Origin of the sequence: Rhodococcus sp. As11, from assembly GCF_048957735.1 — a bacterium.
GTDB classification, from domain to species: Bacteria; Actinomycetota; Actinomycetes; order Mycobacteriales; family Mycobacteriaceae; genus Rhodococcus; species Rhodococcus gordoniae.
This window is the reverse complement of the sequence record NZ_JARDJE010000018.1, coordinates 57,672-104,531: the sequence shown is the minus strand read 5'-3', so window position 1 is coordinate 104,531 and position 46,860 is coordinate 57,672. Positions and strand designations below refer to the sequence as shown.

The following is a 46,860-nucleotide window of genomic DNA, read 5'->3' as shown; positions in this document are numbered from 1 at the left end:
GGGGGGGCGGGGGCGGGGGGGGGGGGGGGGGGGGGGGCCCGCCCCCCCCCCCCCCCCCCCCCCCCCACCCCGATTCGTCGTATCTGTACCATCCGCTCACGAATCGACCATCTGCAACGGCAATGTGCTGCAGCGAATGGCGAAGAATGAGCAGATCGCCCTAGCGGCCGGCGGTACCGGCGATGTTCTCGAGCATGCCCCGGAAGATGATGCCGTGGAACGGAACCAGCGCGTACCAGTAGAGCCGTCCTGCGAGTCCGCGCGGGAAGAAGATCGCGCGCTGGTGCACTCGCGAGCGACCCGACTCCAGGGGTTCGACCCGCCACTCGAGCCAGGCCCCGCCGGGTGCCCGCATCTCCGCGCGCAGGCGCAGCAGCGTCGGGCGCTCGATGCGTTCGACGCGCCAGAAGTCCAGGGCGTCACCGGTATGCAACGTCTTCGGGTGCCGGCGTCCCCGGTCGGGTCCGACGCCACCGACGAACCGGTCGAGCCAGCCGCGGATCGTCCATGCCAACGGGAAGGAGTACCAACCGTTCTCGCCTCCGATGCTCTCCACGACGGCGAACACCTTCTCCGGCGGGGAATCGGACTCGAGCGAACGTTCGTCGGTGAAGACGACCTCTCCGGCCCAGTCGGGGTCGGAGGGCAGCGGGTCGGCGGGTGCACCGACCGGGGACGCGTTCGTCCACGTCGTCTCCACCTCGCCCCGTTCGAGGCGGCCGAGAGCGAGACGGACGGCGTCGCGGTAACCGGTCGGGCCGGACTCCGGTGGGGGGATGATCGTATCGATGTCGTGGTTGCGCATCACCGCGTCGGTGGACAGCGATTCGAGCAGTGCGCGCCCGAGCGCGGGAGGGATGGGCGTGACCAGGCCGATCCACAGCCCGGCGAGTTTCGGTGTGAGAACCGGAAGGACGAGGATCCGTCGCTTCGTCAGCCCGGCGACCTCCGCGTACTGCTGCATCATCTCGCCGTACCGCAGGACGTCGGGCCCACCGATGTCGTAGGCGCCGCTGCGGGGAAGAGGAGCCTCGGCGGCGGCGACCAGATAGTGCAGGACGTCGCGTACCGCGATGGGCTGGATCCGGTTGTTCACCCACCGCGGGGTCGTCATCACCGGCAGTCGATTGCTCAGGTGCCGGACCATCTCGAACGACGCAGAACCCGAACCGATCACGACACCGGCCTGCAGCACGAGTGTGGGCACTCCGGACTCCGTCAGGATCCGTCCGACCTGAGCCCGTGAGTACAGGTGTGGCGAGAGTTCGGTCGCATCGGGGTGCAAACCGCCGAGGTACACGATGCGGGACACACCGCAATCGCGTGCGGCATCGGCGACGTTCTGCGCGGCCCGTTTCTCCGCATCGACGAACTCGTCGCGGCCGCCCATCGAATGCACCAGGTAGTACACGACGTCGATATCGCGGCAGGCCTCACGCAGGGATTCGGGATCGTCGAGGTCGCCGCGGGTGATCTCGACGTCGCTCGCCCACGGTACGTCGCGCAACTTGTCGGGGCTGCGGACGAAGACCCGTACGCGGTAACCCGCCTCGAGCAGTCGCGGAACGAGCCTGCCACCGATGTAACCGGTCGCCCCGGTGACGAGGATGCGGGTTGGGATCACGTCTCCTCCAGGATGTGGCCGAGTTGATGGCGCAGCGATGCTTCGAGATCGGGACGCCGGAATCGATACCCGATGTCGAGCAAGGCCTTCGGGACGACGAACTGGTCGGCCCGGGCGACCTCCCGCGCGCCCTCCTCGCCGAGCAGCAATCGGGGTCCGAAACCGGGGACGGGCAGCAGCGCCGGACGGTGCAGCACCGATGCCAGCACCCGCGTGTACTCCTCGTTGCGCACCGGTTGCGGCGCAACGGCGTTCACCGGTCCGGCCAGGGCGGGATCGGTGAGCGCGCGGTGGTAGACGTCGACGAGGTCGTCGATGTCGATCCAGGAGAACCATTGCCGGCCGTCGCCGAGCCGGCCTCCGAGACCGCTCGCGAACAGTGGCCGCATCAATTGCAGTGTGCCGCCGCGGGGTGTCTGGACGATGCCCGTGCGTACGTGCACGACCCGCAGGCCCTTCTTCTCCGCGGGACGCGTGGCGGCCTCCCAGTCGGCGACGACGTCGGCGAGGAAACCGGTTCCGCGGGAGGCGTGCTCGTCGAGCGGGGTGTCGCCGCGATCGTAGCCGTAGAGGCCGATCGCGGACGCGGAGACGAAGGTCGCGGGGCCGTTGGGTGTTCTCGCGGCGAGTTCGGCGAGCCGTCGTGTCGGCTCGATCCGGCTGTCGCGGACTGCGGCCTTGTGCGAGTCGGTGAACCGGCCGGCGATCGAGGCACCCGCCAGATGGACGACGGCGTCGACACCTTCGAGCAGGTCGGGCGCCGGATCGTGGGGATCCCAGTGTCGATCGTCCGGTCGCCGCGACGGTCGGCGGACGAGCCGGATCACGTGATATCCGCCCGTGGACAGGAAGGCCGTCAGGGCGGTGCCCACGAGGCCGCTCGACCCGGTCACCGCGACGGTCGCCGGCCGGATGCCCTGCGCGTGCGACCAGCGGTGGCTCGCAAGGTCATCGGCGAGCTGGCGGTGGCGGTAACGGAAGGTCTGAGTGAGGAAGCGACCCGGCACCGGTGTGACGACGCGATCGGTGACGCGGGTACGGAACTCGCCGACGGCGTCGAAAAGGTGTTCGTGCCGCCACGAACCGATCGCGGTGGCGGGACGCGACAGCAGACCGTCGTGCGAGAGTTCGTCGACGAAACGTGCGGGCGGATCGTAATCCTCGGGATCGTGCCGGGAGATCCACTGCAGTCCACCGGGGAGACCGAGGACGGCCGTGCCGGATTCGAGGGAATCGGCCTCGGCGACGACGTTCATGGGTTGCCAGGGTGGGATCAGGCGGAGTATGGCGCCGGGACGGGAGTGCCAGTCGAACACGTCGTCGCGCGGTGCGTCGACGACACTCGAGAACTCGATCCCCATACTGTGCCTCCCGTTGCCGATGCCGTCCCTGTGGTCACGGCGCCGGAGCGGGCTCCGGCGCCGTATCCACTCAAGCAGGAAGGACGCTGATCAGGAAGGTGTATGCCTCGACGAGCGGGGTGTGGATGGCCATGAAAGCGGTTTCGACGAGTGCGCGCACTGCGGTGTCCTTTCGTTGGTTCTACGGCGAACACGGTGTCCGTCCAGAAGGTGTTCGGAGCACCGATACGATCGGATGGGTCGCTTCGCCGTCTTTCTCATCGGGGTGAGCGAATTCGCTCGTATCTGTCCAGAGCGACCCGACGTTCGTGTGCGTGATCGACGACCGGTTCGGGATATCCGTCCGGAGGGCCGTCGGGCAGACTGTGCACACGAGCGCCGTCGACGCTCCGCAGTTCGGGTACCCATCTGCGCACGTATTCACCCGTCGGATCGAACTTCTCGCCCTGCCGCGTCGGGTTGAACACCCGGAAGTACGGGGCGGCGTCGGTGCCGCTGCCCGCGGTCCACTGCCAGTTGTGTTGATTGGATGCCAGATCGCCGTCCACCAGATGCTCCATGAAATGTCGTGCCCCGCGCCACCACGGAAGGTGAAGGTCCTTCGTGAGGAACGACGCGACGATCATCCGTACCCGGTTGTGCATGACTCCCTCGGCGAGGAGCTGCCGCATCCCGGCATCCACGATCGGGAATCCCGTGCGGCCCTCGCACCACGCGGTGAACAGGGCGTCGGCGTCGGGCCCGGAATCGTAGGTGATGGCGTCGAAGTCGCCGTTGTAGTTGGTGCGCGCGGTCTCGGGGCGGTGGAACAGGACGTCGGCGTAGAAGTCGCGCCACGCCAGTTCGCTGCGGAAGGTGGCGGCACCCTCGTCCGAGCGGTTCCGCAGGTCGTGCAACAGGGTCCGCGGATGGATGCAGCCGAACTTCAGATAGGGGGAGAGTCCGCTGGTGCCGTCGAAGGCCGGCCGGTCGCGGTCGGTGGCATACCGCTCGAGACCGTCGTCGAGGAATTCCTGCCACCGCTCCACCGCAGCTGCTTCACCGGCGGGCGGCGTGGGCTCGTCACCCTCGTCCGGAATCGGGACACGTGCGGAGCAGCCGGTCGGGTCCACCCAGTCGGCGGTGTCCGGGCCGGTCGCTGCGGGCGTGTGCCGGCCGTGGTCGTTCCAGGCGCGCCGGAAGGCCGAGAACACCTTGTAGGCAGTGCCGTCGGGTTTCTTCACGCGGCCCGGGGTGACGGCGTAGGGGGAGCCGGTGGCCACCAACGGAACGTCGCCGAGAGCATCGGCCACCGCGCGGTCGCGTCGCGTGCCGTACGGGCCGTGGTCGGAACTGATGTGGACTGCGGTCGCGTCGAACTCGGCGGCCACCGACGGCACGACCGTCGCGGGGTCCCCCCGGACGACGAGCAGGCGCCCGCCGAGATCCCGGTCGAGTGCTCGCAGGCAACCCGTGAGGAAGTCGCGACGACGCGCCCCGGAGGGCCGGAGCAGTGCGTCGTCGAGGACGAACAGGGCGAGCACCTCGTCGGCGGCCTCGGTGGCGGTGAGCAGAGTGGGCAGATCGTTCAGCCGGAGATCACGACGGAACCAGATGATGCTGGGGCGGGCCATGGATCCAGTGTCGGGGACAATGGGTGCCATGTCCGACGCATTCGATGTACCGATCCGTGACGAGTCGATCCGGCTCGGTCAGTTCCTCAAGCTCGCGAGCCTCATCGATTCGGGTGCAGAAGCCAAGGAAGTGATCGCCGACGGCCTCGTGTCGGTCAACGGTGAGGTGGAGGAGCGTCGCGGCCGTCAGCTGAAGGTGGGCGACGTGGTGGAGATCGCCGGTGCGAGCGCGCGGGTCGCGCACGAATGATGCGGTGACCCGCGCGCCCGGTGATCAGTTCTCGGCGCGGACGACGACGCCGTCGGAGTCGCTGTAGACGATCTCGCCGGGGTTGAACGTCACGCCGCCGATCTCGACGGGCACGTTCTTCTCGCCCGAACCGGTCTGGGTGCTCTTGCGCGGGTTGGTGCCGAGGGCCTTGATGCCGATGTCGAGCGTGCGCAGGATCGCGGAGTCGCGGACCGCGCCGTTGACGATGACTCCGGCCCAGCCGTTGTCGACACCGCGACCGGCGATGATGTCGCCGACGAGCGCGGTGTGGATGCTGCCGCCGCCGTCGACGACGAGCACGCCGCCGTTGCCCGGCTCGGAGAGGGTCTGCTTGACGAGCAGGTTGTCCTGGAAGCAGCGGATGGTGGTGATGGGGCCGACGAACTCGGTGCGGCCGCCGAACTGGATGAACTGCGTGTCGCAGCTGCGGATGTCCGGGCCGATCTCGTCGGCGAGGTCGGCGGTGGCTGTGAAGGCAGTGGCGTCGCTCATGGTGTGAGGATAGGCGGACGCGGTGCCCCGTACGGTGGGAGGCCCGGTCAGGACGCGCGACCGAAACGGCGCTCGTAGTCCTCTCGTTCGCGGTCGGCGCGTGCGCGTGCCTTCGCGCTGAGCAGCTCCGGGTCGAGGCCGTGCTGCTGGAGCCGGTGCCGTTGCCAGATGGGCATCAACGCCACCGAGAAGTACGTCCACGGCAGCAGCAGCAACAGCATCATCGAGATCGGGATCCACACCGGTCCCGGGATCAGCAGGAACAGCAGGAGCAAGGGGATCGCCGGAAGATTCCATCGCAGCAGGTACCGGCGTGATCCGCCGGGGCCCAGGATGTCGTCGCGTACCCACTCCCGCATCTCGGGCGGTAGCGTGCGACCGAACATGTAGCCGATCCGCCGCGGGAAATTCGGTCGTGCACTACTCATCATGAGATCCAGGATAGGCCGTCACCTCTCGTACAGGCCGGTCAGCCTGTCCGCGAAGTTGTCGACGACGACCTTCCGGCGCAGCTTCATACTCGGCGTCAGATCGCCCGACTCGACCGACAGTTCGCGTTCGATGATCGTGAACTTCTTGATCTGCTCCCACCGGTTGAGCTGCAGGTTCAGCTCGTCGATGTACCCGGAGATCAGCCCGTGGGTCTTCTCGTGCCGCGCGATCTCCTCGAACGAACCACCCGCACCGTTCCTGTTCGCCCACTCACCGACGGACTCCGGATCCAGGGCCACGAGCGCCACGCAGTAGGGCTTGCCCTCGCCGTAGACGACGATCTCCGAGGCGTAGGGGCACATGCCCTTGAACGTCGCTGCCAGCGACGACGGCGCGACGTACTTGCCCTGCGACGTCTTGAACATGTCCTTCTTGCGGTCGGTGATGCGCAGGTAGCCCTCGTCGTCGAGGCTGCCGATGTCGCCGGTGCGGAACCACCCGTCGTCGGAGAGCGACTCCGCGGTCGCGTCGGGCCGGTTGTGGTAGCCGGTCATCACGCCGGGCCCGCGAACGAGCACCTCACCGTCCTCCGCGATGCGGACCTCGGTGCCCGGGACGGGCCAGCCCACCGTGCCGATCCGGTTGGCGTAGGGACGGTTGACGAACGTCGCCGCCGAGGTCTCGGTGAGACCGTAACCTTCGAGGACGGGGATGCCGACGGCGTCGAACCATTCGCCGACGTCCGGGTTGAGTGCCGCCGAACCGGAGATGAAGAACCGCAGCCTGCCGCCGAAACGTTCGCGAACGGTGGAAAAGACCAGCTTGTCGGCGAGACCGTGCTGCAGATTGTCGAGCAGGCCGGGCGACCTGCCGGCCTGTCGTGCCTTCGACATCTTCCGGCCCACACCCACGGCCCAGTCGAAGATCTTCTTCTTGGCGCCGCCTTCCTCCTCCATCATCCCCTCGACGCGTGCGTGCGCCTTCTCGAAGATGCGTGGGGCCGCGCCCATGAAGGTCGGGCGAACGACCGCAAGATTCTCGACGATCTTGTCGACACGGCCGTCCACCGCGGTGGGGAAGCCGATCTGCAGGGGGAGGGTGAGCAGCACCTTTCCGAAGACGTGCGACAACGGCAGCCACAGATACTGCAGGTCGTCGGAGGTGAGCATGTGCAGCGCGTCGATGGCGGCGGCCTCGTAGGTCCACGCCGAGTGCGGCAGGCGCACGCCCTTGGGTTTGCCGGTGGTGCCCGAGGTGTAGATGAGGGTGGCCAGGTGCTCGGCCCGGATGCTGTGGATCCGGTCGAGCACGGTTCCGGCGTCCTCGGCGAGCAGGCCGCGGCCCAGCTCGGCGAGTTCGTCGAAGCCGATCACCCAGTCGCCGTCGCCGGGACCGTCGAGAACGACGACCTTCATGACCTCGGTGAGATCCCCACGGTGACCGACGAGTTTCTCCACCTGCGCTGCGTCCTCGGCGATGACGATTCGGCTGCCGGAATCGGCGACGATGAACGCGACATCCGCGGCGTGGGTGGTGGGGTAGACGGTGGTCGTCGCCGCGCCCGCGCACATGACGGCGAGATCGGAGAGCACCCATTCGTACCGGGTGGACGAGGCGAGGGCCACGCGGTCCTCGGATTCGATGCCCAGGGAGATCAGGCCGGCCGCGAGCAGCCGCACCCGGTCTCCGGTCTGTTCCCAGGTGACCGACGTCCATCCGTCGGCCCCGTCGGGGAAGCGGAAGGCCTCCTCGTCGGGGGTGGCGGACACTCGGTCGAGCAGCAGACGGGCGACCGAGGGAGCGCGGTTGTCGATGACCGCTCGGTCGACCTTTTCCTCGGAGACGCGCGTCGTTGTCGGCATGCCTCGAAGTTTAGGGAGCAAAACCGTGCTTCTGGTCAATATAAGTAGAAACTTATATAGTGGGGTTCGTGCACGGGTTCGAGGTTCTCGCAGATCCGGTCCGGCGCCGCATTCTCGAACTGCTCGCGGGCGGTGCGCAGACGGCGGGTGAGATCGTCGCGGTGATCGGCCGGGAATTCTCGATCTCCCAGCCTGCAGTCTCGCAACATCTCAAGATCCTGCGCGACCAGCGGTTCGCGGTCGTCCACAAGGACGGCACCCGGCGCTACTACGAACTCGATCCCGCGGTCCTCGTGGAACTCGAGGACTGGCTCGCGGGCCTGCATCCGCCGGTCCTCGCGGCGCTCGATGCCCTGGAGACCGAGATCGCGCGCGGCAAGCGCGAGCGGCGGAGCCGGGATGTGGTCCCGCCCACGATCCGCCGACCCGACGAGAGAAGGAGATCCTCATGAAGAACGTGATCACGAGCAACGAGACGAATCGCCGCACGGTCGGGCGCCGCACCGTCGAGGGGCGCGAGGCCGAGGTCGTCACGGTCTCGCGCAGCTACCGCACGAGCGCCGAGGACCTGTGGGAGGCGTGCACCGATCCGCAGCGCATCCCCCGCTGGTTCCTGCCCGTCGAGGGCGACCTCCAGGTCGGTGGCCGGTACCGGCTCGAAGGCAACGCCGCCGGCGAGATCCTCACCTGCGATCCGCCGCGGATGTTCACGGCCACCTGGGAATTCGCGGAACAGGTCAGCTGGATCGAGGTGTCGATCCTCCCCGAACCGGGAGAGCGTGCGCGCCTGGAACTCTCACACATCGCCCGCCCCGACGAGCATTGGGAGCAGTATGGTCCGGGTGCGGTCGGTATCGGCTGGGATCTGGCACTTCTCGGACTCGGTCTGCACCTCGAATCGGGAGAATCGGTGAATCCGAAGGAGTTCGAAGCCTGGTCGATGTCGGAGGAGGGACTGCAGTTCGTCCGAGACAGCAGCGCGGCCTGGTGCGAGGCCGATATCGCCGCCGGCGAGGACCCCGAACAGGCACGCGCTGCCGCCGGCCGGACGAGCGCGTTCTACACCGGCGGCTGACGAGCCGGCCGGCCCTTCAGTTCTCCTCCGAGCGACGTCGCTGCCGGGCGTTGGCAAGCGCGGCAGCGGAACGCAACACCTGCGGGGTGCGTCGCGCCGCCCGCAGGACGGCACGGTCGAAGGGGTTGAGCGAGACGCGTCTGCGGGGCGCCTGCAGGGTCGGCTGCCCGCCGACGAGGGCGAAGAGACGGACCTTGCCCGGCACGCCGGCGAGCCGATGCGACCCCCGGTCGGCGAACCACAGGCCCGATCCGCCGGCCAGCTCGCGCGCGTGGCGCGAGACGAGCACTTCCCCCGGGCGGGCGGCGGCGCCGATCCGCGCGCCCACGTGCACGGTCATGCCTGTGACGTCCGTGCCGGTCGGCTCGACGATGCCGGCGTGTACCCCGGCACGGACCTCGAATCCGAGACGGTGCGCCTCCTCGACGATCCGTGCCGCGCACTGCACGGCGGCCACGGGCCCGTCGAACAGGCTGAAGGTGCCGTCCCCGACGGTGCTCACCAGCCGCCCGCCCGCTTCGGTCACCGCGAACCGGACGTCGCGTTCGTGACGTGCGAGCAGGGCCCGGTAGGAGGTGTCGCCGATGCGTGCGAGGAGCTTGGTCGACCCGACGATGTCGGTGAACAGGGTTGCCGCGAAACGCCGGCCGGCGTCGACGGGTGGGACGGACCCGCGGACGAGTTCCTCGACCATGGTCTGGACCTGTGACCATGCTTCGCCGAGCGCGGCGCCGCGCGGGGACGGCCGGGTGATCACCAGCTCTCCGTGCGGCACCAGACCGGCCAGATATCTCGCCGGGGCCACCGGGATCGAACCCCCGGACACCAGCACCACCTTCGTGGGGCACTGCACCGACCCGAGGGCGTGCGAATAGTCGATCCGCAGACTCGCCTCGAGGTGCGCGCTCATCGTGCTCGGCGACGCCGAGCACCGCTCGAGCATGGCCATCAACCGGCGGTTGTAGGGACTGTCGACGTGCGCGTCGGTCAACGGCACCGTGAGTCCCTCACCCCAATGCCGGACGGCGTCGCGCCACGACTCGACGAAATCGGTGATCTCGGGCTCCGTCCACCCGTGCGGCGGCCGGTCGTAGTCGAGGAGTGGTTCGCAGTACGGCGCGACGAGCATCAACGCGTGGACACGGTCGGGAGCGGTCGCCGCGACGAGTACCTGCGGTCCGCACGTGCTGTGGATCCCGACAAGTGTGGCGTGCCGGATCTGCTCGGCGTCCATGACGGCGAGGACGTCCTCCGCCTGCTGTTCGATCGTGGGCACGTGATCGACGGGATCGGAGAGCCCGAAACCGCGGCGCTGGAAGTAGACGGCGCGCGAGTAGGTCGCGAGGCGTTCGAAGAGCGAGTGCATGTACGGATCGGTCCACAGCAGATCCAGGTGCATCTGGACCTCGAAGAACCACACGACGTCGGCGGGACCGGCGCCGACCACCCCGTAGGCCAGGTTGTGACCGTCGCGGGGCAGGTACCGGGTGACCGGTGGATCCACTCGTACAGCCTAACGGGGTGAAACGGAAGAGGTCGTGTTCCGAAGGTGGGGCGGCCGTGCAAGACTCGCGGAACCGGGTGATCCGGTCGTCGGATCCGTCGGGTGACGGATTCCGCGGGAGGGAGGATGTTCCTATGACACGTTCACCGGAAGCGAGCGATATCGGACGCCGTATGGCGCAGCTCGCGCGCGGTTTCTACCGCCCGTCCGATCTCGACGAAACCCTGCGCGGTGTGACCTCGGCCGCAGTCGAACTGGTGGAGGGGACCGATTGTGCCGACATCCTCATCGTGACCGGAAGGAAGCATTTCCGCTCCCTCGCCGCGACGTCGGAACTCGCCGAGCACCTCGACGACGTCCAGGAGCAGTTCGGGGAGGGTCCGTGCCTCGATGCGAGCTTCAAGTACCTCGTGGTGCGCTCCGAAGACCTGCGGACGGATACCCGGTGGCCGCGTTTCGCGAAGGCTGCGGTGGACGCGGGTGTACTCAGTGCCTTGTCTTTCCAGCTGTATCTCGATCAGGAGAGCATGGGAGCGCTGAACATGTTCTCTGCGAGAGCCGAGGCGTTCGGTCCTCCGTCGGAGGCGACTGCCGAGGTCCTCGCCGCTCACGCGGCGATGGCAATGAGTGCGGCACGCAGTCAGGGGCAGTTCGCGTCCGCCTTGGCGACCCGCGACATCATCGGGCAGGCCAAGGGCATGATCATGGAGCGTTTCGGTGTCGATGCCGTCGCGGCCTTCGAACTGTTGCGCCGGCTCTCGCAGGACAGCAACGTCCCCCTCGCCGAGGTCGCCCAGGGAATCGTCGAAGCAGGTCCCGAGCGACGCGACGATCGGGAGACGGGCATCGACGTCACGCCTGTGTGACAGCGCACACCCACCCGGGTAGGTTTGGTGAAACTGCAAGTACTACTCACCGGTAGGGGTGCATCATGCCAGCTCCGAGCGCTGCGACCTTCCAGCGTCTTGCCGACCTCATCGCGATCCCCGACGCCGCCGAGCGGACCACCCGCCCCGTCGTCGAGGCCTTCACCGGCCGGGAACTGGCCACCGTCCCGGTCGGCACGGCCGAGGACGCGAAGGCCGCGATCGACCGGGCCCGCACCGCGCAGGTCGCCTGGGCGAAGCTGCCCGTGGACGAGCGCGCCGCGATCATGCACCGGTACCGCGAGCTCGTGCTCTCCCGGCGCGAGCAGCTCATGGACATGGCGCAGGCCGAGACCGGCAAGTCCCGTGTCTCCGCGCAGGAAGAGGTGCTCGACATCTCGATGACCGCGCGGTTCTACGCGCGCGTCGCGCCGAAGCTGCTGCGTCCCCGCAAGGCGACGGGCATGCTGCCGATCCTGACGAAGACCACCGTCCTGCACCATCCCAAGGGCGTCGTCGGCGTGATCGCGCCCTGGAACTACCCGATGACGCTGGCGGTGTCGGACGCGATCCCCGCCCTGCTCGCCGGCAACAGCGTGGTGCTCAAGCCCGACAGCCAGACCCCGTACTGTGCGCTCGCCGTCGTCGAACTCCTCTACGAGGCCGGCGTTCCCCGCGACGTCTTCGCCGTGGTCACCGGTCCCGGAACCGTGGTGGGCACCGCGATCGTCGAGAACGCCGACTACCTGATGTTCACAGGTTCGTCGGAGACGGGACGTCTGCTCGCCGAGCAGGCCGGCCGGCGCCTGATCGGGTTCTCCGCCGAACTCGGTGGCAAGAACCCCATGATCGTCACGGCCGGGGCGAACCTGCGCGAGGTCACGAACGCCGCGGTGCGGGCGTGCTTCTCCAATTCCGGCCAGCTGTGCATCTCGATCGAGCGGATCTACGTCGAGAAGTCCATCGCGCCGGAGTTCGTCCGGATGTTCGGCGCCCGGGTGCGCGAGATGGCGCTCGGTGCCGACTACGACTTCGGCACCGAGATGGGATGCCTCATCAGCGAGAGCCAGGTCGAGACCGTGACCCGGCACGTCGAGGACGCCGTCGCCAAGGGCGCGACCGTCGTCGCGGGCGGAAAGGCACGGCCCGATCTCGGCCCGCTGTTCTTCGAACCCACGGTGCTGACCGACGTGCCCGAGGACGCCGAGTGCTACCGGGGCGAGACGTTCGGGCCGGTGGTGTCGATCTACCCGGTGGAGAACGTCGAGGAAGCGATCCGCGAGGCCAACGACACCGAGTACGGACTCAACGCGTCGGTGTGGGCCGCGACGAAGGCGCAGGGCGAGGCCGTGGCGGCGCGGGTGCGTGCCGGCACGGTGAACGTCGACGAGGGGTACGCACCGGCGTGGGGGAGCACCGATGCCCCGATGGGCGGCATGGGCATCTCCGGCATGGGCCGCCGCCACGGCGCGGAAGGCCTGTACAAGTACACCGAGGCACAGACGATCGCGACGACACGGCTGCTCAACCTCGACGGTCCGCGCGGGCTCCCGCGGCGGGTGTGGGCGAAGATGCTCGCCCCCTTCGTCGAATCGATGCAGTGGCTGCCGGGGCGCTAGAGATCCGATCGATCGACCCGGGCGTCGCGCATACTGATCGTCATGTCCTGGGCCGGGATCGAGGAGTCGGTGCTGGGTACACCGCTGACCACGCGACCAGCGGTCGCGATCTTCGCCGTTCTCGTGGTGACAGGCCTGGTCGTGCTGCTCGCCCGCAGGCACCGCTCGTGGTTCGTGCGCGGCGCCCCCGTCGCAGCGCTCACGGCTGTCGCCCTCACCGCCGTGGCAGCACTCCTGGTCGAGAAGGTGTGGAAACCCTTCCCGGACCGTTTGCCATGGGTGGTGTACGGATGGGTGGCGGTGGCACTGCTCGCCGTCTCACTGCTGATCGGACGATGGTTCGTACGGCGGCGCGATCGGCGTCGGCCCTTCGTCGCGGTGACACTCGTGGTGGTGGCGGTGCTCGTCGTGATCGCGGCCGCGGGCCGGATCAACGCGGTCTACGACGCCTATCCGACCGTGCGGGCGGCACTCGGCATCAGCGACTACCGAAGCGTCCCCTTCGACGATCCGTCCGTCCGGGCGTCGCGGACCGTACCGCTGGAGAACTGGTCGGCGCCGGCCGACCAGCCCGCGACCGGAGCGGTCACCTCGGTGACGATTCCCGGGACGGTCTCCGGATTCCGGGCACGGGGGGCACGCGTCTACCTTCCGCCCGCGTACTTCTCGGATCCGAGACCCGAACTGCCCGTGCTCGTCCTGCTCGCCGGACAACCGGGAAGCCCGGAGGACTGGCTCGTCGGCGGGCGTCTCGCACAGACCATGGATGCCTACGCCGCCGAGCACCGGGGCCTGGCACCGGTCGTCGTGCTCGCGGACGGTACCGGAGGCCAGTTCGACAACCCGTTGTGCACGGATTCGCATCTCGGCAATGCGGCAACCTATCTCGCCGTCGACGTGCCGTCCTGGATACGGGACGGCCTGCAGGTCGACGACGATCCGAAGGCGTGGGCCGTCGGCGGATTGTCGTACGGCGGAACATGCGCACTGCAACTGGCCACCACCCGCCCCGACGTCTACCCGACCTTCCTGGACATGTCGGGACAGGCCGAACCCACCATCGGTGATCGGGCCTCGACGATCCGGGACGTGTTCGGCGGCGATGCGGAAGCATTCGCCCGCAACAATCCTGCCGACCTGCTCGCCCGCAACCGGTATCCCGACTCCGCCGGTGCTTTCGTGGTGGGACTCGACGATTCCGAATACCGTGCCGGGGTGGAACAACTCGCCGCGGCGGCCCGGGAGGCAGGGATGGACGTCCACCTCACCGAACTGCCGGGTACCCACAGCTTCGCCCTGTGGTCCGCAGCGCTCGAGAAGGAGTTGCCATGGCTCGCACAACGGCTCGGGCTCGGCAACTGACGTCCCGCATCGGGAGGGCGGTGCTCCGGGCACCCGTCTCGTGCGGACTCCTCGTGCTGCTCTGGTTCCTGGCGGTCACCACCGGCTCGACGCGGAGCGGCCCGTCGCGCGCGACCGCGTCCGAGGTCTCGCTCGGGATCCCGAACATCGCGGACGGGCACCTGTGGACACTGTGGACCTCGGGGTTGTTCGCTTCCGGCCTCGGTGAATACGTGGTCGGAAGCATCGCGATCCTCGCCGTCGCGGTGCCGGTCGAACGTCGCATCGGCAGTCGCAGGTTCACGCTCGCCGCACTCGTCTCCCAGGGCCTGGGGGCGGCACTGGCGTTGCTCGTGGCCCGGATCGCTTCGCTCGTGCCGAACCTGTGGGGGCGGGAACTGCACACCCATCTCACCGAGGACCCGCTGGCCTGGGTGCTGGGCGTCCTGCTCGCGTCCACCACTGCGATGGGCACCCTGTGGCGTCGCCGCATACGAACCCTTCTGCTGGTGTTCCTGGTGACCGCAGCTCTGTTCGCGGGGCACCTGCAGGACGTGAACAGGGTGACGGTCGCGCTCGCCGGGTTGCTCGTCGGCCCGCTCCTGTTCGGTCGCGGTGTGCGCCGTCCGACGCTCGGCGGCACCATCCGGGAACGCCGCACGCTCGTCGCGCTCGTCGTCGCGGCGAGCGTGCTCGGCCCGATCTTCGCGGCGTTCTCCCCACATTCGATCGGTCCGCTGTCCGCGCTACGCGAACTGTTCGAGCAGGTTCCCTACAGCCCGCGAGAACTGGTGGACGTCTGCGCCGATCCGGCGCTCCACGACGAATGCCGGAAAGGGCAGCAGGCCCTGCGCCTGTCGGGAATCGGTCCCCTGGTGGCCGATCTCCTGCCGTCGATACTGCTGCTGATCGGTGCCGAAGGGCTGCGCCGCGGGCGACGGGCGGCATGGTTCCTCTCGGTGGGAGGACACATCGTGCTGATCGCCGTGGCCGCCGCGAGCACGATCGTGCGCGTGGCCGAACAGGACGAGACCCGGTCGCTGCTGTACGGGATCCATCGGCACAGCTCCGTAGCCATGGAACTCGCGCCGCTCCTCGCCCTGGTCACCGTGCTCACCGTGTTGTTGCTGACCCGCACCCTGTTCGATGTCCGCGCACCGCGGGGAACCTATCGCCGGGTCTGGGCCGGAACCGCGGCCACCGCAGGCATCGCGCTCGTGACGTACCTGGTGGCGGGCACGCTGGCCGCCGACGGATTCGACCGTGATCCGGGCGTCGGCACCTTGCTCCGCGACGCTCCCCGCCGGCTCCTTCCACCGGTCTGTCTCCAGCTCTTCGAGCCTCCCGTGATGCCACTCGACACCGCGGCCACCCTGCTGTTCGAGTGGACCGGTGTGATCGTCTGGGTCGTCTTCTGTGCCCTGATGCTGCGCAGTTTCCTCGTTCCGCCGCTCGGGGTCGACCTCGGTGACGAGCAGCGGGTGCGAGAACTCCTGCACTGTCCGGGCGGCGGCTCGATGGCGTGGATGACGACCTGGGCAGGAAACCGGTACTGGTTCAGCGCCGACGGCCGGCACGCCGTCGCGTATCGGGTGCACTCGGGCGTCGCGCTGACCACGACCGATCCGATCGGTGAGCGCTCGTCGCTGACCGGAGCGATCGACGAGTTCGCGGCCTACTGCCTCGGCAACGGATGGACCCCGTGCTTCTACACGGTGGGCGAGGACACCGCAGCGATCGCCCGGGAGCACGGCTGGACCTGCCTGCAGGTCGCCGAGGAGACCGTCGTCGATCTCGCGGATCTCGCCTTCAAGGGCAAGAAGTTCCAGGACGTACGGACCGCGCTCAACCGTGCCGCCAAGGACGGGATCGAAGCGAAGTGGACCACCTTCGCCGCCGCGCCGCTGTCGGTGACCGAGCAGATCGTCGACATCTCCGAGGAATGGGTGGCCGACAAGGGACTGCCGGAGATGGGATTCACGCTCGGAGGACTCGCCGAACTGCGGGACCCCGAAGTCCGGTTGCTGCTCGCGGTCGACGCGAACGAGCACGTCCATGCCGTCACGTCGTGGATGCCGGTCTACCGGGACGGGAAGGCTGTGGGTCTGACACTGGACTTCATGCGGCGCCGTTCGGACGGGTTCCGGCCCGCGATGGAATTCCTCATCGCCTCCGCGGCACGCTCCGCCGCAGAGGAGGGCCTCGAATTCCTGAGTTTGTCGGGTGCCCCGCTCGCGAGCGTGGACGGTGCGTCCGGACTCGACCGCGGGGCCTTCGACGCCCTGCTCGACCTGCTCGGCCGCACTCTCGAACCCGTCTACGGATTCCGCTCGCTGCTGGCGTTCAAGGCGAAGTTCCAGCCCCGCTACCGGCCGCTGTACATGGTGTTCCCGGACCCGGCGGCGCTGCCGGCCATCGGGATCGCGGTCGGTCGTGCCTATCTGCCGCACATGTCGCTCGAGGAAGGTGGCCGCCTGGTCACACATCTGTTGCGCCGATGACGGTTGCTCACGTCCTCACTCCTCGACCGTGATCTCCGCGGCGTCGTCGTAGAAGCACACGTATCCCTCGATGAACTCCATGCCGGGGAACGGCTCGGGATACGACCATGCGACGTTGTCCTCGGGCGGCGTGCCGGAGAACGACCAGTACCGGGCGATGCCCTTGTAGGGGCAGCTCGTCCGCCATTCCGATTCCTCGAGCACCGAGAAGTCGACGTCCTCGGGCGGCAGGTAGTAGCGGGTCGGCAGGCCGGTCTCGAACACGAGCACAGGATTGCGGGTCTCGCCGACCACGACGTCGCCGATGGTCACCCGCACGTGGCGCGAGCTGCGCAATGCGTCGACTCGGTGAAAGGGATCGCGCGGATGGGTGAACACTTCGGTCTCCTCCTCGAACCACCGCTCGCCCTCGTCGAGGTCCTCGCCCGGCCCCGTCTCACCCCACCGGAACCACTGGAAGACGAGGCGGTCGTCGAGCCCGTCGACGTCGAGCTGGCAGACGGGTGAATAGGCCCGCCGGTCGCCGACGACGATGTCGTACCACTGCCACACGTCCTGCCGGGATCGGCTGGGCGACACGGAGGCCGAGATCAGGTCGAGCCGGACGTGCTCACGGGGGAAGGCATAGAACGGGACGGGTTTGCCCGGTGCCCACACCAGTACGGCCCGGCTGCTGTCGACCACGGTCCGGCCGAACCACTCACCCCTGATCCGGCGCTCGGTGGGTTCGTAGAGATAGTCGTCGGTCTCCGGTGGGCGTCGGAGCACAGCGGTCTTGCGGGCAGCCATAGGTCGACCGTATCGCGCCGTTCGAAGGAAGGGACCGGACCGGTCGGGCAGAGATCCGGGAACCGGACCCATCCGCCCGCCACCCGGCTCCGAATACGGGACGAGGCGGCGTGAGGGCCGTCACCAGAACCGACCGAGAAGAACCGATACGACACCCGAACAGCTCCGGCGGCGACCAGAGGAACACCGACATGCACCCATCCGAAGCCCGGCCCAACGACAACCGGCACCCGCATCCGTCCGTAGGTTTTCTCCAGTTGTTCATGGAAGCGCGCACCCGCGTGGAGCAGGTGACGCCACGCGTACAGGGAGGGAAGGCATGAGATCCGTCAGCGGCCCCGCCGAGTCCGTCGTCGTGGTGGGTGCGGGCCTCGCGGGGTTGTCCGCAGCGCTCCATCTCACCGGAGCCGGCAAGCGCGTCACCGTCCTCGAACGCGAGAACACGGTCGGCGGTCGCGTCGGTACGTACCCGGTCTTCGAGGACGGCCGGCATCTCTACGACATCGACAACGGGGCCAGTGTGCTGACGATGCCGGACCTGATCGCCGACGCGCTCGCCGCCGTCGGTGAATCCTTCGACTCGACCGCCCCGGCACTCGCCCTCACCCCGCTCGCACCCGGCTACCACGCGCGCTTCGCCGACGGCACCGCCCTGAACGTGTACGCCGATCCGGACGAGATGACCGCCGAGATCGCGCGGGTGTGCGGCCCCGACGAAGCCGGCGGATACCGGCGGCTGCGCCGCTGGCTCGCGTCGATCTTCGACGCCGAGTTCGACCGCTACATCGACTCCAACTTCGACTCGCCGCTCGACCTGGTATCGACGCCCGCGGCGCTGCGGGACACCGCGAACCTGGTCCGGCTCGGCGGCTTCGGTCGCCTCGGAGCACGCGTCGGGTCCTTCGTGAAGGACGACCGGCTCCGGCGGATCTTCACCTTCCAGGCGCTCTATGCGGGAACCGCCCCGGCGACGGCCCTCGCGGTCTACGGCGCCATCGCCCACATGGACACCTCGCTCGGCGTCTACTTCCCGAAGGGCGGCATGTCCGCCATCGCCGCTGCCATGACGGACGCCCTGGTACGCAACGGCGGCACGGTGCACACCGGGATCGACGTGGCGGAACTGCGCGTCGAGGACGGCCGCGCGGAAAGCGTGCGATCCGCGGACGGCCGGTACTTCACCGCCGACGCCTTCGTCCTCACCGCGGATCTGCCCGTGGTGGACGATCTGCTCCTCCGTGCCGGGGTCCTGCCACGCCGACGCAGCCGGAGCGCGACGGTCGCGTCGCCGTCCGCCGTCGTCTTCCACGGCACGGTGCCCACCGACGTGACCCGGGCCTGGCCGTCGGACTCCCACCACACCATCGATTTCGGTGCCGAGTGGTCGGAGACCTTCGCCCGGATCACGGCGCCGCGCGGTCACGGCCGGTTGATGGCGGATCCGTCGCTGCTCATCACGCGACCCGCCGTGACCGATCCGTCCCTGCGGATCGTGCGGGGCGGCGTCGAGTGCGAGCCGGTCTCGGTGCTGGCACCGTGCCCGAATCTCGCGTCCGCGCCTCTCGACTGGGGCCGTCTGGGCAGGCCGTACATGCGGGAGATCCAGCAGGTCCTCGAGCGTCGCGGCTACCGGAATCTGACGAGTGCCATGCGCATCGACCATCTCGACACCCCGCAGACCTGGGCGGACAAGGGGATGCTCGACGGCAGCCCGTTCTCGGCAGCACACCTCTTCCGTCAGACCGGTCCCTTCCGCCGACCCAACCTCGTGCCCGGGGTCGACAATCTCGTTCTCGCCGGGTCGGGCACCACGCCCGGAGTCGGCGTCCCGACCGTGATCATCTCGGGACGGCTTGCCGCGGAACGTATCTCGGGTAGCAACTTCACCGGTTCCACGCCGGTGCCGGTCCCGATGGAAATGGGTGCGACGGCTCATGGGTGAACTCGACGCAATCGATCCCGGCCTGCACGAGGCGTACCGGCTGTGCCGTGAACTCAACCGGCGCCACGGCAAGACCTACTTCCTCGCGACCCGTGTCTTCCCGGCGTCCAAACGTGCCGGGGTGCATGCGCTCTACGGTTTCGCGCGGATGGTCGACGACATCGTCGACGTGAAACCGGTCGACGCGGCACCGGTTCTCGACGCACTCGAACGCCGGCTCACCGATGCGCTCGGCGGCCGACCACCGACCTACGACGAATTCGGTCTCGTATTACGAGCACTCGTCGACACCACGCAGCGGTACGACATCCCGCACGAGTACTACTACGCCTTCCTTCGCTCGATGCGGATGGACATCCCCGGCACCGAGCTGTTCCGTTCGCGGTACCGCACGATGGACGAACTGTCGGAGTACATGTACGGCTCGGCTGCCGTCATCGGACTGCAGATGCTGCCCATCCTGGGGATCGAGACGGAACGCGAGCGGGCCGAGGCCCCCGCCGCCGCACTCGGTGAGGCCTTCCAGCTCACCAATTTCATCCGCGACATGGGGGAGGACCTCGACCGCGACCGCATCTACCTGCCCACCGATGTGCTCGCCGCCTTCGACGTGGACGAGGAGCTGCTGTGGCACTGCCGGCGGACCGGGCAGCGCGACGTGCGGCTCGAGCGCGCCCTGGCGCATCTGATCGCGCACACCCGCTCGATCTACCGTGTGGCCGAACCGGGCATCGACCTGCTCGACCCCGAGGTGCGGCCCGCGATGCGCACCGCCTTCGTGCTCTACGGCGACATCCTGAGAGCGGTGGAGGAGAGCGGATACCGGGTACTCCACCAGCGCGCACGCGTGTCGCGGCGCCGGCGCCTGTCGGTGGCGGCACCCCAGCTGGCCTCGGCCGGTTGGACCACACTGCGCACACGGTCGAGACTGGGAGTGGTCACCGCGCCGCAGGACCGGTGACACCTGCCCGGCCGAGCCGGCATTCGGACACGAATACAGAACAGGACATCACATGGAACAGGTCGTGCTGCTCGACGACGCAGGCCGCGCGGTCGGAATCGAGCCGAAGGCGACGGTGCACACCACCGACACCCCGCTGCACCTCGCCTTCTCGTCGTACGTCTTCGATCCCCACGGACACGTTCTGCTCACCCGGCGGGCCCTGGACAAGTCGACCTTCCCCGGTGTCCTGACGAACAGCTGCTGCGGCCATCCGGCTCCGGACGAGCCGCTCACCGAGGCCGTGCGCCGCCGGCTGGGTCAGGAACTCGGACTCGAGGTGCACGACATCGAGGTCGTCCTGCCGTCCTTCCGATACCGGGCGGTGATGGACAACGGCATCGTGGAGAACGAGATCTGCCCCGTCTTCCGGGTGCTGTACGACGGGCCGGAGCCCACCCCCGAGCCGTCGGAGGTGCACGACACCGAATGGGTCGACTGGGGGGAGTTCTCCGAGGACGTCGTCGAGGGACGCCGTGACGTGTCGGTGTGGTGCCGCGAGCAGGTCGGGCAGCTCCGGGAGCTCGGTCCCGATCCGCGGCGCTGGCCGGTGGCGTCCGCCGCGGATCTTCCACACGCCGCGCCCGAGCGTCGATAGGGCGGCATCCGGTGAACGGGGTCGTTAACGTCGACCCCGTGATCGACCCGTCCGTCCTGATCCGCACGATCGTCGGTGTCCTCGCCCTTGCTGCGATCTCGACGGCGGTCCTGTGGGCGTTCCGCGCCCCGCACCGATTCGCGCCGGTCGGTGCCATCGCCCGCGGCGCGGTCCAGCTCGCACTCATCAGCGTCGTGCTCTCCGGTGTCATCGCCGACGCCCGCTGGGTCGCCGTGGTGCTCGTGGTGATGTTCACCGTCGCGTGGTGGACGGCCTGCCGACGCATCGGGAGCGACGCCGTCGTGCGCGGGGTGACGGCCGCCGCGATGCTGACCGGCGTGCTCGTCTCGGCGGGTGTCGTCTTCGCGACCGGCGCGGTGGAGGCCACCCCGCGTTACGCGCTCGCGCTCGGCGGCATCATCATCGGCAACACGATGACGGTCGCGACCCTCGCCGGTCGCCGCTTCCACGACACCGTCGACGACCACTGGTCCGAGGTGGAGGGCTGGCTGGCGCTCGGCGCGACCATGCGGCAGGCGACGCTCTCACCCGCCCGGTTCGCCGTGCACGCGGCGATGATCCCGTCGACCGATCAGACGAGGACCACCGGTCTGGTGACCCTGCCCGGAGCCTTCGTCGGCGCGATCTTCGGCGGGTTGTCACCGGTCGAGGCCGGACGGTTCCAAGTGGTGGTGCTCGCCGCGATCATGGCGACGGCCTCCATCACGTCCGTGTCGATGGCGCTCGGTCTCGGCCGCGCCCTGCGGTACCGTCCCGTGGTCGTCGCGTGAGACGGCGGTCTGCGGTGCGGGTGCCGACCGGAGTAGGAGTGGATACAACCGCTGCCGAGGGAAGGATCGTCGATGTTGCTCGTAGCCAACCGGGGTGAGATCGCGTTGCGGATCGTCCGCACGGCCGGAGACCTCGGACTCGACACGGTCGCCGTTCATGCCACGGACGACGCCGACGCTCCGCACGTTCGCGCCGCCACGCGGGCCGAAGCCCTTCCGGGCACCGGTCCGTCGGCCTATCTCGACCCCGACGCGATCGTCGGCGTCGCCCGGGCGACCGGGTGCACGCTCGTGCACCCGGGTTACGGATTCCTCAGCGAGAACGCCGCCTTCGCGCAGACCTGCGCGGATGCCGGGCTCACCTTCGTCGGACCGTCCCCGCAGGCGCTGCGCGTCCTCGGCGACAAGCGCGCCGCCCGCGAGGTGGCGGACGAACTCGGCCTCCCGGTGATCGCCGCCGTCGAGGCCAGGGATCCGGATTCCGTGCGGGCCTTCCTGCTCGACCATCCGAACGGGATCGTCGTCAAGGCGCTCTCGGGTGGTGGCGGTCGCGGCATGCGTGTGGTCCGCGACGCCGCCGACCTCGACGAGGCGCTGCGGCTCGCCGCGGCCGAAGCACTGGCTGCCTTCGGAGACGACAGGCTGTACGCGGAGGGGCTCGTCGAGCGTGCCCGGCACGTCGAGGTGCAGGTCGTGGCCACCGAATCGGAATCGGGTACTCGCGCGGTCGCACTCGGCGACCGCGACTGCAGTGTGCAGCGCCGGCACCAGAAGCTGGTGGAGATCGCGCCTGCGCCCGACCTGCCGGAGTCGTTGCGGGAGGCGCTGCACGGCGCGGCCGTCCGGCTGATCGGGCACGTCGGCTGCCACGGACTGTCCACCGTCGAATTCCTCGTCCACGACGACGGATTCGTGTTCCTCGAGGTCAACCCGCGAATCCAGGTGGAGCACACCGTCACCGAGGAGGTGACGGGCGTCGACCTCGTGGCGATCCAGCTGGCGATCGCCCGTGGGGCGGCATTCGAGGAACTCGGTCTGCCGACGGGAATCACTCTCGACAGCAACACCATCGCAGGACGTCCCGCTGCGGCACACGGCATCGCGGTGCAGGTGCGCGTCAACGCCGAGACGCCGCGCGCCGACGGGATCGCCCTGACCACCGCCGGGACGCTCACCGCGTTCACGCCACCCACCGGTCCGGGGATCCGCGTCGACACCCACGGACGGCCCGGTCTCGAGGTGACCGGCCGCTACGATTCGCTGCTCGCCAAGGTCGTGGCGTACGTGCGGTCCGGTGATCGGGCGGCGGTCCTGCGCAAGGCGTCGACGGCGCTCGGCGAGTTCGTCGTCGACGGTCTCGGCACCAACCGCGAACTTCTGCGGAAAATAGTGGACGACAAGGAGTTCCGGTGCGGCACCGTCCACACCACGTGGCTGGGGGAGCGACTCCCGGATTTCGTCGACACCACCACGACAGCTCCGGTGGAGTACACGGATCTGCGCGCCGACGAACACGCGGTACGCGCCGAGATGGTCGGCACCGTCGTGGAGATCGCCCGCACCGGCGACACGACTCCGGCGGGTGCGCCGATCGCCGTGCTCGATGCGATGAAGATGCAGCACGAGATCCGGGCGCCGGGCAACGCCGTGATCGAACGCGTACTCGTCGAACCGGGCCGCACGGTCGACCCGGGCACGGTGCTCGCGGTGGTCCGCGTACTCGACGCGGACACCGCGACGGGCGGTGTCGCCGCGGTCGATCCCGACACCGGCCGTGACGATCTCGACGAGGTCCGTCGCCGTCACGAGGCCACTGCCGACGCGGCGCGGCCGGACGTGATCGCGAGACGGCACCGGCAGGGACGGCGCACGGCACGGGAGAACATCGCCGATCTCGTCGACGACGGCACGTTCGTCGAGTACGGGCCGCTCGTCCTCGCGGCCCAGCGCAGCCGCCGCAGCGAGGAGGACCTGATCGCGAACACCCCGGCGGACGGGCTCGTCGGCGGTACCGCGCGGATCGGTGGGGCCGAGGTGGTCGTGATGTCCTACGACTACACCGTTCTCGCGGGAACCCAGGGCCGGAACAACCACCGGAAGACCGATCGGCTGCTCGAACTCGCCGCCCGGCGGCGGGTGCCGCTCGTGCTGTTCGCCGAGGGTGGCGGCGGACGACCCGGGGACGTCGACGCCGGTCCCGGTGCGGGCCTCGAACTGCCCACCTTCCGTTCGATGGCGTCGCTGCGCGGACGCGTGCCCACCGTCGCGATCGTCTCCGGCCGCTGCTTCGCGGGCAACGCCGCACTCGCGGGGGTGTGCGACGTGCTCGTCGCGACCCCCGACGCCAACATCGGCATGGGCGGTCCCGCCATGATCGAGGGCGGAGGACTCGGCGTGCACCGCCCCGAGGACATCGGGCCCATCGACGTGCAACGCCGCAACGGCGTCGTGCACGTCGCAGCACGCGACGAGGCACATGCCGTGGACGTCGCCCGGAGATATCTCGCCTATTTCACCGCGCCGCACGAGGACCGGCAGGCACCCGACCCGCGTCTCACGCGACATGTGGTGCCGGAGAACCGTCTCCGCGCCTACGACGTGCGGTCGGCGATCGACGCGATCGCCGATATCGGATCGGTGCTGGAGCTGCGGCCGGACTACGGCGTCGGCATCGTCACCGCCCTGATGCGAGTGGAGGGTGCCTCCTACGGCGTCCTCGCCAACAGCAGCGCCCATCTCGGCGGAGCGATCGATGCGGAGGCCGCCGACAAGGCCGCGGACTTCCTGGAACTGTGCGAATCGCACCGGCTTCCCGTGGTGAGTCTGTGCGACACACCGGGATTCATGGTCGGCCCCGAATCGGAGAAGGACGCCACCGTGCGCCGCTTCGGGCGCTTCTTCGTCGCCGGCGCACGTCTGACCGTCCCGTTCGGCATGATCATCCTCCGCAAGGGCTATGGGCTCGGCGCGATGGCGATGGCCGGCGGATCCTTCCACGCACCCGAATTCACCGTCGCGTGGCCGACGGGCGAGATCGGCGGGATGGGACTCGAAGGGGCCGTGCGGCTCGGATTCCGCAAGGAACTCGACGCCGCGGAGACACCCCGGGAACGCGAAGAACTGTTCGACCGGCTCGTCGCCCTCGCCTACCAGCAGGGAAAGGCGCTGCAGGCGGCGACGAGCTTCGAACTCGACGACGTCATCGATCCCGCCGACAGTCGCACCTGGATCGCGCGACTGGTGCAACAGCGGTGAAGCCGGGTATGCGACAGCCATGGTGATCCATCCCGGCGCGCAGCAGTACGTACCCGACAGCCGCGACCTCGCCGACCTCGCCGCCGCGTCCGCGGGGTGCCGGGGATGCGATCTCTACAAGGCGGCCGAACGCACCGTATTCGGCGCCGGAGTGCGCGACGCGCGCATCCTGTTCGTCGGCGAGCAACCGGGCAACGAGGAGGACATCGCGGGAGAGCCGTTCGTCGGCCCGGCCGGGCATCTGTTCGACAAGGCTCTCGAACGCGCAGGGATCGACCGCGGGACGGTGTACGTGACCAACGCCGTCAAACACTTCCGTTTCGACCGATCCGCCAACGGCCGCAGGCGGATCCACAAGAAACCGTCGGGGGGTCAGGTCGCCGCGTGCCGGCCGTGGCTCGAGGCCGAACTCGACGCCGTTCGTCCCGACGTCGTGGTGTGTCTCGGTGCCACGGCGGCGCAGTCGCTGCTCGGCAAGGATTTCAAGCTCACACAGCACCGCGGGGAGGTCCTGCACCTGCCCGAGGAGCTGTGCGGGTCGTGCGATCCGGCGGTGGTCGTCACCGTGCACCCGTCGGCGGTACTGCGGGCGAAATCGCAACGCGACGACATGTTCCGCTCGTTCGTACACGATCTGGAACGCGCGGCCACATTGTGACGGCTCAGCCGGTGGTCGCGAGCCCGGCCGCGAGCCCGAGCGCGACCGACATCGCGCACACCTCGAGGACGGCGTTGCGCAGCGACTCCTCCTCCGGGAGACGATGGGACGCGGCAGCGGGAATCCAGTTCCGTCGCCAGTTCCACGCGAGTCCCAGCAGGGCGCACAGCACGATCGCCTTCGCGAGCACGATGCGTCCGTAACCGGTGCCCAGCAGCGCCGAGACGGAACCGAGCCGCACCGCCGCGTCGATCACGCCGGTCACCACCAACGCCACCACGCATCGCAGGGCCAGGTGCGAATAGCGCGGCAGCAGCTCCGCCCACGCTCCGCGGCCCCGGACGGTCACGGCCAGCGCCACGAGCACCCCGAACCACACTGCGGCGGCGAGCACGTGCACCGCGTTGAACAGCGACCCCAGCGGCTGCTGCGCCATGTGGCCCGTGACGGGCCGGGCGATCAGCGCGAGCGCCGCGGCGACGAGCACCGGCAGGGTGGACCACGACGCCGACCGGCGGTACGCCACCGCGGCGACGGCGACGATCGCGGCGATACACACCCACGCCGCCGCATCCACGCGTCCCGTGGGGGTGCCGAGGAACTGCCCGAAGCGTCGCACGTCCAGTTCCGCGGCGGGAACGTCGGCCGCCGCGGCTGCGGCCCAGGCGAGGTCGACGCTCGCGAGCGCGAGCCAGACACCGCCGAGCGCGGCGATCGTCCGCCACAGTGTCTCGGGGGTGACCGAGGGCCGACGTTGCCGTTGCACCAGGACGGCGAGCACCGCGAGTCCGAGCACGGTGGAGCCGACACACAGTCCGACGGCCCGGACCGAACTCGAGGGGGCGGGCAGGGCGAGGGAACCCGCCACGGCGATACCCGCGACGGTTCCGAAAGCGACGCCGGCAGCGGCCACGACGAGCCACTGCCGGCGTTCCGGGATCATGCGGGTCAGGCCTTCGGCTTGCGCAACGCGAAGGCGAGACCTGCGGCGACCACCACGGCACCCGCGACGACGAACCACCACACGGCGGGTCCGCTGCCGTCGCCCTCGCCCGACTCCGAGCCGGTCTCGCCGGACGCTGCGTCACCGGACGCCGCAGCACCGGGCGTTCCGCTTCCTTCCCGGGTGAGCGTGAAGGTGCGGGTTCCGCTGACGGGATGCCCGTCGGCGGAGGTCACCCGGTAGGCGATGGTGTACTCGCCCACGGGTCCGAGACCGTCGAGTTCGACGGCCGCGGTCGCACCCTCGATGATCGGGTCGCTCTTCGACCACAGGTTGCCGTCGGGCCCGACGACGGTCAGGGCCGCGAACTGCTCCTGCAGGTTCTCGTTGAACGTCACGGTCACCCGATCGGGTGCCTCGGCGATCTGCGCGCCGTCCTCCGGCGAACTCGACAGCACCACCGAATGGGCGGCCGCGGAACCGACGGACAGGGTCAGCGCCGCGGTCAGCGCGGCGAGGAGAACGAGGATGCGCTTCATGCCCGCCGCCCCCGGATCACGGCGCCGAGGCCGAGTGCGGCACCGAGCGCGCCGAGCACCAGGCCGATACCACCGAGCCAGCGCGCGGTGCTGTCGGTGCTGCCGGTCTCCGCTGCGCCGGCGGTCTGCCCGGTGTCGGTGGCGTGCGTGTCACCACTGCCGCCGCCGTGGCCGTCACCGCTGCTCGCTGCGAGGGTCAGGGTCGGAGCAGGACGCTCGGGCTCCGCGTCGCCGGTCGCGATCTCGTCCCACGTCACGACCTCACCGTCGCTGTAGGTCTGGATCGCGGGGAAGGCGACCTCGTCCTCCTCGGGCAGCGGACCGGCGGACAGGACGAACTGCTGGAACTGCCCCGGCCCGACCTGCACGTCGGGTCCGGCCGTCCACGTCACGGAGGTTGCGAGCTGCGACTCGGGATCCTTCTCGACGGTCGCGGTCCAGCCGGGCAGCGGCTCGGTGCGCGCCGAGCGCAGGCCCGGAAGTTCCACGGTGACGGCCGTGGTGCCGGCGGTCTCGGATTCGGTGGGGACCCGGAAGGTCAGAACGGAGTAGCCGCCCTGCTCGGCGCCGGGTGCGACGACGGTGACGTGGGCGGAGGCGATGCCGGCGCCCACGACCATCAGCGCAGCGGTCGTTGTCGCGCCCACGAGGGCGCGACGGGAGAACTCGAACATGTATGGGGTCTTTCTCGTAGTAAGAGGATCGATCGTCACGACACGGTCGCGGCGAGCGGTGGTCCTCTCCTCGAGATGGCGGGAGGCGCGCGTCCCCATACCAGACGGTCGGTCGAGGAGGTCGGCGCGAGCACGGCGGGCGCGTCGACACCGGGACCGCGCATCAGCACCGTCCGGAGCACGGTGCCGCACGCCGCGTACACGCGGACCGCAGCGGTGAGCAGTACGGCGCACACCACCACGGCGATCATGTGTGCGGCCAGCATGGACACCGACATGTGCTCGTGGCCCGGAGCCACCACGGTGAGCGTGACGTGTGTGGCCGCCTGTCCGCCGGCGAGGAGCACCAGCGGAGGCAGCGACGGCTGGTGCGCGCCGAGGATCCCGACGATCGCCGCGACCGCGACCAGCAGTACCGCGACCGGTCCCGTCGGCACACCACCGCCGGCGGTGCCGTGGGCGGCCACCGCCAGCACCGCGGTGGTGATGCCTGCGGTGGTGCCGAGAACGGTCGGGTACCTGGTCACTGCAGTCGTGCTCGATCCCGCTCGGTCAGCGCACGCCGAGGCGTGCGAGGAGATCCGCTTCGATGCCGTCGAGTTCCGAGGCAATCGCCGCGTGCGCCGACTTCCGGCGTGCGGTCGGCATCTGCTCGGCCGTCTGCACCGCCGCGGTCAGGTCGGTGAGCCGTTCGCGGGTCGCGGCGGCGAACTTCTGCGTCTCCGCGTCCTTGGGGTTGCGCTGCTCGACCTTCGCGAGCGAGTGCTCCGCCCCCGCGATGCGGGCACTGAGACGAGCACCGTGACCGGTGAACGAACCGAGCTCGTCGATCGGCACCCCGAGCTGTTGCGCGCGACGAGCGTCGAGCTGACCGCGCAGCGCCGTGACGGCCTGGTAGACGATCGGGACGAGCACCGGCGCGAGCAGGCGTGCGACGCCGAGATAACGGCGCACCTTCGCCGCGGTGAGACCCTGGCTCTCGGCGGCCTTCTTCTGCGCCTTGAGCGTCGCGATCTGTTCCTTCTCGAGCTTGGCCTGCGACTTCACGAGTTCCTGATCGAGCTTGACCTGCGACTTCGCAAGCTTCTTGTCGATCTTCGTTCTGACCTTCGCCGCCCGCCGGTCGTTCTTGAGCCGATTCTTCGCGACCAGTCTGGCCTCGAGCTTCGCCTTCGTCCGCAAGGCCTTCGCTTCCGCCCTGCGAGTCGCGCGACGCTTCCGTGTGAACAACCCCATCGAACAGCACCCTCCAATTCGGTACGACACGACGCTCCGGCGCCCCGCGTCAGCCTAACGTGACGGTGCTGCGAGCCGTCGCCTGTGCAGGGAATACCCTGGAATGTCGTGGACGCAACCGGAGAACTACCGCGGCCCGAACGCGGAGTGTCACAGCGCACAGTCGTCGCCCTCGAGGCCGCTGCGCTGACGAGGTGCCGCCACCGGGTCTATCTCGACGCCACCTTCCCCGACGAACTCGCAGGTGCACCCGAGAATCCCGGTGCTCGGCAACGTCAGGAGGCAGCGGCTGCGCACCGCGAGGCGATCCGTCAGAAGCTGTTCGACGCCGACCCGGAGGGGTGGGTGCTCGTCGCTCCCGAAGGACCGATGCGGCAGCGCGCCCAACGCACGCTCGATGCGTGCCGCGCGGGCGCCGACCGGATCTGGGGTGCGGTACTACCGAGCGAACCCGACACCGGACGCCGCGGACGGTCGGAGGTCCTGCTGCGCGACGCCGAGCACGGTGGGTACATCCCGGTGATCGTCGTCAACCACAAGGTCACCGATCCCGGACGCGGCGCGCTCACCACCGATCTGTTCGCGTGGGCACCCGCTGTGGACGAGACCCGCAAGGTGCGCAGTCAGGTGCGCGACCAGATGCGGCTCGCGCACCTGTACCGCATGCTCGAGCGGCACGGGCTCGCAAGCTCCGCGAAGGTCGCCGGCGCGATCGGGTACGGCGGCGACTGCATCCTCGTGCACGACCTCGACCCGATCCTCGACGACTACGACGCCCGTCTGACCGACCGTCTCGAGATCGCCCGGGGCCGCACCCCGACCTCCCCGTCGCAGATCGGCGAGTGCAAGACCTGCCCGTGGTGGGATCGCTGCCGCGCCGAACTCACGGTGAGCCGCGACGTGTCGCTGGTGGCGCCGGGGCAACGCGCCGCCGTGCTGCGTGAACTCGACGTCCACACCATCGACGGACTCGCCCGGTGGGAGGGTGAGGAACCCGAGGCGTGGCCGCAGGGCTCGTTCGAGGACGCGATCGTCACGGCGCGGGCCTGGCTCGCCGGTGCGCCGCTCGTGCGTCGGTACCGGCACGTGCACGTCCACCGCGCCGACGTCGAGGTCGACATCGACATGGAGAGCTACCACGAGCACGGCGCCTATCTGTGGGGCACGCTGCTCAATGCGGGCTCGTCGTCCGAGTACATCCCGTTCGCGACGTGGGAGCCCGTGCCGACCGACGACGAGGCACGCTCGTTCGCCGAGTTCTGGCGCTGGCTGTCGGATCAGCGGCGCGCCGCCGAACGGCGGGGGAAGACCTTTGCGGCCTACTGCTATTCGCGGTCGGCGGAGGACAAGTGGTTGTTGTCGTCGGCACGGCGGTTCCACGGTTTCCCGGGTGTGCCGGAGCTCGCGGAGATCAAGGCGTTCATCGGCTCGAACGAGTGGGTCGACATCTTCCAGGCCGTCACCGACCAGTTCGTGTGCCCGAACGGCAAGGGACTGAAGAAGATCGCGCCGATCGCGGGGCATCACTGGCGCGACGCCGAGGCCGGGGGAGAGGCGTCGATGAGCTGGTACCGCGAAGCCGTGGGCATGGCGGGCGAGCCCGATCCGGCGCAGCGCCTGCGGTTGCTCGAGTACAACGAGGACGACGTGATCGCGACGAAGGTGCTGCGCGAGTGGATGAGTGATCGTGCGGTGCTCGACATCCCGTACCTCGAGGACCTGTAGGGGCGCTCCGCGCACGAGCGATCACGCCGGCGCGGCGCGGCTCACAGGCCTGCTGTGAGCCGGATCAGCGCCTCCACCACGGGAGCGCCGAACATCGGCGGGTCGTTGTGTTCGAGACCGTCGAGCTGCACCCGCTCGGACAACTGCCGGGCGGCATCGGCGACCGCCGCGCTCTGTGCCGGCGGGACGATGGTGTCGGCGGTGCCGTAGACGACCGTGATCGGCACGTCGATGCGGGCGGCGAGCTCGGCGACCGGGAACTCGTCCTTCAGCACGGCGGCGGGGACGAACGGATAGTGGTGCCGGGCCACGGCGGCGAGATCGGTGAACGGCGAGCGCAGCAGCATCCCCGCCGGAGGTTCGTCGACGGCGAGTGCGGTGACGACCGCGCAACCGAGGCTCTCCCCGAAATACAGCAGCCGGGTGGGGTCGACGTCGTCGCGCGAGCGGAGATGGTCCAGTGCCGCGCGGGCATCGGCGGCGAGACCCTCCTCGGTCGGGCTGCCGGGGTTGCCGCCGTAACCGCGGTAATCGAGCAGCAGCGTCGAGAAACCCGCCGCGGCGAGGTCGGCGGTGGTATCGGCGCGACCGAGGCGGTTGCCGCCGTTACCGGCGGCGAGCAGGACGGTGAATTCGTGCCCGGCACCCTCGGGGCTTCGGCCGGGCACGAACCAGGCGTCGAGCTCGAGACCGTCCGACGTCCTGAGCACGACATCCTCGGCACCCGGCAGGACGGTCGCGGCGGACGGGGGAGCGGTGGTGTCGGGCAGATAGATCAGGCGTCGTTGCAGCGCCCACCCGGCGACGCCGACGAGCACGCCGACGAGCAGCACGGCGAGAACGATCCGCATGTGACCAGTCCAGCGCACGTGCGCGTTTCCGGTAGCGGGAACCACCGGAAACGCGCACGGGTGGCGAAGCCGCCTAGCGCGGCGCCATGCGCAGGGCGCCGTCCATACGGATGGTCTCGCCGTTGAGATAGTCGTGCTCGACGATCATCTGCGCGAGCTGCGCGTACTCGGCGGGCTGTGCGAGCCGCGAGGGGAACGGCACGCCGGCCTCGAGGCCCTTGCGGTACTCCTCGGTGACCCCGGCGAGCATCGGGGTGTCGACGATGCCGGGGGCGATCGTGTTGACGCGGATGCCGAACTGCGCGAGATCGCGCGCGGCGGGGACGGTCATACCGTGCACGCCACCCTTCGACGCGGAGTACGCGATCTGGCCGATCTGGCCCTCGAAGGCCGCCACCGAGGCGGTGTTGATGATGACGCCGCGCTGACCCGACTCGTCGACCGTCCCGGTCTTGGAGATGGCGTCGGCCGCCAGGCGCATGACGTTGAACGTGCCGAGCAGGTTGACGGTGATGACCGTGCGGAACAGCTCCAGGTCGTGGGGGCCGTTCTTCGACAGGATGCGGCCGGCCCAGCCGACACCGGCGCAGTTGACGACGATGCGCAACGGAACACCGGATTCGACGATGCGATCGACGGCCGCCTGGACCTCGTCGCCGCTCGTCACATCGGTGGCGAGGAGCGTGACGCCCGCGGGGGCGGAATCGCCGACGCGGTCGATGGACTGCTGCAGGTCGAGGCCGAAGACGGTAGCTCCGGCGTCGGCGAGGCGGCGCGCGGTTGCGGCGCCGAGACCGGATGCGGCACCGGTCACCAGCGCGGCGGATCCCTGAATCTCCACTGTTCGTATCTCCTGTCTCGAGCTGTAGGGCTCGTCAGTGTCCTTCGTCACGAACCCTAGCCGGTGACCGTCGTGACCTCCGCGGGGGTGGAGGCCCTGCGGCGCAGCGCGACGATACCCATCGCTGCGGCCACCAGACAGGCGACGGCGCCGAGTACCAGTCCGGCCCGGCCACCCCATTGCTCGCTGACCCATCCGGCGATGGGACCACCGATGGCCGTCGAGCCGAGGAAGGCGACCGACCACAGGGCCATCACCCGGCCGCGCATCGTCGGAGCGGCGGCGAGCTGCAGCGAACTGTTGGTGGTGGATGTGAAGGTCACGCTCAGGGCGCCCACGATCACCATGACCACGATGAGCGTGGTGAGGTTCGGGGCCGCCGCGGCGACGGCCAGGGCGATGCCGAACGCGAGTGAGGTGACGATGAGCGGCCGGGTCCCGGTCCGGCCCCAGGTGGCGACGACAAGCCCGCCCACGACGGACCCGGCGCCCATTGCGGCGGTGAGGAAGCCGTAGGCCCCGGCACCGGCAGCGAAGGTGTGGTCGGCCAGGACCGGCAGAACCACCTGGAACTCGAAGGCCAGACATCCGACGAGCGCCATCATCAGCAGCGGGACGGCCAGGTCGGACGTGCTGCGGACGTAGGCGAAACCCTCGCGCAGCTGTCCCTTCGCGCGGGCGGCGGCGGGGGAGCGCTGGAGCCGGGAGACGTCGAGTCGCAGCAACGAGGTGACGACGGCGACGAAGCTCGCGGCGTTGAGCAGGAAGCACACGCCGAGTCCGCCCGCGGCGATGACCAGGCCGGCGACGGCCGGGCCGATCATGCGGGAGCACGAGGCGAGGACCGACTGCAGGCTCACGGCGTTGCGCAGATCCTCCGGACCGACCAGTTCGAGCATGAACGACTGTCGGGCGGGGTTCTCGAAGCACTGGTTGAGGCCGAGTGCGACCGCCAGGACGTAGACGTGCCACAGGGCGATGGTGTCGGTGACGACGAGCAACCCCAGGATCAGGGCCTGCACACCCATGAGGGTCTGCAACCCGATCATGAGCCGGCGTTTGTCGGATCGGTCGGCAACCACGCCGCCGTAGGGGCCGAGCAGCAGCATCGGCACGGTCTGCAGCGCGAGCACGATGCCGATGGCGGTCGCGGAGCCGGTGAGCTGCAGGACGAGCCACGACTGTGCGACCGTCTGCATCCACGTGCCGACGAGCGAGACGGCCTGGCCGCTGATGTAGAGGCGGAAGTTGGGCCCGCGCAGGGCGGCGAAGGTCTGTCCTCTGATGTCGGCGAGCACTGTCACGGGCGACCCCCCTCGGCGGAGGGGCGCGGTGAATCGGCGACGCGCTGCGAGAGTGCCTCGAGGGCGGGCAGCGCGTCGTGCAGAGCAGCGAGGTGCTGTTCGCTCAGGTCGGCGAGATGACGGGCGAACAGGGCGGTGCGGCGTGCGCGCAGTTCCGCGGACAGGGCGGCACCGGCGGGTGTGATGTGGACGCGGACGACACGCTTGTCGCCGGCGTCGGGGGACCGGGTGAGCAACCCGTCGTCTTCGAGTTTGCCCACCATGCGCGAGCACATGGTGGGGTTGAGCCCTTCGATCTCCGCGAGGTCGCGGACTCCGATCGTCTCGTGGCGGGCGACGGTCGTGAGGAGGGTCGACTGCGAGCGCGTCAGCCCTTCCTCCGAGGCGAACATGCCCATGCGGCGGGAGATCCGTCCGATCGCGATACGCAGACGGTGGACGTCTTCCGCGTCGAACGGGGGAGTTCCGGATCGAGGGGCGCTGCCTGAGAGATCAGACATGGAACCACCTCCGAATTTATTTGCCTATCGGCAAGCATACTCCTGTTCGGGGAGGAAGAACACTGTTCGGAGGGGGTGATCAGGGCCGCATCAGGGCGGGGGACTCGTCCTCGGCGGCGCGACGAGCCCGCAGGCGCATCGCCGCGATCACGCCGACGGACAGCAGCAGGGCCACCGCTCCGGCGATCGGTCCCACGGCGCCGGTCTCCGGGAACAGTCCGTCGCCGAGCATCCACGCACCGAAGCCGAAGAACAGCGCGGCAGCGCCGAAACGGATGGCGTTCTCGGGCAGGTGCCGGCCCAGCACGGCGCCGGCGATGATGGCCAGCGCGTCGGCGGCGACCATGCCGACCGTCGATCCGATCCACACCCCGGCCCAGTTGTTGTCGGTCGCGAGGGTGATGGTGGCGAGCATCGTCTTGTCGCCGAGTTCGGCGAGGAAGAACGCCGAGGTCACCGCGAGGAAGGCGGACCGCGCGACGCGTCCGGCCTTCGACTGCTCGTCGTCGTCGAGAGAGTCGCCGCGCAGCGTCCACGCACCGAAGATCAGGAAGGCGAGGCCGCCGACGATCGCGATGGCGGTCGCGGGGATCGCCACGCCCAGATAGTGCCCGACGGCCACCGAGACGAGATGGACCGCGGTGGTGGCGAACAGGATCCCGGACAGCACGACCCACCAGCGATATCGCAGGGCGAAGGTCATCGCCATGAGCTGGGATTTGTCGCCGAGTTCGGCAATGAAGACGACCGCGAAGGACAGGACGAGTGCGGACCACATATGTGTCTCCTCCTTTCGTAGGGAGGAAACGGGGCTTCCTCCGGACGCCGGACGCACGGTGCATCGGGCGGCCGAAGGTCTCACCCACCGGAAGATGGTCCGGTCCGCGGGGCCGGGCGTCGCCGTGTCGGGCGCCGCCAGTATGTCGACCCTGCGATTGGGGGCTACTCCCCTTCGCCGACGACAACGTTAGCTCGGCAAACCGAATTCTGTAAAGGCAATGCTAACTTTCGGAGAACCGAACTCTCATTTTCAGGGCGGCCTCACGAAGCGAGCAGCATGGCCAGAATCGCGGTGTCGGGATCGTTGCCCGGATCCACTCCCACCTTGCTGACCAGCGCCGTCACCGTGCCGTCCGGTTCGGCCTCGACCCACGCCGCGCGATGCTCGAGGCCGAGATGCGGAATCCCCGGGAGCAGCACGCATCCCGAGGCTGCACCGGCGTTCTCCGGCAGCGACGGCGTCGTCTCGGAGGGTGGATGCAACATGATCAGCGCCGGCGGCTGATGTTCGGCGAATCGTCCGGGCCGCACGGCGCGCTCACCGAGCACCGGACCTTCTGCGACCACGAGACCCACGGTCCCGGGTTCGGGGTTCTCGGGCAGTTCCTCCTTCACCCCGAACACGGTCGAGGTGGGCAGCAGTCCCGGCAGCGACGCGATCCGCACCGTCATCGCCAGCACCTGGGCCCATTCACGGGTGGTCGCGGGCCATCTGCCCGAGACGACGAAACCCCGCAGCGACCCGTCGGACTGGAATGCGGACAGCTCGATACGGCTGTGCTCCTCGGCGTTCATCCCACCCACCCTCCCTCTCGGTCGGTAAGGGGAGAATGCCCGTTTTCTCCGTTGGCACACAAGAGGTGCCGAGTGCCAGCACCTCCGCTACACCTTCTGTCATCGGCCTCGGCAATCGCTGCGGCGGATGACGATTCCCGTAGCTGATCCGGCGCCGGACACGACGAAGGGCGCCGGTGTCCCGGCGCCCTCGTTGTCGGTCTCGCGACCTGTGCCCGATCCGAACTAGACGATCAGACCGGAGGTGGCGGTACGGGCACGCTCGAAGCGGGCCTGCACGTCGGCCCAGTTGACGATGTTCCAGAAGGCCTTGACGTAGTCGGCCTTGACGTTCTGGTACTGCAGGTAGAAGGCGTGCTCCCACATGTCGAGCATGAGCAGCGGGGTCAGGCCGATCGGGATGTTGCCCTGCTGGTCGTACAGCTGGACGATGAGCAGACGCTGCCCGATCGAATCCCACGCGAGGATCGACCAGCCGGAGCCCTGGATGGAGTTCGCGTTCGCGGAGAAGTGATCGCGGAACTTGTCGAACGAACCGAATGCGTCGTCGATCGCCGCCGCGAGCTCACCCTCGGGCTTGTCGCCACCCTCGGGGGAGAGGTTGTTCCAGAAGACGGAGTGGTTGGTGTGACCACCCAGGTGGAAGGCGAGGTCCTTCTCGAGCTTGGTCGCCTGCGCCGCCATGGTGCCGTTGTCGCGGGCCTCGGCCAGCTTCTCGAGGGCGGTGTTCGCACCGGCGACGTAGGTGGCGTGGTGCTTCGAGTGGTGCAGCTCCATGATCTTCGCCGAGATGTGCGGCTCGAGCGCTGCGTAGTCGTAGGGCAAGTCCGGAAGTGTGTATTCAGCCACGAAGGGTCCCTTCTTCACCGGGCCGTCCGGCCCGTGCAGTTATTCCGTACCTTTTCGGGTTTCCACCCAAACCCATAACTACACCGTCCGCAACATTCGCCGTAATGCGGACACGGCCGGACCCCGACTGTGGCGTAGAGCACCCGGCACGGGCGACGCCTCCGGACAACGGCTCCCACCAGCGGAAACCGTCGTACGACGGGACCGTCGGCAACCACCGCGTGAACGGGACCTTAACATTGGCGCGTGTTTCGGCCCTTCCTGAACGAACCGACACGCGGGGCCGACGCACCGCGTGTGGACCTCCCGGGCGTCGACCTCGTCCGGTTCGTCGCGGTCGCGGCCGTGCTCTACTCCCACATCGCCTTCTATCTGATCGACGACCTCGGTACGGGCTGGTGGGGCATCGACCTCACGTACGAGGTGCTCGTCGAGGGAGCCGGACTCAATCAGCATCTGTCGTCCGTGGGCGTGACGGCCTTCATGATGCTCACGGGCATGCTCGTCACCCGGTCCGCGATCCGTCAGGACCGGCGGAAGTTCCTGATCGCCCGGGCCGCGCGCCTCCTGCCGGCCTTCTGGGTGTCGATCCTGGCCGCGGTCGTGCTCGTGTGGCTGGGCATCAACGGCACCTTCAGCGGCCACACCACCGTGTCCGTCTCCGAGGCGTTCCTGTCCTTCTTCCTCGGCGCGTTCTTCCTGAAACCGCAGGTGATCGTGCTCGGCGTGGTGTGGACGCTCGCCGCGCAGATCTCCTTCTATCTGTGGTGCGTGGCGGGACGGTCGCTGTTGCGGACGGCGCCGGTGGCGGTGCCGATGCTCGGTGCCGTGCTGTGCATGCTCGTGCTCCTCTACAACCTGTACGTGCCCGAGCCGTACACGGTGCCGTTCCTGTCGAAGATCGCGTCGACCCTGCCGACCCTGTTCCTCGGGCAGATCGTGTACTTCGGCTGGGCGGGGCTGATCTCGCTTCGCGCACTGCTGGCGGCGCTGTTCGCGCAGATCGCGACGATCGTGATGGCGACGGACATCAACGTCTACTGGTCGGGCAGCCGCTACCTGTGGACGGTGACGGTGGTCTTCGCAGCGGTCGTGCTGGTCGCGCGGTACGACGGCCGCTTCGCGCGCTCGGCCGTCGTCTCCTGGGTCGCGACCCGCAGCTACTGCATCTACCTGACCCACACGCTCGTGATGTACCGGATCTACGAGAACACCGTGGGCATCGTCGGCACGACCACGGCGATCGCGCTCCTCCTGATCGGCTGCGGTCTCGTCGCCGAAGTGCTGTACCGCGCCGTCGAGGTCCCGGCCGCGCAGTGGATCAAGAACCGCTGGCTGGCGCCGAAGCGGGCCGCCTCCGACGAACGGACCGCCGCTCCGGCACGCGCGTAGCATCGGGTCATGTCCTGGTTCGACGAGATCCTTGCCCGTGCAGGTTCGAAGTCGCAGATGGTGGGGCGCGAGGATGCCCTCCCCGGTCGCGCCGAACCGCTGCCCGTCCCCGAGACCCATTACGTCAACGGCAATCGCATCGTTCCCCCGTTCCCCGAAGGTATGCAGACCGCAGTCGTCGGTATGGGTTGTTTCTGGGGCGCCGAGAAGGAGTTCTGGCAGCTCGACGGTGTCCATTCGACCGCGGCCGGATATGCCGGCGGCTACACGCCCAACCCCACCTACGAGGAGGTGTGCTCCGGCCGGACCGGGCACACCGAGGTGGTGCTCGTCGTCTTCGATCCCAAGGTGATCGGGTACGACCGCATCCTGCAGCAGTTCTGGGAGAACCACGATCCCACCCAGGGCATGCGCCAGGGCAACGACCACGGCACCCAGTACCGTTCGGCGATCTACACCTACGACGAGACGCAGATCGAGGTCGCCGAGGCCACTGCCGAAGCCTTCGGCAAACGCCTCGCGGACGCTGGTTACGGGGAGATCACCACGGAGATCGCACCGCTGACGCAGTTCTACTACGCCGAGGACTATCACCAGCAGTACCTCGCGAAGAACCCCGGCGGGTACTGCCCCGTGCATGCCACCGGAGTGAGCTGCCCGGTGGGTCTCGGCGCCTGACAGTGCCCGACGGTGTCGCGCACCACATCTCCCCTCACATCGTGAGTGTGAGATGTGCTGGCGTTCCTTGAACTTCCCCGAGAGCAGACGCATCCTGGGAAAAGGGATCATTCCAGAGGGGGAAGGGACGGCGTGCCGGTATGACGACCAGAGCGGGGTACCTGCGGCGCACACGGCGAAGTCTGCGCAGGCGGGATCCGCTCGTGCGTCGCACCGACAGGCTCGAGGCACGATGCTTCACCCTGATGGTCGCCGTGATGGCGCTCCTGATCCCCGTCGCGGTGTGGGTGTCGGCCACCATGTGGAGTTCCCAGCTCGAACTCTCCGAGAAGCAGAACGCCGAACGCGTCGCCGTGACGGCAGTCCTCGACGCCGACGCCTCGGGCGATCCCTCCGGCTGGGGTGAGGCCGTGAAGATTTCCTCCGCCCCCGTAACCTGGGGATGGGGCGACGAGACGCGTCAGGCCCTCGTGCAGGTCGACAGCCTGGCGACCGCGGGTAGCGAGGTTCCCGTCTGGGTCGATGCGAGTTCCGGGGAATACACGCAGCCCCCGCTGACCACGTCCGCGGCGAAGTTCTCCGCGGTGCTGTCCGGGGTGTCGCTGTGGACGTTCTCGTTCGTCGCCGTGGCCGGACTGTTCGCGCTCGCGCACTGGCGGCTCGAGGTGCGCCGCAGCCGCGAGTGGAGCCGGGACATCGAAGCGTTCCTCGGCTCCACCAGCAGCCACTGAGCAGCCGGAGTCACCGGCCTCGCTACAGGTCCGCGACCGCAGGCATGACCTCGCTCGCCACCAGTTCGAGGTGCTCGAGATCGGCGAGGTCGAGGACCTGTAGGTAGATGCGCTGCGTCCCGGCTTCGGCGAAGGTGCGGATCGTGTCGATCAACTCCTGCGGTGTGCCCGCGAGCCCGTTCTCCCGCAACTCGTCGACCTCTCGGCCGATGCGTGCCGCACGCCGGGCGATCTCGTCCTCGTCCCGGCCGCAGCACAGCACGAGTGCGTTCGAGTAGATCAGTTCCTCGGGGTCGCGTCCGGCTTCCCGGCAGGCAGAGCGCACGCGCTCGAACAAGGTCTTCGTCTCGTCCAGCGATGCGAACGGCACGTTGAACTCGTCGGCGTAGCGTGCCGCGAGTGCCGGCGTGCGCTTCTTGCCCGCCCCACCCATGACGATCGGCGGGTGGGGACGCTGATGCGGCTTGGGCAGCGCGGGGGACTGCTCGATCCGCACGTGCTCGCCCTCGTACGAGAAGGTCTCGCCCACCGGCGTGTCCCACAGGCCGGTGATGACGGCGAGGGACTCTTCGAGGCGGTCGAACCGCGTCTTCAGATCGGGGAAGGGGATGCCGTAGGCGAGATGCTCCTCCTCGAACCAGCCGGCTCCGAAGCCGAAGTCCACGCGTCCGCCGCTCATGGCGTCGACCTGCGCGACGGAGATCGCGAGCGGACCGGGATGCCGGAAGGTCGCCGAGGTGACGAGCGTGCCGAGGCGGATCGTCGACGTGTCGCGGGCGAGACCGGCCAGGGTGATCCACGCGTCCGTGGGCCCGGGCAGCCCCTCGACGTTCATGGCGAGGTAGTGGTCGGAGCGGAAGAACGCGCCGTAACCGAGTCGTTCCGCGGTCTGCGCGACGGCGAGGAGATCGTCGTAGGTGGCGCCCTGCTGGGGTTCGGTGAAGATACGCAATTCCATGAACCGATCATTCCAGCGTCGGACGCGACGCGGTGTACCGGTGCGTCGGCCGTCCGCTGTGAGATGTCTCGAGAGTGATTGTCCATGCATGGATAGACCTGTTGATGAACCTGTGGAAACTGTGGATAACTCCAGCGGATGGGGTTGGTGGGGAGCACGGGGGCGTGCCCTCAGGTCCCACCCGCAGAACCGGATCGGTACGACCACGCCCACATCGGCTCACGGCGCGTGCCACTATTGAGACGTGAGCTTTTCCGACGTGCCCACCGTGTCGGTCGACCTGGTACCCGAACCGGGCGATGAGGTCGTCCTCCTCGACGTCCGCGAGGACGACGAATGGGAACTCGGACACGCCCCCGGCGCGCTGCACGTTCCGCTCGCCGACGTGCCCGCCCGCATCGAGGAACTCGACCCCGACGCCGAGATCTACGTGATCTGCAGGCAGGGCGGCCGCTCCCTCGGAGCGGTCGAATACCTGGCCCGCCTCGGGTACGACACCTTCCAGGTGGCGGGCGGCATGGTGGCGTGGCAGAAGCACGGACTTCCGCTCGTCTCCGAGCGCGACGAACCGGCGAAGATCTATTGATGTCGGCCTATCAGATCTGTGTGCGCTGTGAGAATCGCTGGCCCGTGACCTATCAGCCGCGGCAGTGGTGCCCGGCCTGCCGCGGTGTGCTGCTCTCGCCCGTCGCCCCCGACGGATCCGTTCCTCCCTCGCGCCGCAACTTCCGCTGGGTCGCGCGCCCCGCGGGTGGTCTTCCGACCACCGGACAGACGTCGCAGCCGCAGCCCCGCCCGGAGTCCGGGACACCGTCCTACCGCGAGATGCCGCGCTGGGGACTGCTCGATCCGCTCCCGGCCGACGACCACGACGAACCCGGCAGCGCCGACATCGCCGCCGACCTCGCACCGACGCTGCTCGTCGGTACCGCCGTCGTCTTCGGTCTCGCAGCGGTCGCAGAAGCCGTCCGGTACGGGTTGTTGTTGTTCAACCGCACCCGGCTCGTCGACCCACTCGTGCTCGCGGTGTCGGATGCCGCGGTGTGGGCGACCCAGGTCGTCGGTCCGGTCGTGGCACTGGCCGCGGCGGTCGCGTCCGGACTCCGCCTCATCGACCTGCGCCGGCGTGTCTACGCCGAGCGAGGTCTCGCCGACTCGCGTTCGCCGCTGTCCATCCTGGCGGGGCTCGTCGTTCCGGGCCTCAACCTGGCGATGCCCGGTGTCTTCCTGACCGAGATCGCCGACCGCGACCCCCGGTTGCTCCGCGCGATCCGCACCTGGTGGGTGCTGTGGGTGGTCGACGCTGTGCTCGTCGTGGCGCTCCTCGCGTGGCGTCAGCGCGACACGCTGCAGGCCCGCGCCGACGGTGTTCTGTTCACCGCAGTTCTCGCGGTGCTCGGGGCGGTCGTCGCGCTCGCGACCCTGCACGTGCTGCGCCTGTTCGACGACGCCGACCTGTGGGGACGGCCGTTGCGCCGTCGCCGGTTCACCCAGGCGACCGGCCCGGCCGCATCGCCGATCGCACCGATCGTCCCCGCCGCCGTCGCCCGCGAGCGGGAGCAGGTCGAGGCCGACGCTCGGGAAGAGCACGCCGGACCCGCGGAACGAGTCGAGGACGAGGAGCGCGCCGAGGCGGTGGCGCCGTGACCCGCAGTGCGCACCCACGGGTCGTCGCGCATCGCGGTGCGTCGGCCGCGCTCCCGGAACACACGATCGGGGCGTACGAACTCGCGTTGAAGGAAGGCGCCGACGGCGTCGAATGCGACGTGCGGCTCACCCGCGACGGCCACCTGGTGTGTGTGCACGACCGCACGATCGACCGGACGTCGAACGGCACCGGTGTCGTCAGCGAGATGACACTCGACGAACTGGCACAGTTCGATTACGGACGGCCCGGCGAACCTGCCGGCCTGCTCACCCTGCGGCAACTGCTCGAACTCGTCATGGACTTCACGAGTGTCCCGGTGAAGGTCTTCGTCGAGACCAAGCATCCCGTCCGCTACGGCGGCCTCGTCGAAAACACACTGCTCGCCGAGCTCGCACGATTCGGTCTCGCGACTCCGGCCTCCGCCGACTTCTCCCGGGTGGTGGTGATGTCGTTCGCGGCCGGTGCCGTCTGGCGCATCCGCCGCGCCGCGCCGCTGCTGCCCACCGTGCTGCTGGGAGAGACGTCGCGCTACCTGCGGGGGAGCGCCGCCACCACCGTCGGCGCGACCGCCGTGGGACCTTCCATCGCGACATTGCGTGAGCACCGCGACCTCGTCGACCGGGCGGCCCTGTCCGGCCGGGCAACCTACTGCTGGACCGTCGACGACCCCGCCGACGTCGAGTTGTGCCGTGAACTGGGCGTGGGATGGGTCGCCACGAACCACCCGGGCCGCACCAAGCTGCAACTCGACGCCGCGTTCGACCGATGAGCACCCCCACCTCGTCCCGCGACCTCGGCATCGCGATCCGGGTCGCCGTGTAGGTTGACGCCGTGGCCAAGAAGAGCAAGAGAAACAGCGGACCCAAGCCCGGCAGCAATCGCGCCGCGAAGCTCGAGCAGCGCCGGCTCGAGCGGGAAGCGGCGGCCGCCGCGACGTCCCGGCCTTTCGAAGGACTCGCCTTCGAATGCGATCTCGTGGCGCTGCGCGAGTTCGTGCCGTCGGCCCTCGCGGAGCTGCCCGCCGCCGAGGACGGCCGCCGCGTCGTGGGTGCGACCATCCTTCCCGGCGGGGTTGCGGCACTGGTCCGCGAGGAGAACGGTGCGCCGGTCGCGTACGTCGGCCTGCAGCTCGCCGCCGGCTTCGGCCCCGATCCGGCGGGCGAACTGGCCGCGGCCCTGCACTGGGCGCACACGGCCGAGCCGGGATCGTCGCTGCAGGTCGCGAACGTCGACGACGACACCCCGCCGCTGGCGGACCTGATCGACCCGGCGGTCGTGCCGGCGATCACCGTCCACAACGACTTCGACTGGTGGATCCCGGCGGGGGTCGAACCGAGCGCCGAGATCGCCCACACCGTCAAGCACGCGAACGAGGCCGTGCTGCCGTCGGCGCGGCTCGAAGGCGACGGCCTCCGCGGCGCGTGGTGGGTCGATCCGGGCGAGAAGGCGCACCTGCGGTGGGTGCGACCCGAGGACGAGGACGCGCTGATGGCCGCGTTGTCGCGCGTGCATGCGGCGGGTGGCCTGCACCTCGGTGAGGGATCGCGGTTCGCCGGTTCGTTCCGCACCCACGGCCTGCTGGTGCCGGTGTTCGATCTCGACCGCGACAAGCACCCGGACGAGTGGGTCGCCCCGACCATCGAGTTCGGCCGGCGTCTCGACGAGGCCCTGGCCGTGGACGACCCGCTCACCGCCGCCGAGCGACGGTCGCGCGACGGTCTGCGAAGCCGTCAGGTCACCCTGCGCTGACCATCCCTGCGCCGATCTTCCGGCGAGAGCACGAAGGCCACCTCCCGCGGGAGGTGGCCTTCGTCGTTCCGGGTGGGCTGTCCCCGGATGGAGAAACGGTCAGATGGCGCCGCCGGCGGCGAGCGGGGCGTTGTCGCGCGGTTCGTTCGGCTTCGAGTTCAGCTCGCGGGCCACGAAGTCCTCGAGGTTGAAGAGGTTCTCGCCGGCACGATCGGCCACGGTCAGCAGGGTCGTCATCGTCGCGACCTCCTCGACCTGTTCCTGCAGGAACCACTGCATGAACTGCTCGCCGAGATAGTCGCCCTCGTCGCGCGCGGTGCGGGCGAGCTCGACGATCTGATCGGTGACCTTCTTCTCCTGGGTGAGGGCCAATGCGATCGGCTCGCGGGCATCCTCGAACATCGACTGCACCGCGTCGACTCCCGTGAGGTCGACGGCCATGTCGCGGTCCAGGAAGTACTGGACGATCATCATGGCGTGGTTGCGTTCCTCGACGGCCTGCGCGTAGAAGTGCTTCGCCAGCTGCGGGAGATCGGCGTTGTCGTAGAAGACCGCGACGGCGATGTACTGATGCGACGCCGTGAACTCGTGGCGGATCTGGTCGTGCAGCAGCGTGTGGAACTTGGTCTTGGTCATCTCGCCCATCGTTGTCATGATCACGACGTTAATGCAGGTCAACGACCTTTTCATCCAAGCATTGGCTACCCTTGCGCTTCGCAGTGTCGGCTACCCTACGGGAAATTCGGACAGCCTTACCCAAGATCGAGATCTCTTCTCGGGGCCGTGTCAAGGGGCCGGGGCGAGAAGGTCCGGCGGGATCGGATCGCCCTCCGAGATCGCTCCGAAGAACGGTACGGCACGCTCGCGGTCCCACAGCAGGACGTTGCCGATGCCGTAGACGTCGTCGAATCCGCCCACCGGAACGGTGGTGGTGACCGTCTCGCCGCGCATCGCCCACGCCAGTCGTGCGAGGTTCCACAAGTGGTCGCCGTCGTCGACCCGCATCGACCCGGCCGCACCGGACATCAGCGACCACGCCCGGAAGGGGTTCAGGAAGGTGCCGGGGCTCGTCGCCTTGCTCAGCAGCGCCGAGAGGAACAGACGCTGGTTGTTCATCCGGTCCAGATCGGCGAGCGGAGTCGCGCGCGTGCGGACGAAGCCGAGTGCCTGCGGTCCGGTCAGCTCCTGGCATCCTGCTTCGAGCCTGAGCCCGGCGAGCGGATCGTCGATCGGGTACGGCACGCAGAGGTCGACCCCGCCGACCGCATCGACGATCGACGCGAATCCACCGAAACCGATCTCGGCGTAGTGGTCGATGTGCACACCGGTCGCGCCCTCCACCGTCTGCACGAGTAGTTGCGGCCCGCCCAGCGCGAAGGACGCGTTGAGTTTGTCCTGACCGAAGCCCGGCACGCTCACGTAGGAGTCGCGGGGCAGGGAAACCATCGTCGTCGCGCCCCCACCGGGCGGGATGTGGACGAGCAGGACGGTGTCGGTGCGGTCGGCCCCGACCTCCCCGCCGGTCGCGAGTTCCTGTTCCTGCTCGGGGGTGAGGCCCACCCGGCTGTCGGAACCGACGAGCAGCCAGTTCGTACCGGGAGTGTCGCCGACGCGACCGTCGTAGTCGGCCAGCGCATCGACGCGCGCGAGCTTGCCGTCGAGGTAGACCATGCTCGCGCCCATGGCGACGACGAGCACGACCGCGACGATCGCCAGTCGCCGCAGGATGCGCCGGGCACCGAGCGGACGTCTCGGTGCAGGTCGCGACGACGGGGCCGCGGGACGGCGAGGGGGAGCGGGCGGGGGTGTGTTCCCACGTGACGGTCGCCGGCGCGGGGCAGGTTCGGCGAACCGTTCGGGTCGTTGCGTCGGAGCCCACTCGCGGCGTTGCTGCTGTGGCGGCGGTTGCTGCCGGTCCTGCCGGGGAGTCCGAGCGGGCCGGTAGTTCGGTGCCGGCGCCTGCGACCACGCCTGCGGTGACTGTGGCCGGCCGTCGCGCCGGAGAACCTGGGTGCCTTCGGGAGACGGGGGCACGGCGTCGGGGCGACGCGGCGGCACACCACCGGAACGATGGGGCGGCACGCCACCGCGAGGTACGGACCGGCCGGGAGGAGGGCCCTGCGGAGGTCGCGGCCGGTTCCGGGGGTCGCGAGGGTCGCCGTTCACCCGGACAACTCTACGGTCAGGGCAGCCAGGAGACGTGGCCCCTCAGTGCTTGGTAGCCGACGAAGGCGACGGTGTCGATGAGAGCGTGGGCGATCACGAGCGGCCACAACCGCCCGGTTCGCTGCCAGTACCGCCCGAACACCAGGCCCATGACCACGTTGCCGAACCCGCCGCCGATGCCCTGGTAGAGGTGATAACTGCCGCGGAGCAGCGCGGAGGCGAGCAGCGACGAGTTCTCCGACCAGCCGAGCTGCCGCAGACGGGTGAGGAGATAGGCGACGACCAGGATCTCCTCCGCACCGGAATTGGCGATCGCCCACAGCACCTCGGTGGGCAGCCGCCACCAGTAGTCCTCGAGCAGGCTCGGCGCGACCGTCAGGTTCAGGCCGGCCGCGCGCGCCACCAGGTACAACACGAGGCCGGGGAGCCCGATCAGCGCGGCCAGACCCACGCCGGGCAGCAGATCGCGCCGCAGGCCGGGCCGGGCGAGACCTGCGAGTCTCGGACCGACGCCGCTGCGCCACAACAGGTACAGACCGAGAGCGCCCCAGGCGAGCAACCGCACGATGCCGAGAAGCTGCCGGGCGAGATCGATGAATCCCTGCGACGAGCGTGGCGTGTTCAGGGCCACCGTCTGATCCGACAGTGGTTCCGGTGCCAGCGCCGCCTCGGCCAGCGACAGGATCGACGAGATTCCGCTCAGGCCGAAGGTGACGAGCAGGACGATGGTGATCTCGATCCACAGCGCGCGGCGCTCGGCAGGGTCGAGGGGCGGCTCGGGGTTGCGGGCGGCGGGCCGCAGCCAGTCGCGGAGGGTCGTCACCGGAGCGATTGTGCCGGACGGTGCGCGGTGGGCGAGTGGGTCGTGCGCGCCATCCTGCTGATGATCGGTACGACCTCTCCGAAT

45 protein-coding genes are annotated in these 46,860 nt (G+C 69.1%); 21 read left to right on the top strand and 24 right to left on the bottom strand.

Annotation, left to right across the window (positions count from 1 at the left end):
- Window positions 1–160: 160 nt before the first annotated feature.
- From PV766_RS19805 to PV766_RS19795, 3 genes are all read right to left on the bottom strand, one after another.
- Complete coding sequence (locus PV766_RS19805; RefSeq protein WP_129974952.1) at window positions 161–1,624, bottom strand: SDR family oxidoreductase; 1,464 nt, start codon at window positions 1,622–1,624, stop codon at window positions 161–163.
- On the bottom strand, window positions 1,621–2,985 hold the full coding sequence (locus PV766_RS19800) for a TIGR01777 family oxidoreductase (RefSeq protein WP_421097695.1): 1,365 nt from the start codon (window positions 2,983–2,985) through the stop codon (window positions 1,621–1,623). The genes PV766_RS19805 and PV766_RS19800 overlap by 4 nt, the downstream gene beginning before the upstream one ends.
- Before the next feature lie 257 nt (window positions 2,986–3,242).
- On the bottom strand, window positions 3,243–4,598 hold the full coding sequence (locus PV766_RS19795) for a cryptochrome/photolyase family protein (protein ID WP_421097694.1): 1,356 nt from the start codon (window positions 4,596–4,598) through the stop codon (window positions 3,243–3,245).
- 28 nt (window positions 4,599–4,626) lie between these two features.
- Here PV766_RS19795 and PV766_RS19790 point away from each other — a divergent pair, with 28 nt between their 5' ends.
- Window positions 4,627–4,848, top strand: coding sequence for an RNA-binding S4 domain-containing protein (locus PV766_RS19790; protein ID WP_026003271.1), 222 nt, complete (start codon window positions 4,627–4,629; stop codon window positions 4,846–4,848).
- A 24-nt stretch (window positions 4,849–4,872) separates the two neighbouring features.
- On the opposite strand, the gene rraA is transcribed toward PV766_RS19790, so the two are convergent.
- From rraA to PV766_RS19775, 3 genes are read right to left on the bottom strand one after another with little or no spacing between them, the layout of a single operon-like run.
- Window positions 4,873–5,361 (bottom strand): ribonuclease E activity regulator RraA, encoded by a 489-nt coding sequence (gene rraA, locus PV766_RS19785; protein WP_016934073.1) that lies wholly within the window; start codon window positions 5,359–5,361, stop codon window positions 4,873–4,875.
- Window positions 5,362–5,408: 47 nt separating this feature from the next.
- Window positions 5,409–5,792, bottom strand: a complete 384-nt coding sequence (locus tag PV766_RS19780) for a DUF5313 family protein (RefSeq protein ID WP_026003270.1) — start codon at window positions 5,790–5,792, stop codon at window positions 5,409–5,411.
- Between the two features lie 18 nt (window positions 5,793–5,810).
- Window positions 5,811–7,655 carry an AMP-dependent synthetase/ligase gene (locus PV766_RS19775; protein ID WP_255161987.1) on the bottom strand — a complete coding sequence of 615 codons (1,845 nt, stop codon included), beginning with the start codon at window positions 7,653–7,655 and terminating at the stop codon, window positions 5,811–5,813.
- 68 nt (window positions 7,656–7,723) lie between these two features.
- On the opposite strand from PV766_RS19775, the gene PV766_RS19770 reads away from it, so the two are divergent.
- Together PV766_RS19770 and PV766_RS19765 are read left to right on the top strand one after the other, a co-directional pair.
- Window positions 7,724–8,107: an ArsR/SmtB family transcription factor gene (locus PV766_RS19770; protein ID WP_129974942.1), complete on the top strand. Its 384-nt coding sequence runs from the start codon at window positions 7,724–7,726 to the stop codon at window positions 8,105–8,107.
- A complete protein-coding gene (locus PV766_RS19765; RefSeq protein WP_421097693.1) occupies window positions 8,104–8,730 on the top strand; it encodes an SRPBCC domain-containing protein in 627 nt (208 codons plus the stop codon). The genes PV766_RS19770 and PV766_RS19765 overlap by 4 nt, the downstream gene beginning before the upstream one ends.
- Window positions 8,731–8,746: 16 nt before the next feature.
- Here the strand turns inward: PV766_RS19765 and PV766_RS19760 are convergent, their stop codons facing one another.
- Complete coding sequence (locus PV766_RS19760; RefSeq protein WP_421097692.1) at window positions 8,747–10,234, bottom strand: adenylate/guanylate cyclase domain-containing protein; 1,488 nt, start codon at window positions 10,232–10,234, stop codon at window positions 8,747–8,749.
- Between the two features lie 134 nt (window positions 10,235–10,368).
- Here PV766_RS19760 and PV766_RS19755 point away from each other — a divergent pair, with 134 nt between their 5' ends.
- From PV766_RS19755 to PV766_RS19740, 4 genes are all read left to right on the top strand, one after another.
- Window positions 10,369–11,100 (top strand): GAF and ANTAR domain-containing protein, encoded by a 732-nt coding sequence (locus PV766_RS19755; RefSeq protein ID WP_421097691.1) that lies wholly within the window; start codon window positions 10,369–10,371, stop codon window positions 11,098–11,100.
- Window positions 11,101–11,165: 65 nt separating this feature from the next.
- On the top strand, window positions 11,166–12,719 hold the full coding sequence (locus PV766_RS19750) for a succinic semialdehyde dehydrogenase (protein WP_129974934.1): 1,554 nt from the start codon (window positions 11,166–11,168) through the stop codon (window positions 12,717–12,719).
- Between the two features lie 42 nt (window positions 12,720–12,761).
- Window positions 12,762–14,081, top strand: coding sequence for an alpha/beta hydrolase (locus PV766_RS19745; RefSeq protein ID WP_421097690.1), 1,320 nt, complete (start codon window positions 12,762–12,764; stop codon window positions 14,079–14,081).
- Window positions 14,048–16,561: a bifunctional lysylphosphatidylglycerol flippase/synthetase MprF gene (locus PV766_RS19740; protein ID WP_421097689.1), complete on the top strand. Its 2,514-nt coding sequence runs from the start codon at window positions 14,048–14,050 to the stop codon at window positions 16,559–16,561. The genes PV766_RS19745 and PV766_RS19740 overlap by 34 nt, the downstream gene beginning before the upstream one ends.
- A 15-nt stretch (window positions 16,562–16,576) precedes the next feature.
- Here the strand turns inward: PV766_RS19740 and PV766_RS19735 are convergent, their stop codons facing one another.
- Window positions 16,577–17,350 carry a DUF427 domain-containing protein gene (locus tag PV766_RS19735; protein WP_064064194.1) on the bottom strand — a complete coding sequence of 258 codons (774 nt, stop codon included), beginning with the start codon at window positions 17,348–17,350 and terminating at the stop codon, window positions 16,577–16,579.
- Between the two features lie 319 nt (window positions 17,351–17,669).
- On the opposite strand from PV766_RS19735, the gene crtI reads away from it, so the two are divergent.
- From crtI to PV766_RS19705, 6 genes are all read left to right on the top strand, one after another.
- Window positions 17,670–19,292 carry a phytoene desaturase family protein gene (gene crtI / locus PV766_RS19730; protein WP_421097688.1) on the top strand — a complete coding sequence of 541 codons (1,623 nt, stop codon included), beginning with the start codon at window positions 17,670–17,672 and terminating at the stop codon, window positions 19,290–19,292.
- Window positions 19,285–20,253, top strand: a complete 969-nt coding sequence (locus tag PV766_RS19725; RefSeq protein WP_371053408.1) for a phytoene/squalene synthase family protein — start codon at window positions 19,285–19,287, stop codon at window positions 20,251–20,253. The genes crtI and PV766_RS19725 overlap by 8 nt, the downstream gene beginning before the upstream one ends.
- A gap of 52 nt (window positions 20,254–20,305) precedes the next feature.
- Entirely contained in the window at window positions 20,306–20,890 is a 585-nt protein-coding gene (gene idi, locus PV766_RS19720) for an isopentenyl-diphosphate Delta-isomerase (protein ID WP_129974925.1), read from the top strand.
- Window positions 20,891–20,928: 38 nt separating this feature from the next.
- Window positions 20,929–21,681 carry an ABC transporter permease gene (locus PV766_RS19715; protein WP_064064192.1) on the top strand — a complete coding sequence of 251 codons (753 nt, stop codon included), beginning with the start codon at window positions 20,929–20,931 and terminating at the stop codon, window positions 21,679–21,681.
- Between the two features lie 72 nt (window positions 21,682–21,753).
- Window positions 21,754–24,936: a carboxyl transferase domain-containing protein gene (locus PV766_RS19710; RefSeq protein ID WP_421097687.1), complete on the top strand. Its 3,183-nt coding sequence runs from the start codon at window positions 21,754–21,756 to the stop codon at window positions 24,934–24,936.
- Between the two features lie 19 nt (window positions 24,937–24,955).
- Window positions 24,956–25,594, top strand: a complete 639-nt coding sequence (locus tag PV766_RS19705; RefSeq protein ID WP_129974919.1) for a UdgX family uracil-DNA binding protein — start codon at window positions 24,956–24,958, stop codon at window positions 25,592–25,594.
- A 4-nt stretch (window positions 25,595–25,598) separates the two neighbouring features.
- Here PV766_RS19705 and PV766_RS19700 read toward each other — a convergent pair whose 3' ends face one another.
- The 5 genes from PV766_RS19700 to PV766_RS19680 are packed head-to-tail and all read right to left on the bottom strand — an operon-like array spanning window position 25,599 to window position 28,986.
- Window positions 25,599–26,537 (bottom strand): copper resistance D family protein, encoded by a 939-nt coding sequence (locus PV766_RS19700; RefSeq protein ID WP_421097686.1) that lies wholly within the window; start codon window positions 26,535–26,537, stop codon window positions 25,599–25,601.
- Between the two features lie 5 nt (window positions 26,538–26,542).
- Window positions 26,543–27,076 carry a copper resistance CopC family protein gene (locus PV766_RS19695; protein ID WP_255161993.1) on the bottom strand — a complete coding sequence of 178 codons (534 nt, stop codon included), beginning with the start codon at window positions 27,074–27,076 and terminating at the stop codon, window positions 26,543–26,545.
- Complete coding sequence (locus PV766_RS19690) at window positions 27,073–27,750, bottom strand: YcnI family protein (RefSeq protein ID WP_064064187.1); 678 nt, start codon at window positions 27,748–27,750, stop codon at window positions 27,073–27,075. The genes PV766_RS19695 and PV766_RS19690 overlap by 4 nt, the downstream gene beginning before the upstream one ends.
- A gap of 35 nt (window positions 27,751–27,785) precedes the next feature.
- On the bottom strand, window positions 27,786–28,277 hold the full coding sequence (locus tag PV766_RS19685; protein WP_064064186.1) for a hypothetical protein: 492 nt from the start codon (window positions 28,275–28,277) through the stop codon (window positions 27,786–27,788).
- 25 nt (window positions 28,278–28,302) lie between these two features.
- Window positions 28,303–28,986: a DUF6474 family protein gene (locus tag PV766_RS19680; protein WP_016933497.1), complete on the bottom strand. Its 684-nt coding sequence runs from the start codon at window positions 28,984–28,986 to the stop codon at window positions 28,303–28,305.
- A gap of 147 nt (window positions 28,987–29,133) precedes the next feature.
- On the opposite strand from PV766_RS19680, the gene PV766_RS19675 reads away from it, so the two are divergent.
- Window positions 29,134–30,711, top strand: a complete 1,578-nt coding sequence (locus tag PV766_RS19675; RefSeq protein ID WP_421097698.1) for a TM0106 family RecB-like putative nuclease — start codon at window positions 29,134–29,136, stop codon at window positions 30,709–30,711.
- 41 nt (window positions 30,712–30,752) lie between these two features.
- Here the strand turns inward: PV766_RS19675 and PV766_RS19670 are convergent, their stop codons facing one another.
- The 7 genes from PV766_RS19670 to PV766_RS19640 form a co-directional block, all read right to left on the bottom strand.
- Entirely contained in the window at window positions 30,753–31,562 is an 810-nt protein-coding gene (locus PV766_RS19670; protein WP_421097685.1) for an alpha/beta hydrolase, read from the bottom strand.
- 73 nt (window positions 31,563–31,635) lie between these two features.
- A complete protein-coding gene (locus tag PV766_RS19665; RefSeq protein ID WP_064064183.1) occupies window positions 31,636–32,403 on the bottom strand; it encodes an SDR family NAD(P)-dependent oxidoreductase in 768 nt (255 codons plus the stop codon).
- A 56-nt stretch (window positions 32,404–32,459) separates the two neighbouring features.
- Window positions 32,460–33,707, bottom strand: a complete 1,248-nt coding sequence (locus tag PV766_RS19660) for an MFS transporter (RefSeq protein WP_371053406.1) — start codon at window positions 33,705–33,707, stop codon at window positions 32,460–32,462.
- A complete protein-coding gene (locus PV766_RS19655) occupies window positions 33,704–34,207 on the bottom strand; it encodes a MarR family winged helix-turn-helix transcriptional regulator (protein WP_255161998.1) in 504 nt (167 codons plus the stop codon). The genes PV766_RS19660 and PV766_RS19655 overlap by 4 nt, the downstream gene beginning before the upstream one ends.
- Window positions 34,208–34,286: 79 nt before the next feature.
- Window positions 34,287–34,985, bottom strand: coding sequence for a TMEM165/GDT1 family protein (locus PV766_RS19650; protein WP_064064181.1), 699 nt, complete (start codon window positions 34,983–34,985; stop codon window positions 34,287–34,289).
- A 263-nt stretch (window positions 34,986–35,248) separates the two neighbouring features.
- On the bottom strand, window positions 35,249–35,782 hold the full coding sequence (locus PV766_RS19645; RefSeq protein ID WP_016932139.1) for a hypothetical protein: 534 nt from the start codon (window positions 35,780–35,782) through the stop codon (window positions 35,249–35,251).
- A 225-nt stretch (window positions 35,783–36,007) separates the two neighbouring features.
- Window positions 36,008–36,631 (bottom strand): superoxide dismutase, encoded by a 624-nt coding sequence (locus tag PV766_RS19640; protein WP_026002841.1) that lies wholly within the window; start codon window positions 36,629–36,631, stop codon window positions 36,008–36,010.
- 297 nt (window positions 36,632–36,928) lie between these two features.
- Here PV766_RS19640 and PV766_RS19635 point away from each other — a divergent pair, with 297 nt between their 5' ends.
- From PV766_RS19635 to PV766_RS19625, 3 genes are all read left to right on the top strand, one after another.
- Window positions 36,929–38,023, top strand: a complete 1,095-nt coding sequence (locus PV766_RS19635) for an acyltransferase family protein (RefSeq protein WP_064065211.1) — start codon at window positions 36,929–36,931, stop codon at window positions 38,021–38,023.
- A 9-nt stretch (window positions 38,024–38,032) separates the two neighbouring features.
- Window positions 38,033–38,701, top strand: a complete 669-nt coding sequence (gene msrA / locus PV766_RS19630; protein ID WP_064065212.1) for a peptide-methionine (S)-S-oxide reductase MsrA — start codon at window positions 38,033–38,035, stop codon at window positions 38,699–38,701.
- Window positions 38,702–38,904: 203 nt separating this feature from the next.
- Window positions 38,905–39,432 (top strand): hypothetical protein, encoded by a 528-nt coding sequence (locus PV766_RS19625; protein ID WP_421097684.1) that lies wholly within the window; start codon window positions 38,905–38,907, stop codon window positions 39,430–39,432.
- Window positions 39,433–39,454: 22 nt separating this feature from the next.
- Here the strand turns inward: PV766_RS19625 and PV766_RS19620 are convergent, their stop codons facing one another.
- Entirely contained in the window at window positions 39,455–40,390 is a 936-nt protein-coding gene (locus tag PV766_RS19620) for an LLM class F420-dependent oxidoreductase (protein WP_129974908.1), read from the bottom strand.
- 259 nt (window positions 40,391–40,649) lie between these two features.
- On the opposite strand from PV766_RS19620, the gene PV766_RS19615 reads away from it, so the two are divergent.
- The 4 genes from PV766_RS19615 to PV766_RS19600 all read left to right on the top strand — a co-directional run bounded on the left by PV766_RS19615 (window position 40,650) and on the right by PV766_RS19600 (window position 43,787).
- Complete coding sequence (locus PV766_RS19615) at window positions 40,650–40,976, top strand: rhodanese-like domain-containing protein (RefSeq protein ID WP_016932133.1); 327 nt, start codon at window positions 40,650–40,652, stop codon at window positions 40,974–40,976.
- Window positions 40,976–42,037, top strand: coding sequence for a DUF4328 domain-containing protein (locus PV766_RS19610; RefSeq protein WP_016932132.1), 1,062 nt, complete (start codon window positions 40,976–40,978; stop codon window positions 42,035–42,037). The genes PV766_RS19615 and PV766_RS19610 overlap by 1 nt, the downstream gene beginning before the upstream one ends.
- Window positions 42,034–42,807, top strand: a complete 774-nt coding sequence (locus PV766_RS19605) for a glycerophosphodiester phosphodiesterase (RefSeq protein ID WP_016932131.1) — start codon at window positions 42,034–42,036, stop codon at window positions 42,805–42,807. The genes PV766_RS19610 and PV766_RS19605 overlap by 4 nt, the downstream gene beginning before the upstream one ends.
- Window positions 42,808–42,869: 62 nt before the next feature.
- Window positions 42,870–43,787 carry a DUF5926 family protein gene (locus PV766_RS19600; RefSeq protein ID WP_016932130.1) on the top strand — a complete coding sequence of 306 codons (918 nt, stop codon included), beginning with the start codon at window positions 42,870–42,872 and terminating at the stop codon, window positions 43,785–43,787.
- A gap of 99 nt (window positions 43,788–43,886) precedes the next feature.
- Here PV766_RS19600 and PV766_RS19595 read toward each other — a convergent pair whose 3' ends face one another.
- The 3 genes from PV766_RS19595 to PV766_RS19585 all read right to left on the bottom strand — a co-directional run bounded on the left by PV766_RS19595 (window position 43,887) and on the right by PV766_RS19585 (window position 46,776).
- Entirely contained in the window at window positions 43,887–44,432 is a 546-nt protein-coding gene (locus PV766_RS19595; RefSeq protein ID WP_016932129.1) for a ferritin, read from the bottom strand.
- Window positions 44,433–44,573: 141 nt separating this feature from the next.
- Window positions 44,574–45,869, bottom strand: a complete 1,296-nt coding sequence (locus tag PV766_RS19590) for an LCP family protein (RefSeq protein ID WP_421097683.1) — start codon at window positions 45,867–45,869, stop codon at window positions 44,574–44,576.
- Window positions 45,870–45,969: 100 nt separating this feature from the next.
- Window positions 45,970–46,776, bottom strand: coding sequence for a CPBP family intramembrane glutamic endopeptidase (locus tag PV766_RS19585; protein ID WP_016932127.1), 807 nt, complete (start codon window positions 46,774–46,776; stop codon window positions 45,970–45,972).
- Window positions 46,777–46,860 lie beyond the last annotated feature (84 nt).

Coding starts and splice junctions, on each gene's coding strand:
- PV766_RS19795 (WP_421097694.1), bottom strand. CDS start 4,598: ATGGCCCGCCCCAGCATCATCTGGTTCCGTCGTGATCTCCGGCTGAAC.
- PV766_RS19790 (WP_026003271.1), top strand. CDS start 4,627: ATGTCCGACGCATTCGATGTACCGATCCGTGACGAGTCGATCCGGCTC.
- PV766_RS19735 (WP_064064194.1), bottom strand. CDS start 17,350: ATGGCTGCCCGCAAGACCGCTGTGCTCCGACGCCCACCGGAGACCGAC.
- PV766_RS19700 (WP_421097686.1), bottom strand. CDS start 26,537: ATGATCCCGGAACGCCGGCAGTGGCTCGTCGTGGCCGCTGCCGGCGTC.
- PV766_RS19690 (WP_064064187.1), bottom strand. CDS start 27,750: ATGTTCGAGTTCTCCCGTCGCGCCCTCGTGGGCGCGACAACGACCGCT.
- PV766_RS19680 (WP_016933497.1), bottom strand. CDS start 28,986: ATGGGGTTGTTCACACGGAAGCGTCGCGCGACTCGCAGGGCGGAAGCG.
- PV766_RS19650 (WP_064064181.1), bottom strand. CDS start 34,985: ATGTGGTCCGCACTCGTCCTGTCCTTCGCGGTCGTCTTCATTGCCGAA.
- PV766_RS19750 (WP_129974934.1), top strand. CDS start 11,166: ATGCCAGCTCCGAGCGCTGCGACCTTCCAGCGTCTTGCCGACCTCATC.
- PV766_RS19695 (WP_255161993.1), bottom strand. CDS start 27,076: ATGAAGCGCATCCTCGTTCTCCTCGCCGCGCTGACCGCGGCGCTGACC.
- PV766_RS19710 (WP_421097687.1), top strand. CDS start 21,754: ATGTTGCTCGTAGCCAACCGGGGTGAGATCGCGTTGCGGATCGTCCGC.
- PV766_RS19670 (WP_421097685.1), bottom strand. CDS start 31,562: ATGCGGATCGTTCTCGCCGTGCTGCTCGTCGGCGTGCTCGTCGGCGTC.
- PV766_RS19775 (WP_255161987.1), bottom strand. CDS start 7,655: ATGCCGACAACGACGCGCGTCTCCGAGGAAAAGGTCGACCGAGCGGTC.
- PV766_RS19780 (WP_026003270.1), bottom strand. CDS start 5,792: ATGATGAGTAGTGCACGACCGAATTTCCCGCGGCGGATCGGCTACATG.
- rraA (WP_016934073.1), bottom strand. CDS start 5,361: ATGAGCGACGCCACTGCCTTCACAGCCACCGCCGACCTCGCCGACGAG.
- PV766_RS19740 (WP_421097689.1), top strand. CDS start 14,048: ATGGCTCGCACAACGGCTCGGGCTCGGCAACTGACGTCCCGCATCGGG.
- msrA (WP_064065212.1), top strand. CDS start 38,033: ATGTCCTGGTTCGACGAGATCCTTGCCCGTGCAGGTTCGAAGTCGCAG.
- PV766_RS19755 (WP_421097691.1), top strand. CDS start 10,369: ATGACACGTTCACCGGAAGCGAGCGATATCGGACGCCGTATGGCGCAG.
- crtI (WP_421097688.1), top strand. CDS start 17,670: ATGAGATCCGTCAGCGGCCCCGCCGAGTCCGTCGTCGTGGTGGGTGCG.
- PV766_RS19725 (WP_371053408.1), top strand. CDS start 19,285: ATGGGTGAACTCGACGCAATCGATCCCGGCCTGCACGAGGCGTACCGG.
- PV766_RS19655 (WP_255161998.1), bottom strand. CDS start 34,207: ATGTCTGATCTCTCAGGCAGCGCCCCTCGATCCGGAACTCCCCCGTTC.
- PV766_RS19620 (WP_129974908.1), bottom strand. CDS start 40,390: ATGGAATTGCGTATCTTCACCGAACCCCAGCAGGGCGCCACCTACGAC.
- PV766_RS19765 (WP_421097693.1), top strand. CDS start 8,104: ATGAAGAACGTGATCACGAGCAACGAGACGAATCGCCGCACGGTCGGG.
- PV766_RS19800 (WP_421097695.1), bottom strand. CDS start 2,985: ATGGGGATCGAGTTCTCGAGTGTCGTCGACGCACCGCGCGACGACGTG.
- PV766_RS19645 (WP_016932139.1), bottom strand. CDS start 35,782: ATGAACGCCGAGGAGCACAGCCGTATCGAGCTGTCCGCATTCCAGTCC.
- PV766_RS19595 (WP_016932129.1), bottom strand. CDS start 44,432: ATGGGCGAGATGACCAAGACCAAGTTCCACACGCTGCTGCACGACCAG.
- PV766_RS19745 (WP_421097690.1), top strand. CDS start 12,762: ATGTCCTGGGCCGGGATCGAGGAGTCGGTGCTGGGTACACCGCTGACC.
- PV766_RS19705 (WP_129974919.1), top strand. CDS start 24,956: ATGGTGATCCATCCCGGCGCGCAGCAGTACGTACCCGACAGCCGCGAC.
- PV766_RS19610 (WP_016932132.1), top strand. CDS start 40,976: ATGTCGGCCTATCAGATCTGTGTGCGCTGTGAGAATCGCTGGCCCGTG.
- idi (WP_129974925.1), top strand. CDS start 20,306: ATGGAACAGGTCGTGCTGCTCGACGACGCAGGCCGCGCGGTCGGAATC.